Source organism: Nocardia sp. NPDC019395, assembly GCF_040632335.1.
Taxonomy (GTDB): Bacteria; Actinomycetota; Actinomycetes; order Mycobacteriales; family Mycobacteriaceae; genus Nocardia.
Map to the genome: position 1 here is coordinate 1 of NZ_JBEYBT010000026.1, position 53,346 is coordinate 53,346.

Annotated in this window: 49 protein-coding genes, 1 tRNA gene and 2 pseudogenes; 31 read left to right on the plus strand and 21 right to left on the minus strand. The window is 66.9% G+C overall.

Annotation, left to right across the window (positions count from 1 at the left end):
- Positions 1 to 123 precede the first annotated feature (123 nt).
- On the minus strand, positions 124 to 1,776 hold the full coding sequence (locus ABZ827_RS29405; RefSeq protein WP_357243661.1) for an AMP-binding protein: 1,653 nt from the start codon (positions 1,774 to 1,776) through the stop codon (positions 124 to 126).
- Between the two features lie 86 nt (positions 1,777 to 1,862).
- Between ABZ827_RS29405 and ABZ827_RS29410 the strand changes: the two genes are divergently transcribed.
- The 3 genes from ABZ827_RS29410 (at position 1,863) to ABZ827_RS29420 (ending at position 4,557) form a co-directional block, all read left to right on the plus strand.
- Complete coding sequence (locus ABZ827_RS29410; protein ID WP_357243664.1) at positions 1,863 to 2,669, plus strand: SDR family oxidoreductase; 807 nt, start codon at positions 1,863 to 1,865, stop codon at positions 2,667 to 2,669.
- Between the two features lie 9 nt (positions 2,670 to 2,678).
- Complete coding sequence (locus ABZ827_RS29415) at positions 2,679 to 3,827, plus strand: chorismate-binding protein (RefSeq protein ID WP_357243667.1); 1,149 nt, start codon at positions 2,679 to 2,681, stop codon at positions 3,825 to 3,827.
- 76 nt (positions 3,828 to 3,903) lie between these two features.
- Entirely contained in the window at positions 3,904 to 4,557 is a 654-nt protein-coding gene (locus ABZ827_RS29420) for an isochorismatase family protein (RefSeq protein WP_357243670.1), read from the plus strand.
- Positions 4,558 to 4,570: 13 nt separating this feature from the next.
- Here ABZ827_RS29420 and ABZ827_RS29425 read toward each other — a convergent pair whose 3' ends face one another.
- Genes ABZ827_RS29425 through ABZ827_RS29440 form a run of 4 tightly spaced genes read right to left on the minus strand, consistent with a single transcriptional unit; the run spans position 4,571 to position 9,498 of the window.
- Complete coding sequence (locus ABZ827_RS29425; RefSeq protein WP_357243673.1) at positions 4,571 to 6,577, minus strand: 5-oxoprolinase/urea amidolyase family protein; 2,007 nt, start codon at positions 6,575 to 6,577, stop codon at positions 4,571 to 4,573.
- Entirely contained in the window at positions 6,574 to 7,197 is a 624-nt protein-coding gene (locus ABZ827_RS29430) for an urea amidolyase associated protein UAAP2 (RefSeq protein WP_357243676.1), read from the minus strand. Before ABZ827_RS29430 ends, ABZ827_RS29425 begins: the two co-directional genes overlap by 4 nt.
- Positions 7,194 to 7,946: a DUF1989 domain-containing protein gene (locus tag ABZ827_RS29435; RefSeq protein ID WP_357243679.1), complete on the minus strand. Its 753-nt coding sequence runs from the start codon at positions 7,944 to 7,946 to the stop codon at positions 7,194 to 7,196. Before ABZ827_RS29435 ends, ABZ827_RS29430 begins: the two co-directional genes overlap by 4 nt.
- A gap of 37 nt (positions 7,947 to 7,983) precedes the next feature.
- The gene (locus ABZ827_RS29440; RefSeq protein WP_357243682.1) at positions 7,984 to 9,498 is read right to left on the minus strand and encodes a sodium:solute symporter family protein; all 1,515 of its coding nucleotides are present in this window, start codon (positions 9,496 to 9,498) and stop codon (positions 7,984 to 7,986) included.
- 184 nt (positions 9,499 to 9,682) lie between these two features.
- On the opposite strand from ABZ827_RS29440, the gene ABZ827_RS29445 reads away from it, so the two are divergent.
- Together ABZ827_RS29445 and ABZ827_RS29450 are read left to right on the plus strand one after the other, a co-directional pair.
- Positions 9,683 to 10,348, plus strand: a complete 666-nt coding sequence (locus tag ABZ827_RS29445) for a helix-turn-helix domain-containing protein (RefSeq protein ID WP_357243685.1) — start codon at positions 9,683 to 9,685, stop codon at positions 10,346 to 10,348.
- Between the two features lie 86 nt (positions 10,349 to 10,434).
- Positions 10,435 to 11,223, plus strand: coding sequence for an acyl-CoA thioesterase domain-containing protein (locus ABZ827_RS29450; RefSeq protein ID WP_357243687.1), 789 nt, complete (start codon positions 10,435 to 10,437; stop codon positions 11,221 to 11,223).
- Between the two features lie 6 nt (positions 11,224 to 11,229).
- On the opposite strand, the gene ABZ827_RS29455 is transcribed toward ABZ827_RS29450, so the two are convergent.
- On the minus strand, positions 11,230 to 11,697 hold the full coding sequence (locus ABZ827_RS29455) for a MarR family transcriptional regulator (protein WP_357243690.1): 468 nt from the start codon (positions 11,695 to 11,697) through the stop codon (positions 11,230 to 11,232).
- A 506-nt stretch (positions 11,698 to 12,203) separates the two neighbouring features.
- Here ABZ827_RS29455 and ABZ827_RS29460 point away from each other — a divergent pair.
- A complete protein-coding gene (locus ABZ827_RS29460) occupies positions 12,204 to 13,913 on the plus strand; it encodes a BCCT family transporter (RefSeq protein WP_357243797.1) in 1,710 nt (569 codons plus the stop codon).
- Positions 13,914 to 13,966: 53 nt separating this feature from the next.
- Here the strand turns inward: ABZ827_RS29460 and ABZ827_RS29465 are convergent, their stop codons facing one another.
- The gene (locus ABZ827_RS29465; protein ID WP_357243693.1) at positions 13,967 to 14,206 is read right to left on the minus strand and encodes a DUF6374 family protein; all 240 of its coding nucleotides are present in this window, start codon (positions 14,204 to 14,206) and stop codon (positions 13,967 to 13,969) included.
- Between the two features lie 107 nt (positions 14,207 to 14,313).
- Positions 14,314 to 14,592, minus strand: coding sequence for a hypothetical protein (locus ABZ827_RS29470; RefSeq protein WP_357243696.1), 279 nt, complete (start codon positions 14,590 to 14,592; stop codon positions 14,314 to 14,316).
- 223 nt (positions 14,593 to 14,815) lie between these two features.
- On the opposite strand from ABZ827_RS29470, the gene ABZ827_RS29475 reads away from it, so the two are divergent.
- Both ABZ827_RS29475 and ABZ827_RS29480 read left to right on the plus strand, forming a co-directional pair.
- A complete protein-coding gene (locus ABZ827_RS29475; RefSeq protein WP_357243699.1) occupies positions 14,816 to 15,109 on the plus strand; it encodes a hypothetical protein in 294 nt (97 codons plus the stop codon).
- 90 nt (positions 15,110 to 15,199) lie between these two features.
- A complete protein-coding gene (locus ABZ827_RS29480; RefSeq protein WP_357243702.1) occupies positions 15,200 to 16,651 on the plus strand; it encodes a DUF1254 domain-containing protein in 1,452 nt (483 codons plus the stop codon).
- 25 nt (positions 16,652 to 16,676) lie between these two features.
- On the opposite strand, the gene ABZ827_RS29485 is transcribed toward ABZ827_RS29480, so the two are convergent.
- Complete coding sequence (locus tag ABZ827_RS29485) at positions 16,677 to 18,512, minus strand: serine/threonine-protein kinase (protein ID WP_357243704.1); 1,836 nt, start codon at positions 18,510 to 18,512, stop codon at positions 16,677 to 16,679.
- Positions 18,513 to 18,562: 50 nt separating this feature from the next.
- A complete protein-coding gene (locus ABZ827_RS29490; protein WP_357243707.1) occupies positions 18,563 to 20,470 on the minus strand; it encodes a TerD family protein in 1,908 nt (635 codons plus the stop codon).
- 88 nt (positions 20,471 to 20,558) lie between these two features.
- Between ABZ827_RS29490 and ABZ827_RS29495 the strand changes: the two genes are divergently transcribed.
- Positions 20,559 to 21,059: a hypothetical protein gene (locus tag ABZ827_RS29495; protein ID WP_357243710.1), complete on the plus strand. Its 501-nt coding sequence runs from the start codon at positions 20,559 to 20,561 to the stop codon at positions 21,057 to 21,059.
- A 17-nt stretch (positions 21,060 to 21,076) separates the two neighbouring features.
- Here ABZ827_RS29495 and ABZ827_RS29500 read toward each other — a convergent pair whose 3' ends face one another.
- Entirely contained in the window at positions 21,077 to 21,460 is a 384-nt protein-coding gene (locus tag ABZ827_RS29500) for a hypothetical protein (RefSeq protein WP_357243713.1), read from the minus strand.
- A 68-nt stretch (positions 21,461 to 21,528) separates the two neighbouring features.
- Entirely contained in the window at positions 21,529 to 23,016 is a 1,488-nt protein-coding gene (pabB, locus tag ABZ827_RS29505) for an aminodeoxychorismate synthase component I (protein ID WP_357243716.1), read from the minus strand.
- Between the two features lie 79 nt (positions 23,017 to 23,095).
- Between pabB and ABZ827_RS29510 the strand changes: the two genes are divergently transcribed.
- The 12 genes from ABZ827_RS29510 (at position 23,096) to ABZ827_RS29565 (ending at position 35,743) form a co-directional block, all read left to right on the plus strand.
- Positions 23,096 to 24,160: a phosphotransferase family protein gene (locus tag ABZ827_RS29510; protein WP_357243718.1), complete on the plus strand. Its 1,065-nt coding sequence runs from the start codon at positions 23,096 to 23,098 to the stop codon at positions 24,158 to 24,160.
- 292 nt (positions 24,161 to 24,452) lie between these two features.
- On the plus strand, positions 24,453 to 25,583 hold the full coding sequence (locus ABZ827_RS29515; protein ID WP_357243721.1) for an NDMA-dependent alcohol dehydrogenase: 1,131 nt from the start codon (positions 24,453 to 24,455) through the stop codon (positions 25,581 to 25,583).
- Positions 25,584 to 25,975: 392 nt separating this feature from the next.
- Positions 25,976 to 27,019: a cupin domain-containing protein gene (locus ABZ827_RS29520; protein ID WP_357243723.1), complete on the plus strand. Its 1,044-nt coding sequence runs from the start codon at positions 25,976 to 25,978 to the stop codon at positions 27,017 to 27,019.
- Positions 27,009 to 27,386 carry a nuclear transport factor 2 family protein gene (locus tag ABZ827_RS29525; RefSeq protein WP_357243726.1) on the plus strand — a complete coding sequence of 126 codons (378 nt, stop codon included), beginning with the start codon at positions 27,009 to 27,011 and terminating at the stop codon, positions 27,384 to 27,386. Before ABZ827_RS29520 ends, ABZ827_RS29525 begins: the two co-directional genes overlap by 11 nt.
- Positions 27,383 to 28,471, plus strand: a complete 1,089-nt coding sequence (locus ABZ827_RS29530; protein WP_357243729.1) for a GNAT family N-acetyltransferase — start codon at positions 27,383 to 27,385, stop codon at positions 28,469 to 28,471. The genes ABZ827_RS29525 and ABZ827_RS29530 overlap by 4 nt, the downstream gene beginning before the upstream one ends.
- Entirely contained in the window at positions 28,468 to 29,373 is a 906-nt protein-coding gene (locus ABZ827_RS29535) for an aminotransferase class IV (protein ID WP_357243732.1), read from the plus strand. The genes ABZ827_RS29530 and ABZ827_RS29535 overlap by 4 nt, the downstream gene beginning before the upstream one ends.
- A gap of 20 nt (positions 29,374 to 29,393) precedes the next feature.
- Entirely contained in the window at positions 29,394 to 30,923 is a 1,530-nt protein-coding gene (locus ABZ827_RS29540) for a styrene monooxygenase/indole monooxygenase family protein (RefSeq protein ID WP_357243735.1), read from the plus strand.
- Positions 30,920 to 32,263, plus strand: a complete 1,344-nt coding sequence (locus ABZ827_RS29545; protein ID WP_357243738.1) for an FAD-binding oxidoreductase — start codon at positions 30,920 to 30,922, stop codon at positions 32,261 to 32,263. The genes ABZ827_RS29540 and ABZ827_RS29545 overlap by 4 nt, the downstream gene beginning before the upstream one ends.
- A complete protein-coding gene (locus ABZ827_RS29550) occupies positions 32,250 to 32,996 on the plus strand; it encodes an SDR family oxidoreductase (protein ID WP_357243741.1) in 747 nt (248 codons plus the stop codon). Before ABZ827_RS29545 ends, ABZ827_RS29550 begins: the two co-directional genes overlap by 14 nt.
- Before the next feature lie 120 nt (positions 32,997 to 33,116).
- Positions 33,117 to 34,205 (plus strand): alpha/beta hydrolase, encoded by a 1,089-nt coding sequence (locus tag ABZ827_RS29555; RefSeq protein WP_357243744.1) that lies wholly within the window; start codon positions 33,117 to 33,119, stop codon positions 34,203 to 34,205.
- A gap of 76 nt (positions 34,206 to 34,281) precedes the next feature.
- Positions 34,282 to 35,112 (plus strand): serine hydrolase domain-containing protein, encoded by an 831-nt coding sequence (locus tag ABZ827_RS29560; RefSeq protein WP_357243747.1) that lies wholly within the window; start codon positions 34,282 to 34,284, stop codon positions 35,110 to 35,112.
- Between the two features lie 97 nt (positions 35,113 to 35,209).
- Positions 35,210 to 35,743: a DUF3145 domain-containing protein gene (locus ABZ827_RS29565; protein WP_357243750.1), complete on the plus strand. Its 534-nt coding sequence runs from the start codon at positions 35,210 to 35,212 to the stop codon at positions 35,741 to 35,743.
- A 67-nt stretch (positions 35,744 to 35,810) separates the two neighbouring features.
- On the opposite strand, the gene ABZ827_RS29570 is transcribed toward ABZ827_RS29565, so the two are convergent.
- On the minus strand, positions 35,811 to 36,278 hold the full coding sequence (locus ABZ827_RS29570) for a hypothetical protein (RefSeq protein ID WP_357243753.1): 468 nt from the start codon (positions 36,276 to 36,278) through the stop codon (positions 35,811 to 35,813).
- A gap of 50 nt (positions 36,279 to 36,328) precedes the next feature.
- Positions 36,329 to 37,132, minus strand: coding sequence for a CPBP family intramembrane glutamic endopeptidase (locus ABZ827_RS29575; RefSeq protein WP_357243756.1), 804 nt, complete (start codon positions 37,130 to 37,132; stop codon positions 36,329 to 36,331).
- Between the two features lie 419 nt (positions 37,133 to 37,551).
- Here ABZ827_RS29575 and ABZ827_RS29580 point away from each other — a divergent pair, with 419 nt between their 5' ends.
- Positions 37,552 to 38,685: a GGDEF domain-containing protein gene (locus tag ABZ827_RS29580; protein ID WP_357243759.1), complete on the plus strand. Its 1,134-nt coding sequence runs from the start codon at positions 37,552 to 37,554 to the stop codon at positions 38,683 to 38,685.
- Between the two features lie 160 nt (positions 38,686 to 38,845).
- On the opposite strand, the pseudogene yidC reads toward ABZ827_RS29580, so the two are convergent.
- Positions 38,846 to 39,757 (minus strand): annotated as a pseudogene (yidC, locus tag ABZ827_RS29585) (membrane protein insertase YidC); the annotation flags it as partial.
- 135 nt (positions 39,758 to 39,892) lie between these two features.
- Positions 39,893 to 40,216 carry a DUF6412 domain-containing protein gene (locus ABZ827_RS29590; RefSeq protein ID WP_357243762.1) on the minus strand — a complete coding sequence of 108 codons (324 nt, stop codon included), beginning with the start codon at positions 40,214 to 40,216 and terminating at the stop codon, positions 39,893 to 39,895.
- A 410-nt stretch (positions 40,217 to 40,626) separates the two neighbouring features.
- Here ABZ827_RS29590 and ABZ827_RS29595 point away from each other — a divergent pair, with 410 nt between their 5' ends.
- Complete coding sequence (locus ABZ827_RS29595; RefSeq protein ID WP_357243764.1) at positions 40,627 to 41,571, plus strand: ElyC/SanA/YdcF family protein; 945 nt, start codon at positions 40,627 to 40,629, stop codon at positions 41,569 to 41,571.
- Positions 41,572 to 41,747: 176 nt separating this feature from the next.
- Here the strand turns inward: ABZ827_RS29595 and ABZ827_RS29600 are convergent, their stop codons facing one another.
- Entirely contained in the window at positions 41,748 to 42,458 is a 711-nt protein-coding gene (locus tag ABZ827_RS29600; protein WP_357243767.1) for a haloacid dehalogenase-like hydrolase, read from the minus strand.
- 40 nt (positions 42,459 to 42,498) lie between these two features.
- Between ABZ827_RS29600 and ABZ827_RS29605 the strand changes: the two are divergent.
- The 3 genes and pseudogenes from ABZ827_RS29605 to ABZ827_RS29615 all read left to right on the plus strand — a co-directional run.
- Positions 42,499 to 42,687, plus strand: a pseudogene (locus ABZ827_RS29605) (helix-turn-helix transcriptional regulator); the annotation flags it as partial.
- 108 nt (positions 42,688 to 42,795) lie between these two features.
- The gene (locus tag ABZ827_RS29610; RefSeq protein ID WP_357243800.1) at positions 42,796 to 43,689 is read left to right on the plus strand and encodes a hypothetical protein; all 894 of its coding nucleotides are present in this window, start codon (positions 42,796 to 42,798) and stop codon (positions 43,687 to 43,689) included.
- Between the two features lie 188 nt (positions 43,690 to 43,877).
- Positions 43,878 to 44,141, plus strand: coding sequence for a hypothetical protein (locus ABZ827_RS29615; RefSeq protein WP_357243770.1), 264 nt, complete (start codon positions 43,878 to 43,880; stop codon positions 44,139 to 44,141).
- A 189-nt stretch (positions 44,142 to 44,330) separates the two neighbouring features.
- On the opposite strand, the gene ABZ827_RS29620 is transcribed toward ABZ827_RS29615, so the two are convergent.
- The 4 genes from ABZ827_RS29620 to ABZ827_RS29635 form a co-directional block, all read right to left on the minus strand.
- A tRNA-Val gene (locus ABZ827_RS29620) sits at positions 44,331 to 44,405 on the minus strand.
- A 32-nt stretch (positions 44,406 to 44,437) separates the two neighbouring features.
- Entirely contained in the window at positions 44,438 to 44,902 is a 465-nt protein-coding gene (locus tag ABZ827_RS29625; protein WP_357243773.1) for a peroxiredoxin, read from the minus strand.
- 63 nt (positions 44,903 to 44,965) lie between these two features.
- Positions 44,966 to 45,388 carry a DUF3052 domain-containing protein gene (locus ABZ827_RS29630; protein WP_357243776.1) on the minus strand — a complete coding sequence of 141 codons (423 nt, stop codon included), beginning with the start codon at positions 45,386 to 45,388 and terminating at the stop codon, positions 44,966 to 44,968.
- A 131-nt stretch (positions 45,389 to 45,519) separates the two neighbouring features.
- A complete protein-coding gene (locus ABZ827_RS29635) occupies positions 45,520 to 46,074 on the minus strand; it encodes a hypothetical protein (protein WP_357243779.1) in 555 nt (184 codons plus the stop codon).
- Positions 46,075 to 46,274: 200 nt separating this feature from the next.
- On the opposite strand from ABZ827_RS29635, the gene aceE reads away from it, so the two are divergent.
- From aceE to ABZ827_RS29660, 5 genes are all read left to right on the plus strand, one after another.
- Positions 46,275 to 49,127: a pyruvate dehydrogenase (acetyl-transferring), homodimeric type gene (aceE, locus tag ABZ827_RS29640; RefSeq protein WP_357243782.1), complete on the plus strand. Its 2,853-nt coding sequence runs from the start codon at positions 46,275 to 46,277 to the stop codon at positions 49,125 to 49,127.
- Between the two features lie 10 nt (positions 49,128 to 49,137).
- Positions 49,138 to 50,472, plus strand: coding sequence for a helix-turn-helix domain-containing protein (locus tag ABZ827_RS29645; RefSeq protein WP_357243785.1), 1,335 nt, complete (start codon positions 49,138 to 49,140; stop codon positions 50,470 to 50,472).
- A 128-nt stretch (positions 50,473 to 50,600) separates the two neighbouring features.
- A complete protein-coding gene (locus tag ABZ827_RS29650) occupies positions 50,601 to 51,515 on the plus strand; it encodes an ACP S-malonyltransferase (protein WP_357243788.1) in 915 nt (304 codons plus the stop codon).
- Positions 51,516 to 51,643: 128 nt separating this feature from the next.
- Positions 51,644 to 51,946 carry a meromycolate extension acyl carrier protein AcpM gene (gene acpM / locus ABZ827_RS29655; protein WP_357243791.1) on the plus strand — a complete coding sequence of 101 codons (303 nt, stop codon included), beginning with the start codon at positions 51,644 to 51,646 and terminating at the stop codon, positions 51,944 to 51,946.
- A 10-nt stretch (positions 51,947 to 51,956) separates the two neighbouring features.
- A complete protein-coding gene (locus ABZ827_RS29660) occupies positions 51,957 to 53,207 on the plus strand; it encodes a KasA/KasB family beta-ketoacyl-ACP synthase (RefSeq protein WP_357243794.1) in 1,251 nt (416 codons plus the stop codon).
- Positions 53,208 to 53,346: the final 139 nt, after the last annotated feature.

A 53,346-nucleotide genomic window follows, 5' to 3' on the forward strand; every position in this document is an offset into this window, starting at 1 on the left:
TTTTTTCCCTGTGCTGCGGGGGGGGGGGCGGGGGCCCCGGGTTGTGTGGCGGGGGGGGGGGGGGGGGGCCGGGGCCGGGGGCCCGCCCCCCGCCGCGGCGGGGGGGGGCCGCGGCACCGGGGGTCACTGTGCGCGGTGCCCCTCGGCGAGCAGCCGGCGCAGATCGCGGCGGCTCGTCTTACCGACCCCGGTTTCCGGGAATTCCGCGATCGTGACCACGTCGTCCGGCATTTTCCACGCCGCGATACCCCGTTGGCGGATGAAGCCGCGGACCGTCGTCAGAGTCGGCGGAGCGTCCGGGTCCAGTGGCTGGACGAAGGCGCAGATCCGTTGCCCGAGAACCGGGTCGGGGGTACCGACGATCACCGCGTCCCGGATGGCGGGATGTTCGAGCAGATGGGCTTCGAGTTCTTCGGCCGAAACCTTCTCGCCGCCGCGGTTGACCCAGTCACCGGCTCGGCCTTTCACGACGAGGTTGCCGTCCGGGCGCAGCGCGACGATATCGCCTGTGCTGTACCAACCGTCTTCGTCGAAGCTGCGGGCGTTGGCTTCCGGGTTGTCGTAGTAGCCGCGAATCGTATAGGGCCCTCGAGTTTTCAGATTTCCATCGGTGCCCGGCTCGACCTCGTTCCCGTTGTCGTCGACGATCTTGATTCGGTCGTATTCCGACATCGGCCGGCCCTGCGTGGACACCACGACATCGATCGGATCGTCCAGCCGGGTGTAACAGACCAGCCCCTCGGCCATTCCGAAGACCTGCTGCAGGGTTGCCCCCAGCGCCGGTCCGACCCGCCGGGCCAATTCGTCCGGGCAGCGCGCGCCGCCCACCTGAACCACCCGCAGACTCGACAGATCGGGCAGTTCACCGCCCTTTTCGGCCCGCTCGACCCACAGTCGCGCCAGCGGCGGCACGAGTCCGGTGATGGTGACCCCGAAGCGTTCCACGGCCGCGAACGCGGTCGAGGGTGTCGGGTCCGGTGTCATCGCGACCGTCCCGCCCGCCCAGAGCACGCCCAGAATGCCGGGGGAGCTCATCGGGAAGTTGTGCGCCACCGGCAGTGTGGCGAGGTAGACCGAGTCCGGGCCCAGTTCGGTGATCTCGGCGCTGCGCCGCACGCTGTAGAGGTAGTCGTCGTGGGTGCGGGGGATGAGTTTGGGAATTCCGGTGCTGCCCCCCGAGAGCTGCAGGAACGCGACATCTCCGGCGTCGAGTGCGGGCATGTCGCCGGGTTCGTCACGGTAATCGGCGAGATCGGCCGCGCCCTCGGCGAACTCGGGATCCGCGGCGTCGGTGACCAGCAGGACGTGCCGCAGGGTCTCGACCTGCTGCCGGACGGTCTGCGCCAGCCCCGCGTGATCGAAGCGCTGATGGGTATCGCAGGTGATCATGGCGACCGCACCGCTCGCGGTGCCGATGGGTACCAGTTCCGATTCCCGGTGCGCGGGCAGGCAGAACACCGGCAGCGCGCCGGCTTTGAACAGCGCGAAGATCACTTCGACGAATTCGGCGCGGTTGGGCAGTTGCACCAGGACGCGGTCGTGGTGCCCGATACCGAGCCGCATCAGTCCGGTGGCCAGCGACCGCGCCCGGCGGTCGAGTTCGGCGTAGGTCCAGCGGTTGTCCGCGTCGACAACGGCGATCGCGTCGGGGGTACTGGTGGCCCGTGCGGTCAGCAGGCCCGCGAATGTCTCGCCGGTCCAGCACTTTTCGTCACGATACCGGGCGATCTGATCCGGCGGCCACGGAGTGAAACCGGGCAGGACGGACGATGGCATGGAGCACCTCTTTCCGATCAGCGATCTTGTTCGATGTCACACCGGAATGCTAGCCTTACGGTGTAACTTCAGGTTAGGCTAACCTAATGGTCACGAAGCAATGGGGCGAAGGGGTCATCGTCACCGGAGCCGCCGGGGGTATCGGGGCGGCCGTCGCCACCGAACTCGCGGGCGACGCCGGTCTCATCGAATTGTGGGACCGGGACCCGCGGGTGCGCGAGGTGGCCGAACAGCTCGGGCGACAGCACGAGGGAATTGTCGCCCGCGGTACGGAAATCGATCTCACCGACGCCGCGGCCGTCTCCGCGGCCTTCGACCGAACCGTCGCCGAGCACGGCGTCCCGGGCATCGTCGTGCACGCGGCAGGAGCGATGATCGGCGGATCCGCACTGGACACCCAGGCGGACGAGTGGCAGCAGTGCCTGGCCGTCAACACCAACGCCGCCGTCTACGTCGCCCAGCGCGCGGCGCGCGAAATGGTCGCGGCGAAGCGCGGTTCGATCGTGGTCGTCTCGTCCAACTCCGCGACGACACCCCGGGTCGGCCTGGCTGCTTACGGTGCCGCCAAGGCCGCCACCACGGCATTCACCCGATCGCTGGCGCTGCAGGTCGCGCCGCACGGGGTGCGGGTCAATCTGGTTTCGCCGGGGTCGACCGATACTCCGCTGCTGCGGGGAATGTACGCCGACTCCGGTGAAGACGGTCTCGGCGAGGCCGCGCGGTCGAGCCTGCTCGACGGCGACCCCGAGAACTACCGGCTGGGAATCCCGTTGCGGCGGATCGCCGACCCGGCCGATATCGCCGCCGCCGTTCGCTTCCTGGTTTCCGATGCCGCGCGCCACATCATCATGCACGACCTCCGGGTCGACGGCGGCGCAACGCTGGATATGTGACACGAGAGGATGATCATCATCAACGCCGAGAACTCCGCTTTTCCCGCGGATCCCGCCTTTGTCCTGTCCCGCCCGCAACGGACCGTGACCGCGTCCGCCGGGGGTCGTGTCTTCCACAGTGCCGCCGAAGCTGTCGCGCAACTGCGCGCCCGGCGGGTGAGCCATATCGTCGGCGCGCTGCCGTTCACACCCGGCGCACCGGCCGCGTTGTGGGCACCGGAAACCATCGCGGTGACCGACGGCCCCCGGGCCCCACGCGCCGTATCCGCCCCCGATATCGCGGTCGTCGAGAACCTCCCCGAACCCGAAGAGCATGTGCGCCGGGTGAGTGACGCGGTGCGGCTACTCGCCGACCCCGCCCACCCGCTGCGGAAAGTGGTGCTGGCCAGGTCTTTGCGGGCTCGTGCCGACCGTGCGGTGCACGCGGTGGACCTGCTCGATCTGCTGGTGGGCACCGACCCCGCCGGTAACGGCTACCTGGTGGACCTGTCCGCGGCGGGCGGTGTCTACACCGGCCGCCACCTGGTGGGGTCGAGTCCGGAGATCCTGGTCCGCCGGCTCGAATCCGAAGTGACCAGTCATCCACTCGCCGGTTCCGCGCGCCGGATACCGGAGGATCCGGTGGCCGACCGGATCGCGGCCGATGCGCTGCTCGGTTCGGCGAAGGACCAGCACGAGCACGGCTATGTGGTCGACCATGTCGCCGATGTGCTGCGCGACCGGTGCACCGATGTACGCACCCCGGTCACCCCGGACCTGACCGAAACACCGGCCATGTGGCATCTCGGCACCACCATCGCCGCGACGGTATCGGCCGGTGGGCCCTCGGCACTGGAACTGGCCGATGCCCTGCATCCGACCCCCGCGATCTGCGGTACCCCGACTGCCGCGGCCGCCCGGCTCATCGCCGAACTCGAAGGTGAGCGTGGTTTCTACGCGGGCGCGGTCGGCTGGTGCGATGCCGACGGCAACGGTGAATGGATGGTCAGTATCCGCTGCGCGGAGCTGGCCGCCGACAACAAGACGCTGCTGGCGTACGCGGGCGGCGGGATCGTCGCGGAATCCGATCCCGCGGACGAATTGGCCGAGACCACCGGCAAACTCCAGCGGGTCCTCGGCCCGCTCGGGGTGGCCGGGACCCCCGCGCCCGTGCGCTGACCGACCTTCCGCTACTGCGCCAGGGTCCGCAGCCCTCCAGAAAGTTGCGGCCCACAAGAGATGAGGAGTTCTGGATATGCCCATGCAGCCGATCGCGCCCTATGCGATGCCGCCGTTGGACGACGAGATCACCAACCAGGTTTCCTGGCGGCTCGACCCCGACAGATGTGCCCTGCTGATCCACGATATGCAGAACTATTTCCTCACCGCGTACCAGCTCGATCGTGACCCGGCCCGGACGATGATCGACAATATCGCCAAGTTACGCACCAGATGCCACGAGCTGGGCATTCCGGTGATCTACAGTGTGCAGCCCGGCGATCAGCATCCCGACCGGCGTGGTCTGCTCGCGGATTTCTGGGGGACAGGTATGTCCGATGGTCCCGATACCGAGGTCATCCCCGAGCTGAAACCCGGCGAGAACGATATCCAGGTCACCAAGTGGCGGTATTCGGCGTTCCAGCGCACGGATCTGCGGCAGCTGCTCGGCTACAACAATCGCGATCAGCTCCTGGTCACGGGTGTGTACGCGCATATGGGCTGCATGCTCAGCGCCGCCGAGGCGTTCATGAACGATATCCGCCCGTTCATGGCGCACGACGCCGTCGCGGACTTCAGCCGGGACGAGCATTCGATCGCGCTGAAATACACCGCGCGCCGGTGCGGCATGGTGTTGAGCACCGAGAGCATGCTGGCGCAGCTCGAGGCTCCGGTACACGCGGGAGCCTGAGCCGGGCCACGCGTTATTCGGTGAGTTCACCGGACCTGCGCCAGGATTCTCGTTCGGCCGTGAAGGCCGCCGCCTGGCGCGTCCGGAACTCCTCGATGGATGCGGTGTTCTCGGTCAGGAAACTCCGGTGATCGGCCAAGCGGAACTGTCCGTCGCGGGCCCGGAGTTCGCCGCGCCCCGCCGCGAAATCGGCGCGCAGGTCGAGTAATTCGTCCGCGCCGACCGGGTACCACTGGATGCGGTCGAAAAACCGCAGCAGCCATGGGTTTTCGACGTCGGCGCGGCGGCTCCACACTTGTGTGGTCCGGCCGACGAACTGATAACCGCCGGGCCCTTCCATACCGTAGATGCACAGATACGCGCCGCCGATCCCGACCGCGTTCTCCGGGGTCCAGGTGCGGGCCGGGTTGTATTTCGTGGTGATCAGGCGGTGCCGCGGATCGGTCGGGGTGGCGAGTGGGGCGCCGAGATAGACGTCGCCGAGACCGAGTACGAGGTATTCGGCCGCGAAAACGGTATCGAAAACATCGCGCACCGTATCCAGTCCGTTCATCCGCCGGATGAACTCGATATTCCACGGGCACCACGGGGCGTCGGCGCGCACACCGTGCATATAGCGGGTGATCGCTTCCCTGCTGGCCGGATCGTCCCAGGACAACGGCAGTTCGACCGTGCGACTGGGTACCACCAGATCGTGGGCGGCGGGTAGTTCGCTCTCGATTTCGGTCAGCATATCCAGTGCCGCGGCGGTATTCAGGATCGCGGGGTCGAGGCGGATCTGCAGCGACCGGACGCCGGGCGTCAGTTCGGTGATACCCCGTTCGGCACCGAGCCGGAGTCGTTCGTGCAGGGCGTGCACGAGTGCCCGGAGTTCGAGGTCCAGTGTCATCGTGCCGTATTCGACGAGAATTCCGTCGTCCCCGGCGCGGCGGTAGGTGACGGGGGTGCCGTCCACGGTTTCCGCGCGGCGCAGGACACCGTCGTCGCCGTCCCCACCGGTGGACAGCACGATCGGCCAGGCCGCCCGGCGGCCCGGGCCGAGGGTGTGCGGTGAGGCGGTCCGGTCGGCCCGGACGGGGACGAAGCGGACCGTGTCACCCGGGCACAACTGCCCGAGTTTCCACAGGTCGGCGGCGGTCACCGTGACCGGGCAGACGAATCCACCGAGGCTGGGGCCGTCCGGGCCGAGCAGGATAGGGGTGTCGCCGGTGAAATCCAGGGCGCCGACGCTGTAGGCGGTGTCGTGGATATTGGACGGATGCAGCCCGGCCTCCCCGCCGTCGGTCCGCGCCCAGCGGGGTTTCGGGCCGATCAGCCGGACGCCCGTGCGATCGGAGTTGAAATGCACCTCGTAGGCGGTGCTCAACAGGGTGTCGATATCGGAGCGGGTGAAGAATTCCGGTGCTCCGTGCGGGCCCTCGGTGACGGCCAGCTCCCACGTACGGGTCAGCACCGGCTGTTCGCCGCCCGGTACCGCGCCCGCGGGCGCTTCCGGGGACGGGCCGAGCGGCAGAACATCACCGGTGGTCAGCGCCCGGCCGGACACACCACCGAATCGGCCGAGTGTGAACGTGGCCGCGCTGCCGAGATACTCCGGTAGCGCCAGACCGCCGGAAACCACGACGTAGCAGCGCATTCCCGGCCCGCGTACCGTCCCGATATCGAGCACCTCGCCCGCGGGCACCAGTACCGGTCGCCACAGCGGTATCCGGTGCCCCGCCACGGTCACCTCGACGGGCGCCCCGGTGACGCATACCCAGGTCGGTTCGGCGAACCGCAGCGCCGGACCCGCCATCGTGCATTCCAGTCCCGCCGCGCCCTCGGGATTGCCCAGGGCGCGGTTGCCCAGGCGGAACGACAGATCGTCCATCGGGCCCGACGGCGGCACCCCGACATGCCAGTAGCCGGTCCGGCCGGGCCAGTCCTGGACGGTGGTCAGCAGTCCCGGCCGCTCGACCACGGCATGCGGTATGCCGACCGGACCGGCGGCCCGCTCGGGCGCCGCCACGGGGGCGGTCATCGCGTCACCACCATGCGCACCGGCGTCGGATCGAAACCGTTGCACGGGTTGTTGATCTGCGGACAGTTCGACACCAGCACCAGCGTGTCGATCTCGGCGCGCAGCGATACCGTCTTCCCCGGGGCGGACAATCCGTCGACGATGCCGAGGGTGCCGTCGGGTTCCACCGGAACATTCATGAACCAGTTGATATTCGACACCAGATCCCGTTTGCCCATACCCCATTTCGCGGCCTCGGCCAGGAAGTTCTCCACGCACGCGTGCTGGTGGCGGGTGTGGTGCCCGTAGCGCAGGGTATTCGATTCCTGGGAGCAGGCTCCGGCGATGGTGTCGTGATTGCCGACCTCGTCGGCGATCACGGTCATCAGTGCCGTGCCGGCGTCGGTCCGCAGCACGCTGCCCGTGGTGAGGAAGATATTGCGCTGGGCGGTGATCGTGGCCTGGGCGCTGTAGCGGTCGGTGTGATCGGCCGCGGAATACAGCAGGCAGTCGACGGCCTGATTTCCGTGCAGATCAACGATATCCAGGCGGTCACCCGCCCGCACGATGGCCGACCACGGTGCACGGGCCGGCACCGTTTCGTCGAGGACGACGGTTGCGGTGGGGGCGGCGTTGTTCATATCCACTCCTTTCGGGTCCGGGCGGCCGACCAGGCCTGTTCGGTGTTCTCCACGGCCCGCCGGTATTCCGGGTCGCCGTTCACGGTGGCCGGGTCGATGGGCTCACCCGGCCATGCCACGAGGTCGAGATCGGTGACCGGGGAATCGTCGAGCGGGTGGGCGGTATTGATCACCAGCACCGTCACCGGCAGCTGGATCAGCAGTTCGACGTGGGCGCCCGGACCCGCCGAACCGTTCGCGGTGAGGGTGCCGTCCCCGCTGACCCGCACACCGCGGAAGAACGACAGCGTCGGCCCGATATCGCGGGGTTCGAGTCCGTGTTTGGTGCCCGCGCGTTCCAGGAGGAGACGTCCGTCCCGGGTGGCGCCGCAGAGGGCGTCGTGGCGACCGGAAGTATCGGCGAGGACGGTGGCCAGCGCCCTGCCCTGATCGGACAGCAGGGGGTGGCCGGTTCCGAGGTATGCCTGCCACGGCACCTTGACGGTGTCGGCGACGTTCAGGCGTTCCCAGGGGGCTTCCGCGCGCAGCAGGAACAGATGAGCGCAGGCCGAACCGTGCGGGTCGGCGATTCGTAACCTGGTGCCGCGCCCGAGGACCGTACTGGTGTGGCCGCCGGGCGGTAGGCGGACGGCCCAGGTGGTATCCGCGGCACGGATACCGTCCGGTAGTGCCGGGGTGGCCGCGGTCGCCGCGGACTGGGCGCGGGCATGCGCGCGGGCGCCGGTGGTCGAGGCGGTGGTGGGTGTCATCGTCTTTCCTTGCTCGTCGGTGCGGAACGGTGCGGGGTCACCCGGGCTGGTTGGCGGGCTCCGGGGTGGGCAACGCGGCCGGCAGCGGTACCGGGGCGGGAGTTTCGCCGACCGTGGATTTGCGTCCCGCGGAACGCAGCCGCTGGACGGTGAGGGTGCCGAGGAACGCGATCAGCGACGCCAGGAATCCGAGGAAGGTCGGCCAGCCGTCGAATCCGGGACCGATCAGCGAATTGTCGAGATACAGAACGGTGTTCGGCACCCCGTACATGGTGGGCGTGAGGACGAAGAGCACCAGGCGCACACCGAGTCCGGCGACCATCGCGGCCACCGCGGCGGCGGTGGTGATCCGCGGGGTGATGTGGGCGGCCACGAACGGGACGATCAGCCCGGCCAGCATCAGGTCGAAGGCGAGGGTGAGCAGAATTCCGGTTTGCGGTACCTGCACCGCGAAGAAGATCGCGACCGCCGCCACCGGGAGCATGGTGATCCGCACATCGCGCAGCAGGGTGTCGCGGCCGGCGGCATCGGTGCGGTCGGTCCGGCCGGCGATATTGCGGGTCGCCACGGCCGCTGTGCCGAGGATGGCGCCGTTGGCGGTGGAACACGAGGCGGCGACGATGGCGGAGAGCACCAGGATCGCCAGGCCGGCGGGAGCGTGTTCGTCGAGCAGTGCCAGCAGCCGCGGGCCGCCTTCCGCGTCGACGAGATCGGTGGTGGCCAGCGCGACCAGCGCGTAGGGAATACCCACCACGGCGGTACCGGCGGCACCTGCGAAGCAGGCACGCCGGGCGATTTCCGGTGAGCGCGCCGAGAAGATGCGCTGCATGAAATCGATCGCGACGATATCGCCGATTCCGAGTGCGATGAGAGTGGCCCAGTTGACCGTCGCGCCTTGGGAAGTGTCGGTCAGCTGGCCGAGATCGAACGGTCCCATACCGTCGGGGATATTGATCCCGTAGGTCGAACCCACCCAGATCAGCAGGGATAGCGAGCCGATCACGGTGATCACCATCTGGGCCAGGGCCGTATAGGCGTCACTGAACATTCCGCCGGTGACGGTGTAGGTCAGCACGATCGCGACGATGAGCAGGACTCCGGCGGTGTACGGGATGCCGAGGAAGCGTTCGAACAGGTAGCCGCCCGCGACCAGGTTGCCGGCCAGCAGGATGCAGAAGCTGAAGATCATCAGAATCGAGGCGGACAGTTCGACACCGCGGCCGTACTTGATCTTGTAGAAATCCGGCAGGGTCAGCAGGCCCATCCGGTTCATCGGCTTCGCGAAGAAGATCCCGGTGAGCAGCAGGCACAGGCCGAGGCCGAGCGGTAATGCGGCGCCCGCCCAGAAACCCACCGAACCGGCCAGATCGGTATTGCCCAGCGTGGCATTGGAATCGACGGCCTGGCCCATCAGACCCGCCGCGACCAGCGGTAGGCCCAGAGATCGTCCGGCCACGAGGAAGTTGACGCTGTCGCCGTCCACCTTGCGGGAAACCAGCAGGCCGATGCCGATTACCGCGAGCACGCTGACCGCGATTCCGAGAATGATCATGGCCGGGGCCCTTCATCCGACACGAATATCTATCGCTCGAAAGTTTTCCGGCCCGCCGAGACGTGGTGGTGACGGCGATGTATCCGTATCGGTCTCGCGCGTAACGTCTGCGTTGCGGGTATTTCTGTCGAGTGACAGAAATTGATCAGCCGTGGCTTCCGGCCGGTGAGCAACAATGGGACCCATGACCCAACTCGGTCCGGGCCGGCCGCGTCTCGAACCGCGGCGCCGTCAGGGGCACACACCGCGTGCCGAAATCCTCGACGCCGCTGCCGAACTGTTCACCACCAACGGTTACGGCAATACCTCCACCCGCGCGATCGCCGAAGCGGTGGGGATCCGGCAGGCCTCGCTCTACCACCATTTCGGGGCGAAGGACGATATTCTCGACGCCCTGCTCGGCGAGACCATCGCGGCAGCGGGGGAACTCGCCGGTCGGCTGTCCGGAAGCCCGGAGCCCGCCGCTGTCCGGTTGTACGCGCTGGCCCGGTTCGATATCGAGCAGTTGTGTGCCGCGCGATGGAATATCGGGGCGCTGTACTTCCTGCCGGAGTTGCGTGGCGAGCGGTTCGCACAGTTCCGCGCCCGCCGCGACCGGCTGCGCGAAAGCTACGAGACCCTGGCCGCGGACGCTGTCGCCGATATCGGTGCGGCCGGGGTCGCGGACGCGGCGGCGATTCCGTTCCGTCTGGTGGAGACCGTTATCAATATCCGCTCCGACGGCGGCGCGGTGCCGGCCGGGGCGCGGCGAGCCATCACGGAAGCCGTACTCCGGGTCCTCGGCATACCGGGCGAACTGACCGCGGTCGAGAAAGCGGCCGACGTGCTCATGGCCGGGATCGGCGACTGACGCCGGCAGCAGGGTACCTCCCTGCGCCCGAAAACTAGAACGTGTTGTAATTCTCCTGCGGCATTCCCGCGAGAGGAGTCGATACCGTGTTGGCGTTCTTCACCAGAGAAGGTGAGCAGTTCCTGCCCACCCGGGTAGCCATATCCAGCTGGAGCCCCAGCCAGGTCTCGGGACCGGCCATCTGCGGACTACTGGCCCGTGAACTGGAGACGTATTCACCGGGCGAGGAATTCGTACCGGCCAGGCTCACCGTCGATCTCTTCAGTCCGGTCACCGACGAACCCGCCACGGTGCGCGGCACGGTGGTCCGGGAGGGTAAACGCATCTGTGTGGCCGACGCCGAGCTCTTGCAGCGCGATGCCGTGCGGTCCCGCGCGACCGTGGTGTTCCTGCGCACCGGCGACGTACCCGCGGGTGAACTGTGGCAGCCCGGCCGCGAGCTGCCGGTCCCCGATACGGCGGATATCTCCGAAATCGGCGCGCATCCGCTGTTCAAGAGCGGTGACGGGGACTGGACGCGCGATTTCGGCTCGAGCCAGAACGCCGAGCGCAAGGCGATCTGGCAGAACATGCTGCCGGTGGTCGCCGGTGAACCGGTCACACCGTTCCAGCGGGCGGGGATGGCCGGCGACGCGGCGAGCTTCATGAGCCATTGGGGTAGCGCGGGAATCGGCTACATCAATTCCGATGTCACCGTGACGCTGGCTCGTCTGCCGATCGGCCCGGGGGTCGGGGTGCTGGCCCAGGATCAGGTCGCGGCCGGCGGAATATCGATCGGTACCGTCTCCCTCTACGACCGCAGCGGCCCGCTGGGGACCGCGGTGGTGACCGCGGTGTCCAATGTGCGGCGACAGGTCGATATGTCCCGGTTCTGAGCGGTACTACCCGCGACGTTCGGCGCGTGAGGGTCGCGGCCAGGGCCGTGCGTCCAGCGCTTCGAGATCGGTGTTGAACCGTTCGAGGTAGGCGGCGAAGGTCCGCACGTCCTCCGCGCTCCAGTTGCGCAGCACTCGGTCGAGTCCTTTGACGTTGTACTCACGATCGATCCGGAGCCGGCGTTGCCCCTCCTCGGTGATTCGGAACTTGCGGGCCACGCCGCCCGCCGGGTCGGGGATCCGCTCGACCACGTCGGATTTCATCATGGCCGCCGTCTGACGATGCACCGTCGAGGTGTCCAGGCCGAATGCCTCGCTCAGTTCGCCGATGGACATCGGACCCTCGATCCACAATCTGCTGAGCATCAGATACGCACTGCGCTCCAGATGGTCGGGGCGGCGTAGATGCGCATTGAGACTGTGCCGCCCGAGCAGCATGGTCTCGAATTCGATCAGATGGGTCGGCTTGTCCATGGCGGGTGTCCTGCTCGTGTTTTCATGCCGCGTCGGCTCGGCGGGTCCCGTTGTGGTTATATCACGTCGCCGGGAGTGTGTTGCATCATACACATTCTTTGTATTGTGCAAATATGATGCGGCCCGCACGGACCCCCGTTCATCCGGCGCGCCACTCACCCGGCCCTCGCGGCCCCCGGCCCGGCGGGTCTGTCGTATATGGAACTGAACAAATGACCGGAAACTATTTCCTACCAGTGTCCGGTAGGGCGTTGGCCTGCTCCTCGCGGTTGCTCCGGGTGTTGCCCGACAGACGGCGCGCACGCGCGTAACGACGTGTTCGATGCGCCGTGCGCGGACCGGGGCGGTACGGTTTTTCCCGGTACATCCGTTCGGCGGCACGATCGTAGGCGCACCGAGGACCGGATATCACCTGGTCCTCGTGGTGCGTGCGGTCGCGGCGCCTAACGCACAGTGCGATCTGAAAGGACTCGTCCATGGTGATCGACACCGGCGGAGACCTCGGGATGCCCAGAAGTGGCTCGCCGGGCTCACCCGGAGGCGGCAGACCGGCCCGCAAGCGCGGGATCGACTGGCTGATCTTCGGGATAACATCGATCGGGGCGCTGGCCTTCGTCGTATGGGGAGCCCTCGACCAGGACGGCCTGGCGACAGTGGCCGCGAATGCCCAATCCTGGGTTATCACGAATACCGGGTGGCTCTTCGTTCTCGTGGCCACCTCGTTCGTCGTCTTCGTGATCTGGCTGGCTCTCAGTCGCTACGGCAAGATCCCGCTGGGCGCCGACGACGAAACGCCGGAGTTCCGGACGGTCTCCTGGATCGCGATGATGTTCAGCGCCGGTATGGGCATCGGTTTGATGTTCTGGGGTGTCGCCGAACCGCTGACGCATTTCACCTCCCCGCCGCCGGGTACCGCCGAAGCGGGCAGTTCCGAGGCGGCCGAGGTCGCGATGGCGACCACGCTGTTCCACTGGACCCTGCATCCGTGGGCGATCTACGCGGTCGCCGGGCTCGCCATCGCCTACGCGACGTTCCGGCGGGGGCGTTCGCAGCTGATCTCGGCGGTCTTCCGTCCGCTGCTGGGTAGGCACTCCGAGGGAATCGGCGGTAAAGCCATCGATATGATGGCGATCTTCGCGACGCTGTTCGGCTCGGCGGCCTCGCTGGGCCTCGGTGCCCTGCAGATCGGCGCCGGTCTCCAGTTCAACGGCTGGATCGACGCGGTCGGAAAAGTCGGCCTGGTAGTGGTTATCGCCGTACTCACGGTCGCGTTCATCCTGTCCGCGGTCTCCGGTATCGCGCGCGGAATCCAGTGGTTGTCGAATATCAATATGGTCCTGGCGGTGGCGCTGGCGCTTTTCGTCTTCATCGCCGGACCCACCCTGTTCATGCTGAACTTCATCCCCACCGCGGTCGGTGACTACATCGCCGACCTGCCGACCATGGCCTCGCGGACCGGGATCGAGGGCGGCGAGGAGATGAAGGAGTGGCTGTCGGCCTGGACCATCTTCTACTGGGCATGGTGGGTCTCCTGGACCCCCTTCGTCGGGATGTTCATCGCCCGGATCAGCCGGGGTCGTACGATCCGGCAGTTCGTGGCCGGGGTGCTGCTGGTGCCCAGCCTGGTGAGCCTGGTGTGGTTCGTGATCTTCGGTGGCGCCGCGATCCGGCAGCAGACCGATACCGGCAACCTGACCGAGGCGGACGGCAGCGTGAACCCTGATTTCGCGCTGTTCCATCTCCTCGACGACTACCCGATCACGTCGATCACGACCGTGATCGTGATGATCCTGGTGGGGATCTTCTTCGTCTCCGGCGCGGACGCGGCGTCGATCGTCATGGGCACGCTCTCGGAACGCGGAAGTATCGAACCGTCCCGGCTGACGGTGATCTTCTGGGGTACGGCCACCGGCGCGGTCGCCGCGATCATGCTGGTGATCGCCGATTCGGATGATCTAGGCGGGGCGTTGACCGGGCTACAAGCCATAACCACGGTCGTGTCCCTGCCGTTCATGCTCGTCATGGTGATGATGTGCGTTTCGCTGTACCGCGATGTACGCACCGACCCGCTCATCGTGCGGGCGAATCTCGGTGTCGAACTCGTGGAGGGCGCGGTCGTACAGGGTGTGGAGCAGCACGAGGGCGAGTTCCAGCTCGTCACCACACCGATCGAATCGGTCGAGGAAGTATCGGCCGAACCGGTCACCCGGGACTGACGACCACGCGATAGTCCACGTAACCCCGGTCCGCGCTCGCCGCGGGCCGGGGTTCACCGTCGGTGGCCCCGGAAATCCAGGCAGGCCCGGCCGACCGGCGCCGGGCGGTGGCTGCGCGGTGCAGTGTTCTGGGTCGCTTCGATATAGATGCTGAGACCGGCGCTGAGCTTGCCGGCGAGTGCCTCGAGCTGGTCGGGCGAAAGGGACTCACCGAAGGCCGCCGCGGCGAGAAGTCGTTCCCGTACCTGTTCGAGGTTGAGCCGGGCGAACGGGATGGGGGCGAGTTCGGGCATGCGGGTCACGGTACCCGAAATCGAACATATTTTCGATAGGTGCCGCGGGTTCGGAACCGACCCTCATATGGCGCAGGGTCCGACCGGATCGAGGGGTGGCGCGGGCCTCAGCCGATGACCGCGTTCATGATGGTCCCCGCGCTGGTGGCGACCACCCCGCCGATCATGGCTCCGGCCACCATCTTCGGTGATTCGAGCCCGCCGCCGGACCATTTCTCCCAGGCGAACTTGCCGCCGGCGAAGATGATCGCGCAGATACCGGCGAGCAGCACGAACCAGGTCAGGTACTGGACCATCTGCGTGATCTTGTCGGCGAGGGGTGGCGCTTGGGGGGTGGGATTGCCGATTTGCGCCAAGAGCGTATCGGTGACGGCGGCCAGTATCATCTCGCAGCTCACTCTGTGTTCGGGGTGGGCGGGAACGCTAACGCATCGTAACCGCTCGCCGGGATGGTTGCAGTAATCGCAGTTCCGGATAGGGGATTCGGGTCACCAGCGGTTATAGCGTGAAAGACGGTGCGCAGCAAGAACTTGCGCCGGGGCCGGTTCCATCTGGATGATGGAGGCGAGGGCCGCAGCGCCCCGGAAGGTCTCGGCGAGGGAGCAGACGGTGAGCATCATCGCGGCGTCGGTTATCGACGCGGTATCGGTATACGCACAGGTCAGCGACCCCACCCCGGAAGCGCCGCCGTTGGCGGACAAGATCATGGAGTTCGTTCGGTACGCGACCTGGCTGGCCATCCTGTCCGGAACGGTGAGCATCGTTTTCGCGGGCGGTAAGTTCGCCTGGGAGAAATGGTCCGGCGGTTCCATGGAATCACCGAAGATGGTGGCCGGAGCCATGATCGGCGGGGTGGTCGCCACCAGTGCCGGCACCATCATGAATACCGTGCTCACTATCTGAGAACAGCCGTGCCGACCGTGGCGGCAACCGTTCGGCTACTCCTGGGCGTATCCTGCGAAGCAGTCAATCCGACAGCGATGAGCAGGGAGAATGCCAATGGGCCACGCCCCGGCAGCGGGATCCGGCAATCCGCGGCGGCAGCCGGCACCCGACCGGTTCCGGTTGTCCCGGCGGTCATTGCTGGGTCTGGTCGCGGTTACCGGCCTGGCGGCCTGCGGCGGGGGAGAGGAAAGCGAGGTCCCGCCGTCGGGCACACCGGCGGATAGGCGCGAGGTCGCGACCGATGCCTATATTTTCGGATACCCCCTCGTGCTGATCGATACGATTCGCCGCCAGGCGCTGAAGTTCTCGTCGACGAACCGGTTCCAGCACACCTCCAGCCTGCCCGCGGCGAGTCAGCGCACCGTGGTGCAGATCGATCTGGACAACCTCTACTCGGTAGCGTGGCTGGATCTGCGGGACGAACCCGTGCTGTTCGAGGTGCCACAGATCGAGGGCCGGCGCTGGGCGATGCAGATCCTCGATGCCTGGTCCAATACCGCGTATTCGCCGACCAGTCTGCAACCCCAGGCGGAACCGGGCGCCACCGCGCCGTACACCTATGCCGTTACCGGGCCGGGCTGGAAAGGAACGCTGCCCCCGGGCGCGGTGCAACTGCCGGTGCCCACCATGGACGCCTGGCTGTACGGGCGGGTCGAAGTGCGCGGTCCGGCGGACGTTCCGGCGGTGCGCGAAGTCCAGTCACGGCTGCGGCTCGCACCGCTCAGCGCGTGGACCACGCCCGCGGCCGCGGAATCCGATTCGATTCCGGAGAACCAGGATTGGTCGGAATCAGCGGGCCTGGAAACCGTCGAGGAGATGCCCGCGCGCGATTTCTTCGAGCGCATGTGTGAGTTGATGGAGGACAATCCGCCCGCCCCGGCCGACGAACCCGCGATGCGGCGCTTCGCCACCATCGGCATCCGGCCCGGTGGTTCACCCGAGGGCGTGAGCACGGGCGAACTCGACGCGGGTGCCGATGCGGCACAAAGCAAAATGTCCGCATATGTGGATCCGGGCACGACGCTGCGCAACGGGTGGGTGATGGATTTGAACGTCGGCCGCTACGGCACCAACTACCTGTTGCGAGCGGCGACCGCGCACAGAGGGGTCGGTGCGAACGTAGCGGCGGTGGTGGTGTACCCCGCCCTGTTCGGGAAGGCCGACGACAACGGGGCACCGTTGGCGTTCACACTGCGGTTCGAACCCGGTGAGGCGCCGCCGGTGGCCGCGTTCTGGTCGCTCACCGCTTACGACTCCGCCGGATTCCTCGTCCAGAACGAGGCTGACCTGCACACGGTGGGCCATCCGGTGCCGCCGGTGTTCGCGCCCGACGGAGCTCTCGAGATCGCCGTCCAGGCTGCCGATCCGGGACCGGACGTCCCGCGGTCCAACTGGCTGCCGATCCCGGAACGTGGCCAGTTCTCGCTGACCATGCGTATGTACGCGCCGGAGCAGCGGGTGCTGGACGGTCAGTGGTACCCGCCACCGTTGGTGCCGTGACACACGGTGGATCCGGTCGCCGCGCTCAGCTGCGCAGCACCTCGGCGAGCGCCGGGTCCAGAACCCCGGCGAGCGAAGTCCACGGGACGGTGATACTGATCAGTCCTTTGTCCGGTGGCGCGACGCTGTTCTTCTCGAAATGAACGGCCATACCCTCGGGTGTGGCCACCCAGTGGTGGAAGTTCTTCGGCCGCGGCGCGGTCCCCTCGCGGTTGTAGTCCGGTCCCGCGGCCGTCGCGGGTAGCAGGCGAGCCGCCTCCTCGGACAGCCGGCGCAGACCGGCGTTCAGGTCGGGGAAGAGGTTGCGCAGGGTTATCGGTTCGGCGTTGTCGGCATTGATCGTGATCGTGGCGAGCAGTGTCTCGGGTTTTCCGTCCGGCGGATCGGTCTTGCGTGTCGTTACCAGGAGGGCGCTGAGCACCCGTTGGCCGATATGCAGTTCACCGGGCGGCCCCGCGGTGAGTGTGGCCGATTCGGGCGCGGAATCGACCTTGTCCTGCAGCGCGGCGCGTACCGAGCTGTTGAACTTATCGGCCACGGCGGCCGCGCCACCGTTCACCTGCGGTATCGGTAGGTCCCAGCTGACCTTGCCGCGGGTGCCCTTCGCCTCGGGCCATGCCTCGGTATAGGTGGGGCCCGGGGGCGCGGACGGTGCGTTTGCGCTCGTATCCACCGGGCCCGGCGCGGCGGTGCCGCCGGTCGCCGAGGGAGCCGCGGTATCGGATTCGGTGCCGTCGGTCGCGAATACGACGGCGGTGGTGAGGCCGGCGGCCAGCAGCACAGCTGCGCTCACGGCGACGATGCGCGTACGCGTACGCCGCGGTCCGGCCGGCGAGGTCGCGCCCGAAGGTGCGGTCGGCCGGGTGAACGCAGTGGAGCCGGCCGGTGAGATCGAGTCCGCAGGGACGGCAGGGGTATGCCCCGGTGTGGGTGTGGGTGTGGGTGTGGGTGTCGCGGTCGCGGTGATCGCGGGCAGGGGAGTCGTGCTCGCTGAACCCCGGCCGGGCGCACCGGATGCGGGTGATGATTCGAGTGCGCTGATCGCATCGGCGCTGAAGGCGCGGCACGAGTCGTAGCGGTCCGCGGGGTTCTTGGCGAGTGCCCGTGCCAGGACCGCGTCGATCGCCGGGGGCAGCCCCGGAACTCGTCCGGAGGCCGGGGGTGGTGGCGTGTGCAGGTGCGCGTTGATCACTGCCGCGGTGCTGTCCATGGCGAACAATTTCCCGCCGGTGAGCATGACGAACAGCGTGCAGCCGAGGGCGTAGACATCCGCGCGGTGATCGATGGGGCCGCCGGTGAACTGCTCGGGCGCGGCATAGGAGACCGTCGCGATCACATCGCCGGTGCGGGTGAAATCGATATTGTCCCGCGAGAGGCGGGCGATCCCGAAATCGGCCAGCAGGGCGCGTTCGCCGAATTCGCGGTCCGGATCCGCGGTGACCAGGATATTCGCCGGTTTCACATCCCGGTGCAGCATCCTGTTGCGGTGGGCGTGGTCCAAACCGCGGGCCACGTCGTCGATGATGTGCGCCGCGCGTCGCGGATCGAGATCCGCCGACGCGACCAGCGCGGCGGCATCGGTGCCCGGCACATATTCCATGGCGATCCATGGTTGACCACCGGTGACACCGCGATCGTGGACGGTGACGATATTCGGATGCCGCAGCCGCGCCGCGAGATCCGCCTCCCGGTCGAATCGGCCGCGGAACCGGGGGTCGGCCAGATGGTCGGCCGGAAGCAGTTTCAGCACATCCTGCCGCGGCAGCCGCGGGTGGTCGGCGAGATAGACGACGCCCATTCCACCGGCGCCGATCCGGCGCACGATCCGGTAGCCGGCGAATCTCGCCCCGGGTTGCAGCATTGCCCGACCCTATCGCGGACCCCGTGCCACCGCCGTGGCGGCCGGAGCCCTCAGATATTGGCCCCCTTCTCGCGGTTACAGCCCCGGCACAGGATCTGGAGGTTGGTGGCACTGGTGGCGCCGCCGCGACTGAGCGGGATGATGTGGTCGAATTCGAGGTAGTGGCTCTCGCCGCATTCCACGCACCGGCCACCGTCGCGCTGCCAGACCTCGGCCTTGACCTCCTGGGGGATACTGCGCGAATCCCGCTGCCCCGGAGCCAGGACGAGCCGTTTGGCGATTCGCAGCGCACCTTCGAGTGCCGCGGCGAGATACTCGGGATCGGCGGCGGCGAACAGCGCGCCGCCTCGCGCCGAGGTGGCCGCGACGACGACCGTATCGTGTTCGGCGGCCACCGAGACGATTCGCGACCACGGGATCTCCACCCCGGCGCCGGGACCGACGAAACGTAATTTCTTGGTACTCACGATCAACCGGCCGTCGGTGTGTTTGGGACCGCGGGCCAGTTCCCGGATATGGGTGGCGCCGATATCGAGGTAGACCAGCTCCTCCGCGTCCAGGTGCAGGTCCGGGGTCCGCGCGGTGGGCAGATCGCCCTCCCGGAGCCGGGACAGGGTGCGTCCGCGCACCATCCGGGCGCGCAGATCGTCGATCAGCCGGCCGGACAGGTTCAGTTCGCCGACCGCGTGATCGAAATCGTCGTATTCGTCGGCGGAGATCTGGCCGTCGGCGAAGGCGAAGGCCACCCGGCGCTCCACATACTGCAGTGCGGCCGGTTCCAGCGCGGCACGGGCGGCGGAATCGTCGATCCGCTGATAGCGCAGCGAGGCCCACAACGCGTCCCAGTCGGCGCCGCGCGGCCCCGAGGCGGCGAGTATCCGCTGGGCGCGGGTATGCCAGTGGATCAGGAATTCCTCGGTCCGCGTCGCGCAGGCCGCGCAGGGATGGTGCCCGCCGAATACCCGGCGGCGGCGGCGGGCGCCGCACCGGTCACAGTCGTGCGGATGTGCCCGGGCCGTGGGGCGGGTATCGGAGGTCCAGGCCTCGCCGTCCCACCAGCGCAACAGGGTCGGGTCCGTGGGATCGCGATACCAGTCGGCGCGTCCCGATCCCGGCGGCGGCTCGACGGGCACGGATTCGGGCACGGTCAGCCGGCGCAAAGTCACGGTACCGGGCGTTCGGGTGGATTGCGTCGCGCCGAAACGGTCCCAGGGCGCGGTCGGTGCATTGCCCGGGCCGGTTCGTTCATCGAGCCGGTAATGGGCATTGCCGGGATGTAGATCCGCGGCGCGGTGTGCGTTTTCCCGATCGGGGCCACTGCTCAGCGGTGGTGTGTCCTCGCGGGGAGGATGCGGCCTGGTGAGAACAGCGGTACGCAGATCCGCCGCGGGATCGTTCGACTGATCGGGGCCGCCGGTGGCCACGGCCGCCGGCTCCACCTGGCGCGCGGCCGGGGGTTCGTCGACCTCGATACCGAATTCGGTCACCAGGCCCGCCATTCCGGTGGCCCAGCCCTGGCCGACAGCACGGAACCGCCAGCCGCCGTCCCGGCGGTAGAACTCGCCGAACATCATCGCCGTCACCGATTCCGAATCGGTGACGGCGAACTCGGCGACCGGCCCGTCGACCGCGTACACCGTGAGACGCAGCTCGCCGACCTCGGTGAACTCGCAACCCTCCACCGACCCCGACACCACGATGCGGTCCACTTCGGCCTCGGTACGCGGGAGCGAAACGCTCAACCGAGCCGTTCCGGGCGCGGGATCCTGATCGAGGGTGACCGCCTGCGAGATATGCCGGGGCGCGTTGTAGAAGACCAGATCCTTATCGTCGCGGACCGCGCCGTCGCCGCCGAGCAGCAGGGCATGCGCGTCCACCACATGTTCCGACCGCCAGGAAATCACCACGGCCAGAAGAGATGTCGGTATCGGCGTATTGGCGCCCTTGCTCAGTTCCATCGTCGTCGCACTATGCCATGCAATGCCGACACGCCCGCAGGTGCGCAGGTCATAGCGTTGTTCCGGGTCGGTGGGGCAGAGTTGTCCCATGACCGATCCGGTGCCGCCGGGGGACAAGAGGTCAGCGAACCGGCCGGGGGCGCGCAGGGTGCCCACACCCGCCGATGTCCTGGCCGCCGCGCAGTCCGCGGTGGACGCGGCGCAATCCGCCGCGGGGCAGGCTCTGGAGGCCGCGCAGCTGACCGCCGGCCAGGCATTCGATACCGCGGTGCGGTTACCGCCCGCCTCGGCGCAACTGGCTGCGCAATTACCCGACCTGCTGGACAACCTGTCGACCGCCATAGACAGACTCAACGCCACGGTCGACCGGCTCGACCGCACCCTGGCCCTCGCCGACCCCGCTTTTGTCGCCTATGACCGGTTACTGGTCCGGCTGGAGGCGTTGATCACGATGGGTGAGGACCTCTTCGGCGCGCTGTCGCGGTTGCCAGGGGTCTCCCGGCTCGGCCGGATCACCGGTATCGTCGCGCCGGATCTGCCGGAGTCCGAACCCGAACCGCCACGGAAACGGTCTCGGCGCAAGTCCTGATCGGTGCGCGCTGCCGGTCAGCAGACGTCGAGGGCTCTGCCGTTGTAGGGGGTGTCGTGGGCGGTGCGGTCGTTCACCGGCCGGACCAGTACTTCTTCGTCCTCGAAGGTGATCTGTGCGTTCTTACCGGCGCTGAGCAGGACCAGGATCAGTTGATCCGCGACCCGCTCGGCGGTTTCGCCGTCGGGATAGCGGCCGAGCACGCGGGCGCTCGGCCCGACCGTGCCGGTGTCCCGGTCGTAATCCCGGTTCCCGCCGCCGGTCGCCACCGCCAGTCGCGCGACGACCTCGGCCGCGCCCGGCCCGTCCTGCGGTCCGCGCACGGTTTCGATGCCGATCTCGATGATCTGATCGGCCCGAAGCCAGTCCCCACCATGTGTTTTCACCCAGAGCTGTGCCATCGCTCCATTGTGGCGCTGTTCGCGGTATCGGGCCGGGTGTTTCCTCCGGGGTTCGTTCGCCGCGCGATTCAGCGACCGGCCGGGATACTGCCGTGCGGGCTGGCCTCGCCGGCCGGATCCGCGGCGAGCGCCCGCCACACCGCCCTGGCCTTCAGCAGCATTTCGTCGTATTCGGCATCGGCCACCGAATCCAGCACAATGGCGCCGCCGGCACCGATCTGCCACCGGCCACCGTGCCGTACGGCCGTGCGGATCACGATATTGAGATCGGCGGTACCGCCCAGGCCGAGGAATCCGATCGTGCCCGAGTAGATACCGCGCGCACGGGTTTCCAGGGCGTCGATGATCTCCATGGTGCGGATCTTGGGCGCGCCGGTCATGGAACCGCCCGGGAAACACGCCCGCAGACAGCCGATCACATCGGTATCCGCGCGCAGCGTCCCGCGGACGGTCGAAACCAGTTGGTGCAGGGTCGAATACGTTTCGGTGGCCAGGAGTTCGTGCACCCGGACGCTGCCGGTTTCGCAGACCCGGCCCAGATCGTTGCGCAGCAGGTCGACGATCATCACGTTCTCCGCGCGGGTTTTCGGGTCCTCGGTCAGTGCGCGGCGGAGCTGTTCGTCGATATCCGGGTCCGGGTCGCGGCGCGCGGTGCCCTTGATGGGTTTCGTCTCGACCGTGCGAGTGCGATCGATCTTCAGGAACCGTTCGGGAGAGGAACAGGCGATATCCAGGTCGTCGAACCGCAGATAGGCCGAGTAGGGGGCGGGATTTGCGCGGCGCAGGATGCGGTAGGTGTCCAGTCCGCCGGATCGGGCCGGCAGGGTCAGTTGATCGGTCAGCGTGATCTCGTACGATTCGCCCGCCCGCAGCGCGGCCTGGCAGGTCGCGATATCGACCAGGTACTGCGCGCGCCCGCGGACGAGATGTTCCTCGACCGCCGAGACCGCGGTGTGGTCGTACCCGCCGTCGATCGGGTCGGGGTTCGACCAGGCCGGGAGCCTTTCGAGTGCTGCGGCCGTCGTGTCCAGCCAGGTGCGGGTCGCGTGCCGGGCCGCATCCCCCGGACCGGTGAGTGCCAGTAGATGTGTCCGGCCGGCGAGATGATCGACCACCACCAGCCGGTCGGCGAAAATCCACTGGGCGTCGGGGGCCGGTGCCGAGTACGCGGCCGCTCCACCGCAATCGGCTTTGACCTCGTAACCGAGATAGCCCACGTAGCCGCCGGCGAAGTCGAAGGGCAGCCGATCGGGCAGCGGCAGGGATCGGTCGCGCAGCTCCGCGGCCAGATAGTCCAAAATCGTGCCCGGTTCCTTCCGGGACTCACCGCCGGTGGCGGTGACCGTGACGAACCCGCTGCCGACCCGGTATCGCACCACTTCGGCCAGCGGTCCGGCGGCGTCACCGAGGAACGAGAAACGGTCCAGGCCGGGTTCCACGTGTTCACTGTCCAGCCAGAACGCGGTGGCCGATGCGCTGTACAACCGGAGGAAGGCCGCCTCGGTGTCGACGGCACGTTCGAGTACCCGGTGCTGGACGGTGACGGAGGAGAACATCGTGGTCCGAACCCTACGCCGGGCCCGTGTATCAAACTGTTGTCGGTTGCCTTCAGTTCGGGGTGGCAGTTGGGGCACAATGTCAGGCATGTCTGTTGCGCAGCCGGTGGGCGTGGATCGTGAACACGTCGACTTCACCGTGGTCGGGAACTGGATGGATGAGCGCGGGCTCCCCGGTGGAGAGTTTCGGGAGGTGAAGGCCCTCGGCGGGGGTACGCAGAACATCATGCTGCGGTTCACCCGCGGCGGCCGCGACTATGTGCTGCGTCGTGGTCCCGCGCATCTGCGTCCCAAGAGCAACGAGGTCATCCGGCGGGAGGCGCGGTTGCTGGGTGCGCTGTCCGGCACCGATGTGCGGGCGCCCCGCGTTATCGCGGCCGAGCCCGACGAATCGGTGCTGGGTGCGGTGTTCTACCTGATGGAACCGGTCGAGGGATACAACCCGCAGACCGAACTTCCGGCGGAATTCGCCGCCGACCCCGCGGCCCGGCACGCCATGGGGCTGTCGGCGGTCGAGGCCATCGCCCGGCTCGGCGCACTCGACTACCAGGCCCTCGGCCTGTCCGATTACGGCAAACCGGAAGGTTTCCTGGAACGGCAGGTCGGGCGGTGGATGCACGAACTCGACTCGTATTCGTCTCACGAGGGGTACCCCGGCCCGCAGATCCCGGGCCTGCCCGAGGTTGCCGACTGGCTGGAGCGGCACCGCCCCGCCACCTGGACCCCCGGGATCCTGCACGGCGACTGCCATCTCGCCAACATCATGTTCTCCTACGAGCGCCCGGAGGTCGCGGCGCTGGTGGACTGGGAGATGTCGACCATCGGCGATCCGCTGCTGGACCTCGGCTGGCAGATCGCCACCCGGCCGGAACCGGGCACCTCCGGTGCGGCGCTCATCGGCAAACTCGGCGAGGCCGGCGGCCTGCCGTCGAGTGCGGAGATGATCGAGCACTACGGCAAATTCTCCGACCGCGATCTGAGCGCGGTCACCTGGTACACCGTGCTGGCCTGTTTCAAGCTCGGCATCGTGCTGGAGGGCACCTATGCCCGTGCCTTCGCGGGTAAGGCGCCCAAGAAGGTCGGCGATTTCCTGCATGCCAACACCCTCGAGTTGTTCACGCGGGCGCGCAGCCTCATCGAGTGAGAACAGGTTTCACTCTTTCGGTCGATCCGGTTCTCCCCGCCGGTGCTGCGCGGGCAACCGGATCGATTCGGCCCGGGCGGTGCGGGGTGCGGGGAGTCGGAGGTATCGGTGGTGGAAGTGGACGATTCGGGTGAATCTCGCAGCGCATCCGGGCTGGGCGGCTACGGCTATATGGTCGCCCGACCAGTTGTCCGGAGAAATTCTTCGCCAACCCACTAGAACGTGTTCCAGTTCGTGTCGTAGTGTGGACGCTGTCACATGAAAGCCCGCGCATGCGAGAGGTCGGACACGAATGAAGACGAAGGGCGCGATCCTGTGGGGGATCGACGAGGAGTGGTCCGTCGAGGAAATCGAACTCGGCGACCCCCGCGCCGGTGAGGTGCAGATCCAGCTGGAAACCGCCGGAATGTGCCATTCCGACCATCACATGGTCACCGGCGCCACCCCCATGCCCTCCTTCCCGGCCATGGGCGGCCACGAAGGCGCGGGCGTTATCACCAAACTCGGCCCCGGCACCCCGCCCGACCTCGCCGTCGGCGATCACGTCGTGCTGTCGTTCATCCCCGCCTGCGGCCGCTGTCCGGCGTGTGTGTCCGGGAATATGGCCCTGTGCGATCTCGGCATGGGGCTGCTCTCCGGTCAGTCGATCAGTGACGGCAGCTACCGGATCCAGGCCCGCGGCAAGGACGTCATCCCGATGTGCCTGCTCGGGACCTTCTCGCCGTATATGACCGTGCACTACAGCTCGGTGGTCAAGATCGACCCCGAGATCCCGTTCGAGGTCGCCTGCCTGGTCGGCTGCGGTGTGCCCACCGGTTTCGGCTCGTCGACCCATGTGGCGAACGTGATGCCCGGGGATACGGCGGCCATCGTCGGTATCGGCGGCGTCGGGATGAGCGCTTTGCAGGGTGCGGTGCTCTCCGGTGCGCAGAAGGTCGTCGCGATCGACCCGAACCCGTGGAAACTGGAGCAGGCCAAGAAGTTCGGTGCCACCCACACCTACAAGAGCATGGCCGAGGCGATCATGCCGCTGATGGAGGCCACCGAGGGCCGGATGGCCGATAAGGTCGTCCTCACCATGGGGGAGATGCAGGGCGAATACATCGAAGAGGGGCTGACCCTCACCGCGAAGGCCGGCACCCTGGTCGTCACCTCGATGGGCCGGATGGACGCCTTCGACGTGAAGATGAACAACTTCCTGCTGTGCATGCTGCAGAAGACGGTCAAGGGCTGCATCTTCGGTGGCGGCAACGCCCGCCAGGACATCCCGCGTCTGCTGTCGCTCTACAAGGCCGGGCAGCTGAACCTCGACGATATGGTCACGCGCAGCTACTCCCTGGAGGATGTGAACCAGGGCTACAAGGACATGCTGGACGGTAAGAACATCCGCGGGATCATCAAATACTCCGACGCGGATCGCTGATCTCGGGTCGACGTTATTGCACGCGAACCGGACGTCCCGGGCGGTTGGGCCGACTGGCCCCGCCGCCCGGGACGCGCCATTCGGTCCACAATTCCCGTCGTCGGGCGTGATCCCCGCCGAGTATTCCGTTGCCCGGCACGTGTCGAACTTCTCTATCGGCCGGTAGCTGAATAATTGCCACTGCTGGCAAGGGTGGTCGCGCACTGTCATGGGTTACGGTCGGTGACGATGTTTCGCTTGCCAAACGACTTCGGTGGTGTCAGACGCGTGGACATGCGCGAACCGAGTCGTAAGCACTCGACAGCATCGTCCGTCGTCCGATAGGAGCCAGAAGCCGGTCCGGCCCGATTACCCGGGAATACCGCTGGTGGCAGTAGCAGGAACTGAAGGATATGCACGTTATCGAACGCGACGATGTACCGGAGATCACCTCGGTAGTCGTCGACGGGGCACCGCACAACATAGGTCTGCTCAAGGACTTCCACCGCAACCCGGTGCTCCAGCAGTTCGTTCCCGAGGTGGCGCGGCTGTCGATGAGCTGGGTGCGATTGCTGCCCGGCGAAGAACTGTCGGTCCACCAGCATCCGACCAAGAGCATGATCATCATCGCCGAGGGCACCGGGCGGACCATGGGTGATGCCACCACCGATATCCGGGCCGGTGACATCGTCGTGGTGCCACCGGGATCGCTGCACGGTTTCGTCGGCACCGCGCCCACCGGGTTCTGGGCGCTCTCGGTGCAGTTCGAAGGCGCGGGGCTGTACGAGGATCCGGACAATGCGCGCGTCGTATTCGACGCCGACCGCCTCGATGTCGAGCTGGTGCGTTCCGATAATCAGCGCTTCATGCGTGAGTACGAGAACAATGCGCTCGTCCGGATGATCCGAGACCTCGAGACGCAGTCGCCCGAGGTCCGCAACCGCCTGCTCGACCATCTGCAAACCTGGTCGGACGCGTTTCAGCGGGTGATCACGGCGCGGATCGTCGGCGAAGCCGACGGCCCGGCCAGGAAATTGGCCGCGGAGCATCTCGCCGAGGAGATCGGGCACAACCGGCTGCTCGCCGATATCCGAGACGGCCGCGAAGCGCAATGGGACCCCGTGATCGCCGCGGTGGCGTCCTGGTTCGTGGATCGAATGACGACCGCGCCGAGTGTCGAACGCACCGTACTGGCACATCTGGTGCTCGAGGGCAGCGGCATGGTCTTCCATGCCGCCGGTGTGGACGCCTTCGCGTCCAGCGAGTATTTCCGCCTGCACGACGGCGCCGACGCCGAACATCTCGAAATGGGCTATCGCGAACTAGCCGAACGCCGGGACTGGACACCGGACGAAGTTCGCGGGGTGCTCCGGCAAGGCTGGCAGATGATGGAACTGCTGTCCGACCGTATCGCCGAGCGCGCGCGTGCTGTCGCTGTCGTCGACCATGCCGGCTGAGTATCCGTCGTTCGAGAAGCTCGAACAACGGATCATGACAGCGATTTTCGACCGGGACAAGAAAACCATGGCCGAATTGATGCACCCGGACGGGTACGGATTCGACGCCACCATGGGGCTGGTGAGCCAGCGGACGCTGATCGACGGTATCGACGCGCTGGACCCGGGGGCGCGGTTCCGCGTCGAGGATATCCAGGTCGTCGATACCGGCAACGAGGTGAGAACACTGACCTACCGGCTCCGGCAATGGGGTCGTTTCGCCGGTGAACCGCTGCCGCCGGAGGTCTTCTGCAGCAGCGTATGGCGCCACGGCCCGGCCGGCTGGCAGACCGTGTTCCACCACGAAACGCCTGCCGCGCAGACATGATCGAGCGGAAAGTCGCGCAGCTGCCCGATCTCTCGAACCCCCCGGCGGCACCGGTAGCGGATCCGCCCGGTAGTGACGATCCGTGGCAGCAGGCATGGTGCCGGCTCTATGACACCCCGAACGCGCTGGTACCGCTGGGCACGATCATGCATTGGCGTTCTGTGGCCGGCGGTCTCGGTGTCGTGACGTCACTCGACCACGACACCGCTCTGGTCAGCCGCGGATACTTCTATCGGCCGCACACACCGCCGCCCGACGCGGTGGACCTGGAAGCCGATCGGCGCGCCGCGGCCGCGGCGGAAGCCGAATGGCTGCTCTACCCGGTGATCCGCACCGGCGACACGGGAGCGCTCGGCGCGTCCGGTCACCCAGGGTTGCCCTGGTTCGTCGAAGCCGAGTTCGTCCCCACCGGGGATATCGATCGCGACCTCCGCACGGTACTCGGTGGCACCCGGTTCCGGGACCTGCGGCGACTGGTCCGCCGATCGGACGAACACTTCGTCTGGGAGGTGACCCGCGGAGAACAGATCGACGACGGCACCCTGGTCGAGTTCGACCGCCTGCACCAGCTGAACCTGGCGAAGTACGGGCACCGGCACAACCATTTCGCCCTCCCGATTCTGCGTGGTCTGGCCGCGTCCGGGCTACGGGAACGACTATGCGTATTCGGGCACCGGACGCGCACGGGTATCCCGGTTCAGGCGGCGCTGGCTGTGCACTATCCGGAGTCCGCCACCTTGGAGATTCTGGTGCACGGTATCGATCATGCGGCTGTGCCGTCGTCACAGAACCTGTACGCGGCCACGATGTACCGCATCTACCGGTGGGGTCAGGCGCACGGTATCGGCCGGTTCAACCTGGGCCGCGGCGCCGAGCGGGTCAAACTCGATCTGGGCGCCAATCGATTCCACGTGGTCGCAAACTACCTCGTGCCCGCATCCGGGGCCACCACGCCGGACCCGGTCGTCGACCGGCTGGCCGCGGCCGCGCGCACCGCCACGACACGGTCGGTACATACCTTGAACACTGTGGTGGCCCGGCGTGGCCTCGGCGGTGTCGTCACAACACCCAGGAGCCCCGGATGAGTGCAATCGCGACTGCCGCAGCGGTGGGCCCGGTGTGGTTCGACGGTGAACTGGTCGCGGCCGAAAACGCGAAACTGCCCGTGCTGAGCATCGGATTACACAACGCCATCTGTGTTTTCGACGGTATCCGGGTGCACGAGTCATACGCGTTCGCCGTCACCGAACACGTCGACCGGCTGTGTTCCTCCGCTGCCGCCGTGGGGATGACGTTGCCCTGGACCGCCGCACAGATCGCCGCGGCCGTCGAGGCCACGGTGGCCGCGTCGGGATACAGCGAGGCCTACGTGCGGCCGGTCGCGTGGCGAGGGGCCGAAGCCGTGGGGATCAATACCGCCGGCACCACCGTCCATCTCGCCATAGCGGTGATCCGCTGGCCGGAACCGCAGGCTGTCGAACGACCCCCGCTCAGGCTGACCTTGTCCGAGTGGCGCCGGCCCGCTCCTACGATGGGTCCGGTCCAGGCCAAGACATCGGCGAACTATCTGGTCGGATCATTGGCACTGGCGCGGGCACACAGCGACGGATACGACGACGCGATATTGCTCGACCACCGCGGCCGGGTCGCCGAAGCCACCGGCGCGAATATCTTCCTGGTACGAGACGGTGAGTTGATCACCCCGGTGGCCGATAGCTTCCTGGACGGAATCACCCGGCAGACCGTGCTGCGACTTGCCGCCGACGCAGGTATCCGCACCCACATCGTCCGGGTGAGCCTCGAGGACATCAGCGCCGCGGACGAGGTGTTCCTCACCGGGACGGCGAGCGGTATCGCCCCGGTCGGACAGTTCTCGGATATCGAGTATCCCCGGGAGCGGCCGGTCACCGAGACACTCGCGGCGGCCTACGCCGATCTCGTATTCGCCCACCGGACAAAGGAGGGGCCACGTATACCGTCGGTATAGTCGGCACCGGAATATCGGCCTTGCATCTCGCGCTGCTGCTGCGCGAACACGGTGTGGGGACCACCCTGTATGCCGACAGGACACCAGCCCAGCTGCGCGATGCCCGGCTGCCGAACAATGTGTGCCGGTTCGGCCGGACGTTACGCCGGGAACAAGAGCTCGGTGTCGATCACTGGAATTTCCCGGATTTCGGTATGCGCTGCGCCCATGTGCGGGTCGCCGACGATCCGCCGATCACCTTCCGCGGCGATCTGACCGTCCCCGCGAGCTACGTCGATTTCCGGCTCTACCTGCCGCGGCTGCTGGCGGATTACCGCGAACGCGGCGGAGTCGTGGTGGCTGTACCGGACGCGCACGACGCACTCGCCCGGTACGGCAGCGAACACGATCTCATGGTGGTGGCGACAGGTGGCCACGGTCGGGACGAGCTGTTTCCGCGTGATCCGGCCCGTTCGGCTACGGCACCGGCCCGGTTTCTGCTGGCCGGGTTTTTCCACGGAGTGGAGCACACCGAGCCGATGGGTATGCAGCTCGAGATCGTCCCCGGGGTCGGCGAGATCTTCCAGACTCCGGTGTATTCGGTGGCCGGACGGGTCGCCGGAATAACCTTCGAAGCCGTTCCGGATGGTCCGTGGGCCGATCGGGTCCGCCACAATTACTACGACGACCCGGCCGGATGCGCGCGTACCGTCCGGGAGTTGCTGCGGGAAACCGGGTCCGAGATCGCGGATCGGATCGATCCCGGCCGATTCACGCTGACCCGCCCGCTGGATCTGCTCCAGGGCGCGATCACCCCGACCGTTCGCCGGCCCTGGGCCCGATTGCCCTCGGGAGGTTTCGCCGTGGCGGTCGGTGATGCCGCCGTACTGAACGATCCGGTCACCGGTCAGGGCGCCAACCTCGGTGTCGCGGCCGCTTGGGAACTCGGCCGTCTGATCATGGCGGCACAACGGTTCGACGAATCCTTCGCCCGTGACTGGGAGACACGCCTGTGGGATCTGGCTCGTCCGGTCACCGAATGGACCGCCTCGGCGCTCGGTCCGCCACCGGATCAGGTGTTCGATGTATTCCGGGCCGCAGCGGTCGATCAGGGTGTCGCGAACAGGTACCTGGACAACTTCGACGATCCCGCCGCGATGTGGGCCTCGATGGCGACACCGCAGGGCGCGAAGGATTTTCTCGCGAACGCGGCCACCGACATCACGGCCCGAATTCCCGAGCCGGACGTGGTGGACCGGGAGATGCGGCTGCTCGATGCCCTCGCCCGCGACGATCCGGCCGCCCGGCAATCACTGACTGCCCCGGACAGCATGCTGGTCGACCAGCACGGATGTCATCGTCTGCAGGACGAGTGGCCGGGCACGGCAGCGAACGAGATCGTCCGGCGTCCGATGGATATATCGCTGCTGCGGTTGGCCGATTCGGCGCTGCTCGTCACCTACCGGACCGGCGGACTGCACTGTTCCACCGTGTGGCGATACGAGCCGGATGCGGGCTGGGCGGTTGCGGTCCATCATCGGTCCCCGGATTCGAGGCAGGAGATCCAGTGACACCTCAATTATCGGTTCGTGGTCGGATCATCGACCCCGGGCATTCCGACTACGACGACGCCCGGCAGATCTGGAAGGGACTGGACAAGCGTCCCGCCCGGATCGTCCGCTGCGCCGACAGTACCGACCTGCGGCGGGTGGTCGATTACGCCGCGCGGCAGAACCTGCCGCTCGCGGTCGCCGGTGCCGGGCACGATGTGGCTGCCCGGTCCATGCCGGACGGCGCGCTGGTCGCCGCCACGGGTGCGCTCGACGGAGTCCATATCGATCCGGAGCGCCGCCTCGCGCACGTCGAACCCGGCGCCCGGTGGGGTGATGTATCCACCGCGGCGGCCCGGTACGGCCTCGCCACCACGGCAGCGTCCGTGGCCACCGTCGGCGTCGCGGGTTTCGCGCTGCACGGGGGGCTCGGCTGGCTGATGCGCCGATACGGTGCCGCCTGCGACAATATCCACGCGCTGGAACTCGTTACCGCGGACGGACAGCAGCACGTCGTCGACGAGGAGCACGAGCCGGACCTGTTCTGGGCCATGCGTGGTGCCGGCTCGAACTTCGGCGTTGTCACCGCTCTGACTCTGCGGCTGTATCCGATCCACCGAGTTGTCGCCGGCGTCATGCTCTATCCCGCGCACCAGGCGCCCGCTGTACTCGACGCGTATCGGACGATCACCGCACACGCCCCGGACGAACTCGTCACGCACTTCTACTACAACGGCAGCCCGGACGGCACCCACAGCACCGGAATAGGGCTGTGTTACAGCGGAGATCCGGATCGGCTGGCCGGAATACTCGCACCCCTGGCTCCACTCGGCGCGCCCCTCCAGGACACTGTGCGCGGGCGGGATCTCGCGGAACTGCAGGCCGTGCACGATGCCAGCACCCCGCGGGGAGCCCGTTACCACCTTCGTGCCCACTATCTGTCCGAGCTGGGTGACGAGGTGAGCGAGGCGATTCTCGCGCAATGCCGGACAGTCACCGGACCGTTCACGCAGATCTTCCTGGAGCAGCTCGGTGGTGCCGTCGGCCGGGTTCCGGCCGATGCCACCGCGTTCGGTGGGCGCGACGCCGCCTATTCGTTCCTGGTGATCAACGGCTGGCAGTCGGCGGACCAGGACGACGAGCAGATCGCCTGGACCCGCGGATTCGGCGACGCGGTGCGCCCGCACGCCGCGCCGGGCGGCTACCCGAACTATCTGGACTACGACGAGGACCACCGGATTCCGGCCGCTTTCGGCGCCGCATATCCCCGATTGCAAACGCTCAAACGACGTTTCGACCCGGCCAATATGTTCCGATTCAATCGCAATATCGTGGCGGAGGCCGACCATGTCGTTCACTGACAAAGTAGCCCTGATCACCGGCGCCTCACGGGGTATCGGTGCGGCGACCGCGGCGGAGCTCGCCGCGCGCGGCGCCACCGTGGTGGTGAACTACCAGAACGCGGACTATCGGGCCGAGGCCGAGGCGGTGGCGGAACAGATCGGCACCGGTCCCGGACGGGTCCGGATCGCGGCGGCGGATATCCGGATCGCCGAGCAGCGTCGCGCATTGATCGACAGCGTGATCGCCGAGGAGGGGCACCTCGACATCCTGGTCAACAATGCCGCGATCTACACCCGGCGGCCGCTCGCGGATATCGACGACGATCACCTGTCCGAACATCTGGACAACAATGTTCGCGGCGGCATCCTCACCACTGTCGCCGCCGCGGAGCACCTGCGTCCCGGCGGGCGGATCATCTACCTCTCGTCCGGTCTGGCCAGACGGTTGGCCGCCACCAGCACCGCCTACGCGGCGTCGAAAGCGGCGGTGGAGGCCGCCGCCCGCTGTCAGGCCGCGGAACTCGGTGCCCGCGGAATCACCGTCAACGCCGTCGCCCCGGGCATCGTCGAAACAGACCAGCTCGCCGGCAGCCTGCCACCGGGTCCGGAACGTGACGCGTTGATCGCCGCGACCGCGTTGGGCCGCATCGGCCAACCCCGGGATATCGCCCGTGTTGTCACGTTTCTTGCTTCCGGCGACGCAGGTTGGATCACCGGGCAGGTCATCGACGTGGACGGTGGTTTGCAGTAGGGCCGGAGCCCCGGCTCCGCGCTCGACATGCCGCAAACCGAGATGACGGTTAATCTGCCCCCAGATTTATTGCTTCACCGGCTATTTCTTTGCCGGTCAGTGCTGTACGAGGTGAACGAAATGCACGAACCGACCCATCGGGTTGTTATCAGCGCCGGCCGGACCGGGGTTACCGCACGCAGAGTGTTCACGGCGGTAGCGGTGTTGCTGGCGGGCGCTCTGGTGAGCACGCCCGCGCACGCGGACTACCGCAAACCCGGAACATGTCAGCAGGTATCCATACCGGTCGCGACGGCCGAAGGCGCGGTGGCGGACAACACCGTCGCCGCGACATATTGTGTGCCCGAGCGCTGGGCCGAAACCGGGCACCAGGCGGATGTTTTCGTTGCCGGCGCCACCTACAACCGTGAGTACTGGGACTCCTCGTTCCAGCCGGAGACCTACTCCTATGTCGATCAGACCTTGGCCGCCGGTCGCGCGACGCTGAACTTCGATCGTCTCGGTACCGGAGCCAGTTCCCGCCCGGCCAGCCAGAACCTGACGGTTTCCAGTGATGCGTTCGTCCTGCATCAGCTGATCGACTGGGTGCACCAGAAGGGCTACGCCCAGGTCGGCGCGGTCGGTCATTCCCTCGGCTCGGTCACCTTGCTCAACGAAGCGTCCCGCTGGCACGATCTCGATCGGGTGATCCTCACCGGAATCATCCATCTGCCCGGAGTGGGCCTGAATTCCACCGGGTTCTTCAGCAGTCTCTACCCGGCCGGCGGTGACGCGATCGCTGCCGGAGCGGACCCGGACCTCGGATACCTCACCACCCGGCCCGGCACCCGTGGCGCCGCGTTCTACGATCCGCGTACCGCCGACCCGGCCGTTATCGCCCACGATGAACAAACCAAGGATGTCGCAACAGTCGGGGAGGTGGCCGAATCGATGACCACGCTGCTGAGCCCCGCGCCGGTGAGCATCACCCGGAACATCACCGCACCGGTGCTGGTGGTTATGGGTGCCGAGGACGATATCTTCTGCAACTTCCTGGTCAGCTGCCGCGACGCCGCGTCGATTCACGCCAACGAGGCGCCCTACTACCCGGGAGCCGCGGACTTCGATGCCCTGATCGTTCCGGATGTCGCCCACAACCTCGCCCTCCATCCCAGCGCCCCGCAGACATTCCGGGCGGTCGAGCACTGGAGGACCACCGGAGACGCCTGATCGGCTTCCCGGCCGATACCCTGCTGTCACCCCGGGCGAATTCCGCGCTATCGATCGCGTCTCGTAACCTCGGGGTGTGCGCGCACTCGAGCAGATCAAGCAATGGCCGGTCCGGCATGCCGCGGCGGGCGTGGTCGGCCGGGACGGCCTGTGGTCGGCCGGTGACACCGACCGGGTCTTCCGCCTCGCGTCGGTGACCAAACCCCTCGCCGCGTACGCGGTACTGGTCGCGGTGGAGGAAGGCGCGATCGAGCTCGATCAGCCTGCCGGACCGTCCGGTTCGACCGTCCGGCATCTGCTGGCCCACACCTCGGGGGTCGCCTTCGACACCACCGAGATCCTGGCCCGGCCCGGCGCCAAGCGGATCTATTCGAGCGCGGGTTTCGAACTGCTGGCGGATTTCGTCGCCGAGCACACCGGTATCCCGTTCCCGGAATATCTGCGCGAGGCCGTATTCGAGCCGCTGGGTATGTCCGATACGGAGCTGACGGGTTCGGCCGGGCACGGCGCGCATTCCACGCTCGCCGATCTGCTGCGCTTCGCGGCCGAACTCCTCGAGCCACGGCTGATTTCGCCGCAAACACATACCGCCGCGACCACTGTCCAGTTTCCCGGCAGCAACGGGGTGCTGCCGGGATACGGTTCGCAGCGACCGAATGATTGGGGGCTCGGTTTCGAAATCCGCGATGGCAAATCGCCGCACTGGACCGGTACCGCGAACTCTCCTCGCACATACGGTCATTTCGGGCAGTCGGGTACGTTCATCTGGGTGGATCCGCAGCTCGACTCGGCGTGTGTCGCGTTGAGCGACGAGAATTTCGGTGACTGGTCGCGTGAAGTATGGCCTCCGTTCAGTGATTCGGTGATCCGGGAGATCACGCTCGCGCGCAACACGGTTACCGAGTAACACGTGTAACACCGGGCACTCGAGTACACTCGGGCAACGCCTTGATCGACGGACCCGTTGGGGAAGACGAGCTTCGTCGAAACCGGAGGTGTACGTGGTGCGCGGATCGACTCGATACGCGGAGACAACGGCGGGTGTGGTCTACATTCACTCGTCACCCACCGCGCTGTGCCCACATATCGAGTGGGCTCTCGCGGCAGCGCTCGGCAGCCCCGCAGGCCTGCGCTGGACCGCCCAGCCCGCGGCCCCGGGGCAACTCCGTGCCACCACCGAATGGGCGGGGCCGGTGGGGACAGCGGCCCGGATCGCGCAGTCACTACGTTCCTGGCCGGTACTGCGTTTCGAGGTCACCGAGGATCCGAGCGAGGGGGTCGACGGCGAGCGCTACAGCTTCGTCCCGTCCCTGGGGCTGTGGCACGGCGCCACGAGCGCCAACGGGGATGTGATGGTGAGCGAGATGCGGTTGCGGGTCATGATGCAGGCCGCCCGCGAACTGGGCCGGCATTCGGCCTACGACCTTTCGGCCGAGATCGACCGGGCGCTGGGCACCGAATGGGACGAGGACCTCGAGGTCTATCGCACCGGCAGCGAGGGCGCCGAGATCACCTGGTTGCGCCGCGACGTGGGCTGACGCCACCCGTCGTGTGTGGGCGCGGGGAGATTTCCGCGGCTGTACCGGGACCCACGAACACGCGGTATCAGAGCGGTTCGCCGCGGACCCAGCCGCTCGCCGCCAGTACGCGGGTCAGTTCACGCCAGCGGCGGTGGCGGTGACGGAACATGACGTGGACGAACAACCGGATGCCGATACCGCGCCAGCCGTCCTCCACCTCGACCTCGTCGGTATAACGGCACCGTTCCCCGTCGATCGGAGTGAAGGTGAGCCGGTGGTTCCAGACCCGCACCGGGCCGCCGCCTTCGTTGGTGTAGATCTCGGTAGGTCCGATATGCACCAGAGTCAGGCGGTGGGTCCAGCCCGGTACGAGACCGAACCACCACAGCCGGGCCGAGCCCGAGACTCCCGGGGCGATCGGGTCGGGAAAGTCGAGGTCCGGTACGCGGAGCAGGGGCGCGACAACGTACTCGAACAGTTCCGGGCGTTGCGCCAGCAGGCAGGCGTCACGTGCGGGGATGGGCAATTCGGTCGACAGCGTGACCTTGCTCATCCGACCATCATCGCGAATGCGCAGGGACCGGGCAACAGGTTCGGACCGAATCAGATAGCTGCGAGTGCGGCACCGGCCAGCACGGTGGGGGTGAAGAGTACCCAGTCGTTGATGATGTGGGCGCCCGCGCACACCCACAGATTCTTGGTGCGGATATAGGCGAGGGTCAGCACCAGCCGGGCTCCACCGATCACGATGAAGGCCTGGGCGAAATTCCAGTCGTAGGTCGGCAGATGCGCGGCCGCGAACCAGGCGGCGGTGATCAGCCAGGCCGCGAGAGCGGCAGCGTTGCGGGACAGGCCCGCTTTGGCGGTGAGGAAGAACAGCAGCGCCAGCAGCGGCATTATCGTGAAGAGCTCCTCGCCGACCAGCTGGATACCGGTGCCGGCGTAGAAGGCGATCGTCTCCACGACGCCGTCGATATTGTCGGTGACCTTGTTCTCGGCGACACCGAACACCGACCGCACCAGCAGCCCGAGCGCGACACTGACCACCAGGTTCAACCCGGCGAACCCGATCATCGTCACCACATCCCGGCCCGACACCCGCCGGAACAGCGCCCGCCAGTGCGGGCCGGTGAGTATCGCCAGCACGATCAGCGGGATCGCCGTGAACAGCACCCGGGGAAGCAATGCGACCACTGCGTTCGGTTGCGGCAGCAGCACCAGCGCGGCGAACCCCGCCACGACCGACAGCCACGCCAGTAACCACTGCATGCTGGTCAACCCCACCGGGACCCCGTTGTAGTACGGGAAATCGACGCCGTCCCGCCGCTCGAGCAGCGGCCCGAACCGTTGCCCGGCCCCGGCCGGTACCGGCCGGGAGGCCTCCGGCGTGTCCGCTGCTCCGGTCATCTCGCACTCCTTGTTCCGGTCCGCAATCCCACCGCAATTGTCGTCATCGTGCCCGGGTTGTTCGCAGCACCACGGCGGCCGGCCGGAAGGAATCGTGCCGTGCACACCCGATCGGTCGATCATCGCCAGGGCACGTACGAGGATTACGACCGGGCCCTGAAGCGCCGCACGCCCTCGACCCGTGGTCCGCGGAGCGCCTGGGGGAAGTGAGCGAGAAACTGATCGAAAGGTGACGAATCGGCGGCGCCGGGTTCTGGTGAACTCAGCCTTCGCGCGTGGGGGCGGGCCGGAGCACTTCGAGGTGTTTATCGTGGGGTGGGACACATACTGGCGCGTCGGGTATGAATGCGTCAGGACTGGACTGCTGCGGATGAGCTGCGAGATTTCCTGGAATTCTCGCAACTCGGTACGAGGCGGCGGTGGTCAACGCGGTCGGGACCAAGGGTGAGTCGATGGATGACGGTAAGACGCTGCGAGCTTGGTGGAACGACCCGGTCGACTACCGCTGGCTTCTGCGCACCTTGGCGGCCCGGTCGGCACTGGGTCCGCTGAGAGTGCTGATCGGCTTCGCGGGTGCTGTTATCGCGGTGATGGGCGTCGTGATCGCGGGCACGCCCGTGGGACCGCCCGGCCATCCCGGTATCCCGTCGACCATCGGGGTGGTGTCCGGGACGCTGTGGGCACTGCGCTGGTGGCTGCTGCCCTGGCCGAACAAAACCGAATCGCTGGTGCTGATCGGCTGCGCGGATGTGCTGTTCACCGTGGAGTTCCTCCAGGTGCAGGATCGGCTGTTCGGGGCGATGGGCGCGGTACTGCTCGTGGTCACCGGCAGTTATGTGGGCTTCTTCCACAGCGCCCGGGTACTGGCCGCGCATTCTGTGTGGGCACTGCTGTCGGTGATCGTGTTCTCGGTGCGGATCGCCACCGGCGGCGGCTCCGTTCAGCTGGCCATCGCGGTCGCGTTGCTGCTCGTATCGGCGGTCATCGTGTTACCCGCGCTGCAGCTCCTGTACTGGCTCCTGCGCACCGAATCGCTGTTGGACCCGCTGACCGGACTACTGAACCGCCGCGGCCTGGAGATCCGGCTGCCGCTGCTGGTGGCCGGATATCCCGCGATCTGCGTGATGACCTTCGACCTCGACCGGTTCAAGAGCGTCAACGACACCTGGGGGCACCGCGTCGGCGACGCCGTCCTGGTACGGACCGCCCGGCGACTGCACGACGCCGCGGGGGAGGCGGCCGTGGTGGCGCGCACGGGTGGGGAGGAGTTCGTGGTGGCCGCGCCTATCGCCACCGCCGCGGCGCGCACCGAGGCCGAACGCCTGCGCCGCGCGGTCGCCGAACCACCGGAGACCGCGGTGGAGGTCACAGCGAGCGTCGGTGTCGCGGTCTTCGACGCGACGATCTGTCCACGGTGTCCGCGCCCGGACCCGGACCGGCTGCTGCACTCCGCGGACGCCGCCATGTACCGGGCCAAACAGTCCGGCGGGAATCTGGTGGTGATCGACGAACTCACCCCGCCGCCCGATCACCGGCACCCGGTTCCCGGATAGCGCGATTCTCCGCTTCATACCGTCTGCTCCTGTCGGTGAACGCGTCGACCAGGCTGTAGGGCGCGTTGTCGCCGAAGAGGCACCAGTGCGGATGGTGCGTCGGCCCGATCGGGCCGTGCGTGGCTCTGCCGCGGGTGTCCCGCTATTTCTTCCGGCTCCGTTTCTGCCGGGTCGGCCGGGCTCCGGGCTGGGGCGCGGTGGCAGTCCGGTGTTCGGTGACTGCGCGCTGCTTCGCGGTTTCTTCCCGGCCGATGCGGGCGAATACGAGATGCTGCTGGGCGTAGGTCCACAGGTTGTTGCTCACCCAATAGAGCAGGATCGCGATCATGAGGATCGGTCCGCCGACGAGCACACCGAACGGGAAGACCCACAGGGCCAGCTTGTTCATCAGCGCCGACTGCGGGTTCGCCGCCGCCTCCGGACTCTGCCGCGCGATCGAGGCCCGCGCGTTGAAGTGCGTGGCCAGCGCCGCGATCACCATCAGTGGAATCGCGACCGCGGCGATCACTGCCGTACTCGGAACGCCGCCGTGGTCCGCGAAAGAAGTCAAGGTGCTCTCCGGGCTGGTGATCGCGGCGGAGATGGGTGCACCGAACAGCCGGGCGCTGAGGAACGACTGGACGTCGGTGGCGCTGAACACATAGTTCGGGGTGGTCGCATTTGCCTCGGCGCTCATCCCGAGCTGTCCCAGTCCGGTTCCGGTGCGGTTGAACGACCGCAGAACATGGAACAGGCCGAGGAATACCGGAGCCTGGACCAGCACCGGCAGGCAGCCCATCAGAGGGTTGAAGCCGTTTTCCTTCTGCAGTTTCTGCATTTCGGCGGCCTGCCGCTGCCGGTCACCGGCGTATTTCTTCTGCAGGGCCTTGATCTGCGGTCCCAGTTCCTGCATCTGGCGGGAGGTACGGATCTGGGAGATGGCCGGTTTCAGCAGGAACAGGCGGAGAGTGAAGACGAGGAACACGACCGCCAGGGCCCAGGCGACGCCGTTGTCCGGGCCGAGGATCGCGCCGAACGCCTTGTGCCAGAACCACAGGATCGCGGATACGGGGTAGTAGATGATGTCGAGCATGGTGAGCACCTCTTCGCCGCACACCACGGTGGTACCGCGGCGTGCGAATAGGGTTCACGCCCAGATGCGTCGACTCGGCAGCTGCGGCGTGGGGGGACGGGTCAGCGAAGAAGGCCCGGCGCAGCGCTGATTCGGCTACACCGCGGCCGGAACCCGTCCGGGTGCTCGGGGAAGACGCGGGCGGCCCGGGGTGTCAGGGGCACTCTGCCGGCGGAAAGCGCCGCGCAGGCGCTTCTCCTCACGCGGCGGCCCGGCCGCCGCCGTGATCAGTGAGTGCAGCTGGGAAACCGAATCCCGGCCGGCGATCGCGACAAGTACCGCGACCGCGACCGCGGCGCCCACAACAGTGGCCTGGCCGTCCGTCCCGGCCGTTGTCGCGATCACGAGGGTCAGCACGGCCACCCACGTGAGCTGAACAAGCTTCAGCTTCCGCGCGAGTGCCCACCAGTTCCGTGCCATGCCGCGAGTCTACTGAGCTGCGCTGGAAGTACGACAATTGCCCGCCGCCGATCCGGTCATGACAACCGTGTATGTATGGGCGATCCATGATCATAGGAGTGATCCGTGAGCAACGACACATCGTCGGCGGCGTCGGATCGGGTTGCTGCGCCGAAGCTTTCGGAGATGTTCACTCCCGTGCGGCTGGACTCGCTGGTTGCCGGGGTGATGGTCTCGGAGGGGCGGTCCGCACGCCGGTATCGGGAGTCGGTGATCAAAACCCCGCAGTATGGCAAAAAGCCGTCGACCAGGCGCTTCCGGCGTTGCGCCCCTCCGCGGTGCTTGCTAATGTCCGAATCGGATCGGCCGACTGTCGGCATCGTGTGATCCGCGCATTGCTCCACGCCGGGTATAGGACTGGCAGGGGTGCCGTGAACAATCCATTCGACGCCGGACGGGCCGTGGCGGTCGCGCAGCTGATGGGCACCAAGGTTCGGCTGGCGCTTACCAGTGGTGCGTCGGCATTGGAACGAGAGCTGCGCGGTCGTGTGGACGCACTCGGCGCTTCGGCCGGAACCCTGATCCGTAGCGACGCTCGGAGCGCGATCGAGATCGATCGGGCGGGTCAGGCCTTGATCCGCGACGATCAGGTGGTCGGCGGGCGCGTGCATCCCGCGCATGCCGCGTGGTTCCAGGAACTCCGGGATCGGGGCGTGGATACCGTCCGGTTCCGGGAGGATCTGGACACGGTGATGGATTTCCTCAGAGACGATCCGAAGTGGGCCTTCGACTCTGATCGACGGTACGACGCGGCCCTGGTTTTCGGCAGTCCCGACCTCGGTACCTCGTCGTTCGTCGGGAACTTCATGCACGAACACGCGCTCGACGAGTTACCGGTGGTCTTCTCGGGCTGGAAGGGCGAAGCGGCCAAGTTCCGGACGGCCGCCGAACGGCGGGGCCTCAATCCGTATCAGGCCGTCGAAGAGCCGAGGGCGCAGAACACGCGGGAAAATGTGACGAGATCAGTGGAGGAGCTGGACAAGCGGGGTAACCCGGCTCGATCCGTGCTGGCCTTCTGCACACCACAGCACGCACGCCGGGTATGGGCGACGATCAAGAAACAGCACCCCGACGTAGAGGACATCTCCATCGTCACGGCGAATATCTCCGCCGGGCCCTACACCGAGCACGGATTGCGTTCCCCGGACAAACCCGTTCCCAGCCCCGGTGAAATCACCAGGCAGATATTGCTCGAGGTACGCGGACTGCGGGACAGCCCGGCCTCGGGTCATATCGTCGAGCAGGAGATCCCCGACAATGTGCTCGAAGCGTTCGACCGGATGAGCCGGATAATCCCGCTCGACACACCCAGATAGGAAGGCCGGTCCCGCCCCCCAGGGCCGGCGCCAGTTTCACCCACCCGAAAACCAATGTGAAACAGTCGACGCGGACATACTGCCGTCGTACGACAACATCCGTACACGGTAGGAGCTTCTCAGCCCGCAGGTGACCGAATTCCTCAGGGATCTCTGCCCGCTTGTGAACCCGAGAATCAGGGTCCCACCAGTGACAGAACCGCCCGTTCCAATAACTCGTGATCGGTCAGTGCGGGCAGGATGAAGTCCGCGCCGGTCAATTCGTTCGGCGGGGTACCGCCGGCCGCTACCGCGACGATATGAGCACCGCCTTCTGCTGCCGTCGAGATATCACCTGGACTGTCGCCGATCAGAACGGTATTCGTATCGTCGAACGATGTCGCGTACTGCCGCGATGCGCGTGATCGGGCAATCGATACCAGTGTCGGCCGGTGGCTGTCGTCGTCGCCGTACGCTCCGACCGAGAGATCGAGATATTCTTCGAGCCCGAAGGTTTCGAGCTTGATCTTTGCGACGTCCCTGGGATTGCCGGTGAGCACGGACTGGTACAGACGCGAGTTGCTCGCGAGGTGGGCCAACGCATCAGCGGCTCCGGGCAGTCGGCGTCCAGTTCGCTCGAGATCGTGCCGGCGCACGGCATATGCCGTGGTGAGAGCCGAAGCGAATGTCTCGAATGGTGGCGGATTGCTCAAACCGTGCAATGCGGAAGCTGCTCGATAGATATCGGGTTCGGTGCGGCCGGTGACAGTCGGCATTCCGCGGAGTGCAACGCCGGTCACCTGCTCGAAGGCCGCAGCGAAAGCAGCTCGGCCGACGCCGCGAGTCTCGATGAGTGTGTGGTCGATATCCCACAACACGAGAACGTCTGTGGGCTTCGTCAATCCCATGCGGCCGATACCTCCCGGTCCTACTGTGAAGGCCATGGCCATGTCGGCGCGACCGAATGACGATATCGGAACACTTATCCGGATCCATCGTGAACGGGCCGGGCGTACACAAGTTGTTGTTGCCGGCTTGTCAGGAATCAGCGCCGACTACCTCGGTCAAATCGAACGCGGCCGGAAGATTCCGAGTGCGGGTGTGCTCCGAAAGTTGGCTCGGACTCTCGGCGTGCCGATCGGGCAGCTGCTCGGTGAACTGCCCGCGGCGGCGCCTGTCTCGGGTGTAGCCGATGCAGATCAATTGGCGTCGGCGCTCGTGGCATGGAGCGGTTCGCCTGTATCAGTGAGCGAACTGACCGGTCGAATCGGCAGTGCGTGGGATATCTGGCTGAGGAACGGCGAGCGCTACAGCAATCTGTTGCCGTTGCTCCCTGAACTCGTCAAGGACACCGAAGCAACACGTCGCGGGCTCCGGCACAACCAGCAGCATCGCGAAGTCTCCCGGCTCGCGAGCGATCTGTATGCGTTGCTGCGGACCGTTACTCGCCGGATAGGCCGGCACGACCTGTCGTTTCTGGTTGCCGACCGTGCACTCCATGCGGCCGAAGCTGCCGATGACCCGATCCGACTGGCAGTCGCACGCTGGAACATCGGGCACACTTTGTTACTCGCCGATGAGTACGACGCGGCTATCGAAATGGCCGAACTCGCCACCGCTGCCCTTCCCACTGGTACGAGCGCTGAACCGGAGACAGTCTCGTTGGCGGGTGCGCTTCAGTTGGTGGCGGCGGTCGCCGAAGCGCGTGCCGGACGGACATGGGCTGCCCGCGAGCGGCTGAACAATCTCCATCGCCACGCCGAACTGGCGAGAGACGCCGGCAACGTCGGGAACACGATGTTCGGGCCGCTCAATATCGGGCTGCACGGGTTGTCGATCGAGCTGGAGGCCGGCGACGCGACCGAAGCGCTCCGGCTGGCGGATCGGATCGACGCCGCCGGATGTCAGTCGGTGGAGCGGCGTTTCACCTTTGTTCTCGACCTTGCTCGCGCATACGCGCTTCGCCGTGAAGAAACGGGAACGCTCCTGCATCTCCTCGAGGCCGAACGAATCGCCCCCGAGGACCTCGCCCGTGATCGGCATTCGCACGGTTTGGTGCGCAACCTTCTCCGAAGTTCACGACGAAGCCATCGAAGTCAGGCAGCCGCGCTGGCAACTCGCTTACACATCGAAGTCTGACCACTCTGGCGGACAACCCGGTCTACTGGACCGGGTTGTCCGCGCGCTGCGGCCATAGCGTCGTTCCGGCCCCGCCGCCGGGTTCGAACATCCATCGGCATCAGTTCCCCGGCGGCGGGTGCACGCCATGTACACCAACGGCAGGGGACACGATGCGGCCGATTGCATTCGGATGGATCGATTACGACATGCGCGCTGCGCCCGACTGGGACCGAGCACAACTGTCGAGGTTCGCTCGGCGTCTCGGCTACAGCATTGTGTGGCCGGACGAGCACTCTGTGCTGCCCGTGGCCGTGCAGGCGCGCAACGCCGGAGCCGATGTCGTTGTCCTGCCTGCGCCTGATCATCTCGACCCACTGGAGCTGAACCGCGTCATGGATGTTGCCGACGTGGAAACGGTGCTGCCCCGGTTGTCCTTCGCCCGATGGTCGATGGCGGGGACAGGGCGATGATCGCGCTCGGTTGGACTGTCGTAGTCGGTGTACCAGCGGCGGTGTTGCTCTGGGCAGTGTGCTGGCCGAAACGCTGACCTGCGGTCGGCGGGTGATCCGCGATGCTGACGACCTGCCCCACGAAAGCCCCACGAAGTCTCCGTGGGCAAGATTCCGGTCGTTGGGCAGGGCAACCACCTGGGGTCTACTTGGTGGGCGCAGACGGGTTCGAACCGCCGACCGCTGGTGTGTAAAACCAGAGCTCTACCACTGAGCTATACGCCCGTAACCCCCGGAGCGTTGTCCGGGGGCACGGTCTATGAATCTAGCGCGGCGAGCGCTTTCTCCCAAGCCGCCTGGTCACGGGGCTCTCCGGGGCCGTTCTCCTCCGAGAAACGGATGATGCCCTCGCGGTCGATGACGAACGTGCCGCGGTTCGCGAAGCCCGTCGTATCGTTGAAGACGCCGTAGTCCTGGGCGACCTTGCCGTGCGGCCAGAAATCCGACAGCAGCGGGAAGGTATACCCCTGTTCCGCGGCCCAGATCTTATGGGTCGGCGGGGGGCCCACCGAGATCGCGATGATCTCGGCGTTGTCGTTCTGGAAGCGGGGCAGTTCGTCCCGGACCTTGCACAGCTCGCCCTGGCAGATGCCGGTGAAGGCGAGCGGGTAGAAGACGACCAGGACGTTCTTCTTGCCGCGATAGTCCGACAGCGAGACTTCCTGATTGTTCTGGTCCTTGAGGGTGAACTCCGGCGCCTGGGTGCCTACCTCGAGGGGCATGCGTATCCTCCGAATCTCCTGCCGCGCATCCGGCTCCCGGGGCGCGGCGCAGCTGTGGGCAGCTCAGCGCTGTTTGGTGGGAGCCTTGGGCTGCACCAGCCGGCTGGCCGACCATTCACCGAGTTTGATCGCCGAGGTCTGGGTGAGCCCGGCCGTCGGTGCGGATTCGGCGATCTCACTGGGATCGACGTGTCCGTCGTTACCGGTCTTGGGGGTCAGCACCCAGATGAAGCCGTCGTCGGCGAGTGGGCCGATCGCCTCCATCAACTCGTCGACCAGGTCACCGTCGCCGTCCCGCCACCACAGCAGGACCACATCGATGACCTCGTCGGAGTCCTCGTCCAGCAGTTCGCTGCCGGAGGTCTCCTCGACGTCGGCCCGGAGGTCGTCGTTGGTGTCCTCGTCCCAGCCCAGCTCCTGGACAACCATGCCGTGGGTGATGCCAAGCTTCTGAGCGAAATTATGATCGTCCGCCGCGGCGACCACGGTGGCGTCCTCCTCAACTCCCGACTACAAGATATCTGCAAGCGAACATGGTTATCGGCCCTAACGCAAGCCGATGGGGTAGATCGAATTTCTGGTGTCGCGACAAACCGCTGGTGACGGGCGATAAGGGGTCAGCCGGGGCAGGTATCGCGCACGACGTTGCGCGCGTCGTTCACGCGGCGGCTCGCGTCGTTGAGAGGTCCCACGGGGGAGGTGTAGGTCATCGCGCGGGTGGCCTGGGAGAGGTCGCGGGCGGCTTTGACGTATTCGAGGAGTTTCGCCTTCAAATCCTCGGGAAGGTTCGTGCCGGCGGCGTTCACACCGCCCTCCACCTGGTTCGCGGCATCGTCCAGCGCGGTCACCGCGGCGTCCCGTTTGGCGTCGTAGTCGGGGGCGTTGCTGTCGTGCGCGTCGACGAATTCGTTGTACTTGCTGACGCCGACGGCGGTGGTGCCGGCGAACGGATTGCAGTTGTCGGTGACTGCCTGGTCCCGGGCGGCGGCGATCTGGGAAGAGGTTGCCGCCGCGGACGAGGAGGACGCGGCATTCCGGTAGGCGCTCGCCTCGGCGGCGTTCGGTGTCGCCACCCCTTGGATCTGAGTCGCGCAACCCGCCACGGTCGCGCCGGTGAGCAGTGCCGCCGCCGCGCACATCAGCCCGAATCGGCGCGGGTCCAGCCCTTGCATCGTCCTCCCGGCTCCTCGAAATTCGCTTCGAACCTGCCTGTCGAACGGTACTGGATCGGCGGCTGACATGATGATGTGGGACGCGCCACGCAAGGACGCGGGCGCGCCCGGAATAGTCGTCACGGGTGACCTGCACACCAGCGGGCCACTCGGGGTCACCGCAGCCATCAGCTCGACCACCCCCTGTACGAGGAGCAGTTTTGACCGATCTGATCCACTCTGGCGTCCCGGCGGAATCCGCTGAGCCGGGTTCCGCTCCCACCTCTCGCGACGCCAACGGCGTACCGCCCGGTGGCCGAGTCCGCGTGATTCGTGAAGGAGTGGCCTCTTACCTACCGGATATAGATCCGGAGGAGACCAGCGAATGGCTCGAATCCTTCGATGAGATGCTCGAGCGCGAGGGTCCCGGCCGCGCCCGCTACCTGATGCTGCGGATGCTCGAACGCGCCGGTGAGCGCCGGGTGTCGATTCCTGCGCTGACCTCCACCGATTACGTCAACACCATTCCGACCGAGAACGAGCCCTGGTTCCCCGGCGATGAGGAGACCGAGCGGCGCTTCCGGGCCTGGATCCGCTGGAACGCGGCCATCATGGTGCACCGGGCGCAGCGCCCGGGTATCGGCGTCGGCGGCCATATCTCGACCTACGCGTCCTCGGCGGCGCTGTACGAAGTCGGGTTCAACCATTTCTTCCGCGGTAAGGACCATTCCGGCGGCGGCGATTCGATCTTCATCCAGGGTCACGCCTCACCCGGTATCTACGCTCGCGCCTTCCTCGAGGGCCGGCTGAGCACTGATCAGCTCGACGGTTTCCGCCAGGAGTACAGCCACGGCGGCCTCGGCAAGGGGCTGCCGTCGTATCCGCATCCGCGGCTGCTGAGCGATTTCTGGGAATTCCCGACGGTGTCGATGGGCCTGGGCCCGATGAATGCCATCTACCAGGCGCGGTTCAACCACTACCTGCACGATCGCGGGATCAAGGACACCTCCGACCAGCATGTGTGGGCGTTCCTGGGCGACGGGGAGATGGACGAACCCGAATCGCGTGGTCTGGCGCATGTGGCGGCCATGGAGGGTCTGGACAATCTGACCTTCGTGGTGAACTGCAACCTGCAGCGCCTGGACGGTCCGGTGCGCGGTAACGGCAAGATCATCCAGGAGCTGGAGTCGTTCTTCCGCGGTGCCGGCTGGAATGTCATCAAGGTGATCTGGGGTCGCGAGTGGGACGCGCTGCTGGGCGCCGACCGCGACGGCGCGCTGGTGAACCTGATGAACACCACACCCGACGGCGACTACCAGACCTACAAGGCCAACGACGGCGCCTATGTCCGCGACCATTTCTTCGGCCGCGACCCGCGCACGAAGGCTCTGGTCCAGGACCTGTCGGATCAGGAGATCTGGAACCTGAAGCGCGGCGGTCACGACTACCGCAAGGTGTACGCGGCCTACGCGGCGGCGCTGGCGCACAAGGGTCAGCCGACGGTGATCCTGGCCAAGACCATCAAGGGCTACACCCTCGGTAAGCATTTCGAAGGCCGCAATGCCACGCACCAGATGAAGAAGCTGACCCTGCAGGACCTCAAGGACTTCCGTGACCTGCAGCGGATCCCGATCAGCGATGCCGAACTGGAGAAGGATCCGTATCTGCCCCCGTACTACCACCCGGGCGCGGAGACCAAGGAGATCCAGTACATGCTGGATCGCCGCAAGGTGCTCGGCGGTTATCTGCCGGAGCGGCGGACCACCGTGGCACCGCTGAAGCTGCCCGGCGACGACGTGTACAAATCGGTGCGCAAGGGGTCCGGGAAGCAGAACGTGGCCACCACGATGGCCCTGGTGCGGCTCATGAAGGAGCTGCTGCGCGACAAGGAGATCGGCAAGCGGATCGTGCCGATCATTCCGGACGAGGCCCGCACCTTCGGCATGGACTCCTGGTTCCCGTCGCTGAAGATCTACAACCGCAACGGCCAGCTCTACACCTCGGTCGACGCGGAACTGATGCTCGCCTACAAGGAGAGCACGGTCGGGCAGATCCTGCACGAGGGCATCAACGAGGCCGGATCCACCGCATCGTTCACGGCGGTCGGTACGTCCTACGCCACGCACGGCGAGCCGATGATCCCGCTCTACATCTTCTATTCGATGTTCGGTTTCCAGCGGACCGGTGACGGTCTGTGGGCCGCGGCGGATCAGCTGGCCCGCGGGTTCGTGCTCGGCGCGACGGCCGGGCGCACCACGCTCACCGGTGAAGGCCTGCAGCACAACGACGGGCATTCGCTGCTGCTGGCGTCCACCAACCCGGCGGTGGTGGCGTACGATCCGGCGTTCTCGTTCGAGATCGCCCATATCGTGCGCGACGGCCTGCGCCGCATGTACGGCGGAACACCGGGTGTGGAGGGTTTCGGCGGGGAGAACATCTTCTACTACCTCACCCTGTACAACGAGCCCTACCAGCAGCCCGCCGAGCCCGAGGGGCTGGACGTGGACGGTCTGCTCAAGGGTCTCTACCTGTACCGCAAGGGCGGTGCGGGGGAGGTGCGCGCGCAGATCATGGTCTCCGGGGTCACCGTGCCCGACGGGTTGCGCGCCCAGCATCTGCTGGCCGAGCACTGGGGTGTCGCCGCCGATGTGTGGTCGGCGACGTCGTACAGCGAGCTGCGCCGGGAGGCGCTGGAACTGGAAACCGAGGCCCTGCACCATCCGGGCGAGGATCCGGGGCAGCCCTATGTCGCCCGTGCCCTGGCCGGCGCCGAGGGTCCGTTCGTCGCCGCCTCGGATTGGATGCGCGCGGTACCGGATCAGATCCGCAAATGGGTGCCGGGCGATTTCACGACGCTGGGCACCGACGGGTTCGGGTTCTCCGATACCCGGCCGGCCGCACGCCGGGTCTTCAACGTGGACGCCGAATCCATCGTCGTCGCGGCACTGGCCGGGCTGGGCCGGATGGGCAAGATCGATCCGGCGAAGGCCGCCGAGGCGGCAGCTCGGTACCGGATCGACGATGTATCCGCCGCCGAGAAGTTCACCGCCGGTGGGGCAGGAGATTCGGAGTGACGACAACTCGATGATCGAACGCAGACCGCCGCGTCCCCGCCGGGTCTCCGAAGGCTCCTCCGAGCACGAGGTGTATCTGCCCACCGGCGCACTGTCGCCGAACCGGCAGACCCGCGACCCCTTACCGGACACACTGCTCAAACGGGTCAAGCAGTTCTCCGGCCGGTTGTCCACGGAAGCCGTGGGGTCGATGCAGGACCGGCTGCCGTTCTTCGCCGACCTGGATGCCGCGCAGCGCGCCGGAGTCCAGATGCTGGTGCAGACCGCGGTGGTCAACTTCCTGGAATGGCTCCAGGACCCGGACAGCGATATCCGGTTCAGCCTGGACGCCTTCCAGGTGATCCCACAGGATCTGGCGCGGCGGCTGACGTTGCGCCAGACCGTGGACATGGTGCGGGTCGCCATGGAGTTCTTCGAACAGTGGCTGCCCGCACTGGCCCGCAACGACCGTCAGCTGGTCGCGCTCACCGAGGCGGTGCTGCGATACGGGCGTGAGCTCGGATTCGCGGCCGCCTCGGTGTACGCCAGCGCGGCCGAATCCCGGGGCGCCTGGGATACCCGGCTGGAAGCGCTGGTGGTGGACGCGGTGGTGCGCGGGGACACCGGGCCCGACATGCTCTCCCGTGCGGCGACCCTCAACTGGGATGCCACCGCCCCGGCCACCGTGCTGGTGGGTACACCGCCGCTGGATCAGGGCGTTTCGGTGGTCGGTGCCGTGCACACCGTCGCGGCGCGGCACGGACGGGCCGCGCTCGCGGTGGTGCAGGGTTCGCGGCTCGTGATGGTGGTGAGCGGGCATCTGGGCGACGCGCCGCATAATTCGTCGTTCATGGCGGATCTGCTCACCGAGGTCTTCTCCGACGGCCCCGTGGTGATCGGGCCGACCACCCGGACCCTGGGTGCCGCGCACAACAGTGCGCTCGAGGCCCTGGCGGGTATGGAGGCCGTTATCGGCTGGCGGGACGCGCCGCGGCCGGTGCACGCGATGGAACTGTTGCCCGAACGTGCCCTGCTCGGCGACCGAGCTGCGGTGGACGCGCTTGTCGAGTACCTTGTCCTTCCGTTGGCTTCGGCCGGTTCCGCCCTGGCGGACACCCTGGATGCCTATTTGGAATGCGGCGGTGCGGTCGAGATGTGCGCTCGGCAACTGTACGTTCATCCAAATACTGTCCGGTATCGCCTGAAGCGTATCGGTGAGGTGACCGGCCGGGATCCGTTGAATGCGCGGGACGCCTACGTGCTACGAATCGCCGCCACAGTAGGTCGGCTGACACGAACCCGTAACGAATCGTCAACATCTGTACCAGAGGAAACTTTTGTCCCGATGGACAAAGATGGGCCGTAACGCATGTGAGGTTTCGGTCGATGCGGACACCCCACGCGGGCTTTTGTGGGGACCATACAAAAGCCGTCCGCAAGCTTCATTCGCGTCGACATCTCGCAAGTAGGCCCTCACAGTGTTTTCTTAGGTACGTGATCGCGTTGTTCGCCCCTGGACAGGGCTCTCAGACACCCGGCATGCTCGCGCCTTGGCTCGACCTGCCCGGCGCTCGTGACCGCCTCGCACTGTGGTCGAAGGAATCGGGTCTGGATCTGATCCGGCTCGGCACCGAAGCGACCGCCGAAGAGATCACCGATACCGCCGTCACCCAGCCGTTGGTGGTAGCCGCCGCGCTGCTCGCCTTCGCCGAGATCGGCGAGAACCGGATACCGGCCGACACCATCGTGGCCGGGCACTCGGTAGGTGAACTCGCCGCCGCCGCGGTCGCCGGAGTGCTCTCCGCCGACCAAGCGGTTACGCTGGCGGCTATCCGCGGTGCCGAAATGGCTAAGGCGTGCGCGCTGGAGCCGACCGGTATGTCCGCGGTGCTCGGCGGCGACGAGGCCGCCGTGCTGGCCCGGCTCGAGGAACTGGAGCTGGTTCCCGCCAACCGCAATGCCACCGGCCAGATCGTCGCGGCCGGAAGTCTCGATGCTCTCGCCGAACTGGCGGCGAATCCGCCGGAGAAGGCGCGGGTGCGTGCGCTTCCGGTGGCGGGTGCGTTCCACACCGAGTACATGGCGCCGGCCCAACAGGCGGTCGCGGCGGCGATCGCCGAGATCACCCCGCACGAGCCCACGCGCACGCTGCTGTCGAACGCCGACGGCAAGCCGGTCGAATCCGGTGCGGACGCGGTGGCTAAGCTCGCCGCGCAGGTCACCCGGCCCGTCCGGTGGGATTTGTGCACCGGAACCGTCCGGCAGGCCGGCGTTTCGGCGGTGGCGGAGTTGCCACCGGCGGGAACGCTCGTCGGCATCGCCAAACGGGAGCTCAAGGGCACCCCGAACCTGGCGTTGAAGACACCCGAGGACATCCCCGCGCTGGCCGAATCGACGAGCACCGGCTAACTTGCCTGCGGCCGTGTTTTCCGGACCCCCGGAAAGTCACGGCACCGGGACGGCGTAACCGATCGCCGGCCCGGCCCGAAGAAACCTGTAGAGCCCTACACGGAGAAAAACAAGAAGGGAGCCACGAAGTGGCCGCTCTGACCCAGGAACAAATCGTCGAGGAACTCGGCAAGATCATCGAAGAGGTGACCGGTATCGAGCCCTCCGAGGTGACCATCGAGAAGTCCTTCGTCGATGACCTGGACATCGACTCGCTGTCCATGGTCGAGATCGCGGTGCAGACCGAGGACAAGTACGGCGTGAAGATCCCCGACGAGGATCTGGCCAGCCTGAAGACGGTCGGCGACGCTGTCGGCTACATCCAGAAGCTCGAGGCGGAGAACTCCGAGACCGCCGCCGAGCTCAAGGCCAAATTCGACAGCGCCGAGTAGGGCCGACACCGTGACCACTCCTTCCACCTTGAACGGGAACTTCCCGAACGTCGTCGTCACCAGCTTGGCGGCGTCCACGTCCATCGCGGGTGACGTCGATGCGACGTGGAAGGGTCTCCTCAACGGCGAGAGCGGTATCGACGTTCTCGAGGATTCCTTCATCGAGGAATACGACCTTCCCGTCCGCATCGGCGGCCACCTCAAGGTCCGTCCCGAAAGCTTGCTGAGCCGGGTCGAGATCCGCCGGATGGCCTACGTCGAACAACTCGCGACCGTGCTCGGTCGTGAGGTGTGGCGCAATGCGGGCAGCCCGGAGGTCGATCCGGACCGGCTGGGTGTGGCCATCGGCACTGGACTAGGTGGCGGTGACGCGCTCATCGATTCGGTCGACAAGCTGAAGAACGGCGGCTATCGCAAGATCTCGCCGCTCGCCGTTCAGATGGTCATGCCGAACGGGCCGTCCGCCGTCGTCGGTCTCGAGCTGAAGGCCCGGGCAGGAGTGGTCACTCCGGTCTCGGCATGCTCGTCCGGTTCGGAGGGCATCGCCAACGCATGGCGGATGATCGTCATGGGTGACGCCGATATGGTCGTCACCGGTGGTGTCGAAGGTTTCATCGACGCCGTGCCGATCGCCGCGTTCACCATGATGCGCGCGATGAGCACCCGCAACGACGATCCCAAGGCCGCTTCTCGTCCGTTCGACAAGGACCGGGACGGTTTCGTCTTCGGTGAGGCCGGCGCGCTCATGGTCATCGAGACCGAGGAGCACGCCAAGGCACGCGGGGCCACCATCCACGCCCGCCTGCTCGGTGCCGGAATCACCTCCGACGGTTTCCATCTGGTCGCCCCGGACCCGGAGGGCACGGGCGCCGCCCGCGCCATGACCCGGGCCCTGGAGACCGCGGGTCTGTCCAAACAGGACATCACCCATATCAACGCGCACGCCACCGCCACCCCGATCGGCGATACCGCCGAGGCGAAGGCGATCAACAAGGCCGTCGGCAACCACGCCTCGGTGTACGCGCCCAAATCGGCGCTCGGGCATTCGATCGGCGCCGTCGGCGCGCTGGAATCGGTGCTCACCGTGATGGCCATCCGGGACGGTATCGTGCCGCCCACCCTGAACCTGGAGAACCAGGATCCCGAGATCGACCTCGATGTGGTGCACGGCGAAGCCCGGCGCCAGGAAATCGAGTACGCGATCAACAATTCGTTCGGTTTCGGTGGGCACAATGTGGCGCTCGCCTTCGGTCGGGCCTAACAGCCGACAGACCTGACCGAATAATTCGACGACCCAGTGCGGGGGGGCGCGGCGCGAACCGGGGCCCCCCCGCCGGGGTTGGGCAACCCGGGGCCCGGGCGACGGCCACCCAAAGAGGGGGGGGAAAGCGGATTGAAAC

What these genes read in the sequence shown, in the direction of transcription:
- ABZ827_RS29405 (WP_357243661.1), bottom strand. Translation starts at nt 1,776, where the DNA reads ATGCCATCGTCCGTCCTGCCCGGTTTCACTCCGTGGCCGCCGGATCAG.
- ABZ827_RS29410 (WP_357243664.1), top strand. Translation starts at nt 1,863, where the DNA reads ATGGTCACGAAGCAATGGGGCGAAGGGGTCATCGTCACCGGAGCCGCC.
- ABZ827_RS29415 (WP_357243667.1), top strand. Translation starts at nt 2,679, where the DNA reads ATGATCATCATCAACGCCGAGAACTCCGCTTTTCCCGCGGATCCCGCC.
- ABZ827_RS29420 (WP_357243670.1), top strand. Translation starts at nt 3,904, where the DNA reads ATGCCCATGCAGCCGATCGCGCCCTATGCGATGCCGCCGTTGGACGAC.
- ABZ827_RS29425 (WP_357243673.1), bottom strand. Translation starts at nt 6,577, where the DNA reads ATGACCGCCCCCGTGGCGGCGCCCGAGCGGGCCGCCGGTCCGGTCGGC.
- ABZ827_RS29430 (WP_357243676.1), bottom strand. Translation starts at nt 7,197, where the DNA reads ATGAACAACGCCGCCCCCACCGCAACCGTCGTCCTCGACGAAACGGTG.
- ABZ827_RS29435 (WP_357243679.1), bottom strand. Translation starts at nt 7,946, where the DNA reads ATGACACCCACCACCGCCTCGACCACCGGCGCCCGCGCGCATGCCCGC.
- ABZ827_RS29440 (WP_357243682.1), bottom strand. Translation starts at nt 9,498, where the DNA reads ATGATCATTCTCGGAATCGCGGTCAGCGTGCTCGCGGTAATCGGCATC.
- ABZ827_RS29445 (WP_357243685.1), top strand. Translation starts at nt 9,683, where the DNA reads ATGACCCAACTCGGTCCGGGCCGGCCGCGTCTCGAACCGCGGCGCCGT.
- ABZ827_RS29455 (WP_357243690.1), bottom strand. Translation starts at nt 11,697, where the DNA reads ATGGACAAGCCGACCCATCTGATCGAATTCGAGACCATGCTGCTCGGG.
- ABZ827_RS29460 (WP_357243797.1), top strand. Translation starts at nt 12,204, where the DNA reads ATGCCCAGAAGTGGCTCGCCGGGCTCACCCGGAGGCGGCAGACCGGCC.
- ABZ827_RS29465 (WP_357243693.1), bottom strand. Translation starts at nt 14,206, where the DNA reads ATGCCCGAACTCGCCCCCATCCCGTTCGCCCGGCTCAACCTCGAACAG.
- ABZ827_RS29470 (WP_357243696.1), bottom strand. Translation starts at nt 14,592, where the DNA reads ATGATACTGGCCGCCGTCACCGATACGCTCTTGGCGCAAATCGGCAAT.
- ABZ827_RS29480 (WP_357243702.1), top strand. Translation starts at nt 15,200, where the DNA reads ATGCCAATGGGCCACGCCCCGGCAGCGGGATCCGGCAATCCGCGGCGG.
- ABZ827_RS29485 (WP_357243704.1), bottom strand. Translation starts at nt 18,512, where the DNA reads ATGCTGCAACCCGGGGCGAGATTCGCCGGCTACCGGATCGTGCGCCGG.
- ABZ827_RS29490 (WP_357243707.1), bottom strand. Translation starts at nt 20,470, where the DNA reads ATGGAACTGAGCAAGGGCGCCAATACGCCGATACCGACATCTCTTCTG.
- ABZ827_RS29495 (WP_357243710.1), top strand. Translation starts at nt 20,559, where the DNA reads ATGACCGATCCGGTGCCGCCGGGGGACAAGAGGTCAGCGAACCGGCCG.
- ABZ827_RS29500 (WP_357243713.1), bottom strand. Translation starts at nt 21,460, where the DNA reads ATGGCACAGCTCTGGGTGAAAACACATGGTGGGGACTGGCTTCGGGCC.
- pabB (WP_357243716.1), bottom strand. Translation starts at nt 23,016, where the DNA reads ATGTTCTCCTCCGTCACCGTCCAGCACCGGGTACTCGAACGTGCCGTC.
- ABZ827_RS29510 (WP_357243718.1), top strand. Translation starts at nt 23,096, where the DNA reads ATGTCAGGCATGTCTGTTGCGCAGCCGGTGGGCGTGGATCGTGAACAC.
- ABZ827_RS29515 (WP_357243721.1), top strand. Translation starts at nt 24,453, where the DNA reads ATGAAGACGAAGGGCGCGATCCTGTGGGGGATCGACGAGGAGTGGTCC.
- ABZ827_RS29520 (WP_357243723.1), top strand. Translation starts at nt 25,976, where the DNA reads ATGCACGTTATCGAACGCGACGATGTACCGGAGATCACCTCGGTAGTC.
- ABZ827_RS29525 (WP_357243726.1), top strand. Translation starts at nt 27,009, where the DNA reads ATGCCGGCTGAGTATCCGTCGTTCGAGAAGCTCGAACAACGGATCATG.
- ABZ827_RS29530 (WP_357243729.1), top strand. Translation starts at nt 27,383, where the DNA reads ATGATCGAGCGGAAAGTCGCGCAGCTGCCCGATCTCTCGAACCCCCCG.
- ABZ827_RS29535 (WP_357243732.1), top strand. Translation starts at nt 28,468, where the DNA reads ATGAGTGCAATCGCGACTGCCGCAGCGGTGGGCCCGGTGTGGTTCGAC.
- ABZ827_RS29550 (WP_357243741.1), top strand. Translation starts at nt 32,250, where the DNA reads ATGTCGTTCACTGACAAAGTAGCCCTGATCACCGGCGCCTCACGGGGT.
- ABZ827_RS29555 (WP_357243744.1), top strand. Translation starts at nt 33,117, where the DNA reads ATGCACGAACCGACCCATCGGGTTGTTATCAGCGCCGGCCGGACCGGG.
- ABZ827_RS29570 (WP_357243753.1), bottom strand. Translation starts at nt 36,278, where the DNA reads ATGAGCAAGGTCACGCTGTCGACCGAATTGCCCATCCCCGCACGTGAC.
- ABZ827_RS29575 (WP_357243756.1), bottom strand. Translation starts at nt 37,132, where the DNA reads ATGACCGGAGCAGCGGACACGCCGGAGGCCTCCCGGCCGGTACCGGCC.
- ABZ827_RS29590 (WP_357243762.1), bottom strand. Translation starts at nt 40,216, where the DNA reads ATGGCACGGAACTGGTGGGCACTCGCGCGGAAGCTGAAGCTTGTTCAG.
- ABZ827_RS29600 (WP_357243767.1), bottom strand. Translation starts at nt 42,458, where the DNA reads ATGGGATTGACGAAGCCCACAGACGTTCTCGTGTTGTGGGATATCGAC.
- ABZ827_RS29615 (WP_357243770.1), top strand. Translation starts at nt 43,878, where the DNA reads ATGCGCGCTGCGCCCGACTGGGACCGAGCACAACTGTCGAGGTTCGCT.
- ABZ827_RS29625 (WP_357243773.1), bottom strand. Translation starts at nt 44,902, where the DNA reads ATGCCCCTCGAGGTAGGCACCCAGGCGCCGGAGTTCACCCTCAAGGAC.
- ABZ827_RS29635 (WP_357243779.1), bottom strand. Translation starts at nt 46,074, where the DNA reads ATGCAAGGGCTGGACCCGCGCCGATTCGGGCTGATGTGCGCGGCGGCG.
- ABZ827_RS29645 (WP_357243785.1), top strand. Translation starts at nt 49,138, where the DNA reads ATGATCGAACGCAGACCGCCGCGTCCCCGCCGGGTCTCCGAAGGCTCC.